We start from the raw sequence: 48,351 nt of genomic DNA, 5'->3' as shown, positions 1-48,351 counted from the left end.
TTTGTTATAGGCGGCAAAGGTATCAAATGAAATCGTCGTGAAATCGTCGCGCTCGAAAAATCTCTGTAACTAACTAAATTTCAAACATTTCAAAGAACTATTTTGGATTTTAATGGGACAGCAATGACAGATAATAATAAAATGAAAACATTTTTAAGAAAAGCACAGTTGATCTTTGTGCTGACAGCATTGCCGTCTGCTATTTGGGCTTATGATGCTTGTATTGGCGGGATATATTATAACTTAAATGAAACGAATAGGATCGCAAGTGTTACGTATAAAGATTACAATTACGACTCTTATAGCGGAAATGTAACAATTCCTGAAGAAATAGAATATAATTCGGTAAAATATAGTGTGACAAGCATTGGAAATTCTGCGTTCAGCAAATGCACGAGACTTACAAGCATCACCATTCCCAACTCCGTGACAAGCATTGGAGAGAGTGCGTTCTATGTATGTCTTTATATCTACAATAGTAGAAATTACATAAGGCTTATAGCCCCGATGCAGACCGCTGCTTATGTCACTATATCTACAATAGTAGAAATTACATAAGGCTTATAGCCATGAACCAACTTGCCGACATGGTCGCTGAATCTACAATAGTAGAAATTACATAAGGCTTATAGCCTTGACCAGATGCGTCAGTCTGATTTTGCTAATCTACAATAGTAGAAATTACATAAGGCTTATAGCCACTATTATTCTTAGAGCTAACTGCATCCATCTACAATAGTAGAAATTACATAAGGCTTATAGCCCGGTGAAAGTGTCAAATCTACCGCTTTATCTACAATAGTAGAAATTACATAAGGTTTATAGCCGGACGGGACCGTACTCGCATACACAATAATCTACAATAGTAGAAATTACATAAGGCTTATAGCCTGGTTATGGCAAAGGATTTGGATATAAAATCTACAATAGTAGAAATTACATAAGGCTTATAGCCATATATCTAAACAACTCCGTACATATCAAATCTACAATAGTAGAAATTACATAAGGCTTATAGCCAGATAATGCTCAGATGTAAGAAAGTAGTCATCTACAATAGTAGAAATTACATAAGGCTTATAGCCGTAGTGCTCTTGTAAACGATAGCTACTCCATCTACAATAGTAGAAATTACATAAGGCTTATAGCCCGCGCCTGCGATAAAGGAATACAGGGGCAATCTACAATAGTAGAAATTACATAAGGCTTATAGCCGCAATACGAGAGTCAAGGGTACGTTTAAATCTACAATAGTAGAAATTACATAAGGCTTATAGCCACTTAGCACGTGAAATACGGTCATTAAGCATCTACAATAGTAGAAATTACATAAGGCTTATAGCCTTATTCAACAAAAGGAGGTTTATATGTCATCTACAATAGTAGAAATTACATAAGGCTTATAGCCCAATAGTACGTTTAAGAAATTCGGTATCATCTACAATAGTAGAAATTACATAAGGCTTATAGCCTTGTCAATTTACCGAACCGCAACACACATCTACAATAGTAGAAATTACATAAGGCTTATAGCCAGCAATCTGATCATCAAGAGTGCGTTTGAATCTACAATAGTAGAAATTACATAAGGCTTATAGCCCAGCAATGTCGGCAAACACATCTCCAAATCTACAATAGTAGAAATTACATAAGGCTTATAGCCCAGATTGCTGATGTTAAGGCTCGTTCTATCTACAATAGTAGAAATTACATAAGGCTTATAGCCAAAATCTACATACAAAGGTAAGTACATTATCTACAATAGTAGAAATTACATAAGGCTTATAGCCTGCATCTTTTTATAAATCAACATAATAACATCTACAATAGTAGAAATTACATAAGGCTTATAGCCAGTCTTCACTTTGAGCAGCAGCTTGAAAATCTACAATAGTAGAAATTACATAAGGCTTATAGCCACAATGCACAACAACAAGCGCTGTTCGTAATCTACAATAGTAGAAATTACATAAGGCTTATAGCCTTTACTTTTGCAAAAGTACAATTATTTTATTAATTATCAAATAGTTAAATATAAAAAAGAAAAGAATAATTAAGGTGGGTATTGTCTATTATGTTATGTATTTGTTCTAATTCTTTGATAATCAAGGTGTAAGAGAATCTATGCCTTATATGTAGAGACCATGGTTTGCATTTATGTCACATTTTTGATTTAGAAATATACAATATCTTTATCACGATGAATCGCATTACCATACTTCTTCAGTTTTACACTTGACACATCAAAAATGATTACACTATCAATATGATTGATTTTGTACAAATTATAACACTCTGATAATCAATAGCGATATATAGGTAAATAATTCATGCGTAACAAATTGGCAACAAACAAATGGAGAAATATTGTTCTTATGGTAGAACATAGGAATTAACAACATGGAAGTTCATTACCATTATGAATAGAGAGACGACAAGTCTCTACTTCCCTAAATCTTTGATTTAGGCATGGCATTTTGTTTCTTTCTACGAAACAACAACCCGGGAGTTGTGTAATTTCGAATATTTGTGCTACCTTTGCAACTGAATAAAGCAATACAATCGTTTCAATGAATACAGTGACATGCAAGATACCTTGCGGAGTTTTGGAAGCCGAACCGCAAGACGTCAAGGTCGGGCAAGATAAAAGGGATTGGGCGCAATACTTACAGGCTATTGCCGTCCTTATGTCAAGGCGGATGTCTGAACTCGGCATGACGCAACGGATGCTTGCCGAGAAAATGAACTGCACCCAGCAATATATATCCAAGATGCTGAAAGGGCAAAAGAACATGTCACTGGAAACCATTTGTAAAATAGAAAACGCATTGGGTATCGAGATTATCAAAGGGCTGAATAAAAATGAGTAATAAGTAAAAGGAATATGTCTATACAGAGTGAAGCGGCGTTGGAAGCCGGACTAATCGCTACACTTCAGCAGATGGATTATGAATATGTCCAAATTGCTGAGGAGGAAAATCTTCAAGCCAATTTCAAAAGGCAGTTGGAGGTGCATAACCGTAAACGGTTAGCAGAACATGGCCGTACTGAATTTACAGATGAGGAGTTTGAAAAGATACTCATTCACCTCGAGGGCGGCACGCGGTTTGAAAAGGCGAAAAAACTCCGCGACCTTTATCCGCTTGACACGGCAGATGGAAAGCGTATTTGGGTGGAATTTCTGAATAGGCAACAGTGGTGTCAGAATGAATTTCAGGTTTCCAATCAAATCACGGTAGAGGGTCGTAAGAAGTGCCGTTACGATGTGACCATTCTTATAAACGGTCTGCCATTGGTGCAGATTGAACTGAAGCGCCGGGGTGTAGAACTCAAACAGGCGTATAATCAGATACAGCGTTACCATAAGACATCATTCCACGGATTGTTTGATTATATCCAGTTATTCGTTATCTCCAATGGTGTCAATACGCGCTACTTTGCCAACAACCCTAACAGTGGCTATAAATTCACTTTCAACTGGACGGATGCTGCCAATATTCCGTTTAACGAACTGGATAAGTTTGCCGCATTTTTCTTGGAGAAATGCACTCTTGGTAAAATCATCGGTAAATACATAGTGCTTCATGAGGGTGACAAATGCTTGATGGTACTTCGCCCATACCAGTTCTATGCAGTGGAGAAGATTTTGGATAAAGTAAAGAATTCCAATGATAACGGCTATATATGGCATACCACAGGAGCCGGAAAGACCTTGACTTCATTCAAGGCCGCCCAACTTGTTTCCGAACTGGACGATGTAGATAAAGTGATGTTTGTGGTTGACCGTCATGACCTTGACACTCAAACTCAATCAGAATATGAGGCATTTGAGCCGAATGCCGTGGATGGTACGGATAACACAGACGAACTTGTAAAACGGTTGCACAGCAATTCAAAGATAATAATCACGACCATACAGAAACTTAATGCCGCCGTTAGCAAGACGTGGTATAGCAGCAAGATAGAAGCCATACGTCATTCCCGCGTCGTGATTATATTTGACGAATGTCACAGAAGCCATTTCGGTGACAGTCATAAGCGGATAATGAAGTTCTTTGATAATGCGCAAGTGTTCGGTTTCACAGGAACGCCTATCTTTACCGAAAATGCAGTGGACGGACATACTACAAAAGAGGTCTTTGGAGATTGTCTCCACAAATATCTCATTAAGGATGCCATTGCTGATGAAAACGTGCTGGGCTTCCTTGTGGAATACTATCATGGAAATGAGGATGTGGAAAAAGGCAATGCCAACCGCATGGAAGAAATTGCAAAATTCATTCTCAACAACTTCAATAAATCCACATTTGACGGTGAGTTTGATGCACTGTTTGCGGTGCAGTCCGTACCAATGCTCATACGTTATTATAAGATATTCAAGTCCTTGAAGCCGAATATCCGTATAGGAGCAGTGTTTACATACGGAGCAAATAACAGCCAAGATGACGAACAGACAGGTATGGGTACAGGGCAGTTTGTCAGCGAAAGCGTGGGTGAAGCTGATGAACTGCAAGCCATCATAGATGATTATAATAAGATGTACGGCACCGCCTATTCTACCGAAAATTTCCGTGCATATTACGATGACATCAACCTGCGCATGAAAAAGAAGAAAGCGGACATGAAGTCGCTTGACCTCTGCTTGGTTGTGGGTATGTTCCTTACAGGCTTCGACAGTAAGAAACTCAACACACTCTATGTGGATAAGAACATGGAGTATCATGGCCTTTTGCAAGCATTCAGTCGCACAAACCGTGTGCTGAATGAGAAAAAGCGTTTTGGCAAAATAGTTTGCTTCCGCGACTTAAAAAGCAATGTTGACACGTCTATTAGGCTGTTCAGTAATTCTAACAATCCCGAAGATATTGTTCGTCCTCCATTTGAGGAAGTGAAAAAGGAATACCAACAGTTGACTACTGATTTCTTGCAGAAATATCCAGCACCAAACAGCATTGACCTGTTGCAGAGCGAGAAAGACAAAAAAGATTTCGTGTTGGCTTTTCGTGACATTATCCGTAAACATGCAGAAATCCAGATATATGAGGACTACACAGATGATGCGGATGACCTCGGCATGACCGAACAGCAATTCAATGACTATAAAAGCAAGTATCTTGACATTACAGTGGGATTTATAGAACCTCCTGTAGCTTCTTCAATGGTTGCAGAAGACCCTGTTCCATACGGTGATAGTCAGGGATTGGAAGATATTGACTTCTGCCTTGAACTCCTGCACAGCGACATTATCAATGTAGCCTATATCCTTGAACTCATAGCCAATCTTAATCCATACAGCAATGATTATGCGGAGCGGCGTAAGAATATTATTGACACTATGATAAAGGATGCAGAAATGCGTAGTAAGGCGAAACTCATTGACGGCTTCATCCAAAAGAATGTAGATGAGGACAAGGATAACTTTATGGCTGAACGCAAAAAAGCGGATGGTACAAGTGAACTGGAAGAACGTCTGAACAGCTATATCTCAACAGAGCGAGAAAAGGCTGTAAAATCATTGGCACAAGATGAAGGTCTTTCCTCTGACGTGCTTAACCATTACTTGAAAGAGTATGATTACCTTCAGAAAGAGCAACCTGAAATTATACAAAAGGCTCTCAAGGAAAAGCATCTTGGTTTGATTAAGACCCGAAAAGCGATGACAAGAATACTGGATAGGTTGCGAGGTATCATCCGTACTTTTAGCTGGGACTAAATATAATAGTGATATGAGTTCAATAAAGATAATAAATTCTATAAAACTTGACTCTAAAGGTGTCCGTGTAAAAGACGCTAATGGGAAATATATTCTTCTACATAAAAGGCAAGGAGATATGGATGGAGCGTGTGCTGTTTACTCTTTAGCAATGGCTATGCTCTGCATTGGAGTTATTACAAATGAGGATTTGCAGGTATATGCCAATCCTGACAGACGAACCTGCAAAGGGAAATTTTTAAGTCATTTCTTAGAAGAGCAAGGATTAGTTAGAAGGGGGTATTCTTTTATTTCCATGGCAAGGGAGATAAGAGAATCAAGTTTTAACCTCGATGCAATTAGGAAAAATCCCAAAGAAGATGATGACATAATCAACGCAATAGCGGATTTCATAGATAAAGAAAGTCCTGTTATAATATCAACCGACTTCAAAGAAGGTGCTCATGCTCTGCTTGCTGTTGGATATGAAATCACTGACGATTCCGATAAAATAACCAAAATTTTATGTTTGGATCCTGGAGAGGAAGCCCCAAAATACAGTTGTTGGAATTGTATTATTGATGTTTCTCATAAAAATGAAAAGTCGGAATATCCATATGTTTGTATCACGAGAACGCAAGCATATAGAGTTACTTTAGGTGATATTTTAATGATAAAGAAAGCGGAATAAGAATATGGAAAATATAGCTGGAGCTGGATATGTGTACATTTTAACCAATCCAAGTTTTCGTGAGGATTGGGTAAAAATCGGAAAAAGTGCTCGACCTGTAGATATACGGTCTAAAGAGCTTGACAATACGGCTGTGCCTTTGCCTTTCGAGATATTCGCCACAATGAAAACGGTAAAATATAACGAGGTTGAAAAACTTGTGCATCATATTATTGACAATCTGACGAATTACCGTATTCGACAGAATAGGGAGTTCTTTAATGTCGCCCCACAAAAGGCACTTGAAATTTTCAAAGAAATAGCACAAACCATAGACGATGCCGTAATAATAGAATACGAGAATAACGAACCTGTGTACAGTGATTCTATATCCCAATCTGTTCAAAATGAGTTGCAAAAAAAATGTACTAACAAAGGGAAAGACTATACCAAATACTCACTTAATGGAGTCGGCTCTTATGGAAAAGGCAGATTGGCTTTAGAGATAATTCGTGTTTATGTCAAATTCAATCCTGTTAATTATAATGAGTTGGTCAATCTATTGCCAAAACATTTAATTAAAACAGTTGAAGAAGTAAATAAATGGAAAAGTCAAACTTCTGACACGCATAAAAGATGGTTTGAAAAAGATATTCTTATTTCTAATGATGGGGTGACGTTTGTTGTTTCATCACAGCATGGCAAAGACAATATAAGTAGGATTTTTGAACTTGCCAATAAATTTGGTTATGAAATTAAAGAAATAAAATAGTTATGAGCGAAGAATTACAACAGAAACTCCGTGACCAACTTTGGGAAGTAGCTAACAAGTTGCGCGGTAATATGTCAGCCAGTGATTTCATGTATTTCACTTTGGGCTTTATTTTCTACAAGTACCTGTCGGAGAAAATTGAGGTTTACATGAACAATGCCTTGATTGACGATGATGTTACCTTTAAGGAATTGTGGGAAATGAATGATGCCGATGCTGCTGAACTACAAGAAGAAGCCAAGAAACAATGCTTGGAAGACATTGGATATTTCATAGAGCCAGAGTTCTTGTTTTCGTCAGTAATAGAGGCAATCAAACGAAAAGAAAACATCCTTCCAAAATTGGAACGTTCCTTGAAACGTATTGAGGATAGCACACTGGGGCATGACAGTGAGGAAGATTTCGGAGGATTGTTCTCCGATATAGATTTGGCTTCGCCTAAATTGGGAAAGACCGCCGATGACAAGAATACCCTCGTCAGCAATGTCCTTCTTGCGTTGGATGACATAGATTTTGGTGTTGAAGCATCACAAGAAATAGACATCTTGGGCGATGCCTACGAATACATGATTTCTCAGTTTGCTGCCGGTGCAGGAAAGAAAGCCGGAGAGTTCTATACTCCGCAGGAAGTCAGCCGTATTTTGGCAGAGATTGTATCTATCGGACACCAACGTTTGCGCAATGTCTATGACCCAACTTGCGGTAGTGGTTCTTTGTTGCTCCGTGCTGCAAGTATCGGTAAGGCTGTGGATATTTACGGACAGGAAAAGAATCCTACAACCTATAATCTCGCACGCATGAATATGTTGCTTCACGGTATCAGATTCAGCAACTTCAAAATTGAGAATGGCGATACGCTTGAATGGGATGCTTTTGGTGAAACACAATTTGATGCTGTTGTCGCAAATCCTCCGTTCTCTGCCGAATGGAGTGCTACCGACAAGTTCAACAATGATGATCGTTTCAGCAAGGCAGGACGGCTTGCACCGAAGAAGACTGCCGACTACGCTTTCATTCTGCACATGATTTACCACTTGAATGAGGGTGGCACGATGGCTTGTGTGGCTCCTCATGGTGTGTTGTTCCGTGGTAATGCGGAAGGTGTCATCCGTCGTTTCCTCATAGAGAAGAAAAACTATATTGATGCTATTATCGGTTTGCCAGCCAACATATTCTATGGCACGAGCATTCCGACTTGCATTCTCGTTTTCAAAAAATGCCGTAAAGAGGATGACAACATCCTGTTCATCGATGCCAGCAAGGAGTTTGAGAAGGTGAAGACGCAGAACAAGCTCCGTCCGCAGCACATCCAAAAGATAGTGGAAACCTATCGTGACCGTAAGGAAATAGAAAAGTATAGTCATCTTGCAACCTTAAAGGAGGTGGAAGAGAACGACTATAACTTGAATATTCCCCGTTATGTAGATACCTTTGAAGAGGAAGAACCTATCGACATCAAGGCGGTAATGGCTGAAATCAAGGAACTGGAAGCCAAGCGTGCTGAGTTGGATAAGGAGATTGAGGTATATCTGAAAGAATTGGGAATAGTGGAATAAAATTATAATTGGCTCATGGAATATCTGGACTTCAAAAAATTGATTGATGCACTTGTAGCTCGTCCCAAAGAAACAGAATGGATAGAGTTTAAACACAACTTCCATTCTAAAGAAGAAATAGGTGAACGTATTTCTGCGTTAGCTAATAGTGCCTATTTATGCAATATGCCTTTCGGATATATCGTATATGGGGTAGATGACAATAGTCATGATATAATTGGAACAGACCTATACGGCAAGCAAAAGATGGTAGGCAATGAAGAACTGGAGTCTTGGCTATCAACAAGGCTTAATCCCCGTATTGATTTTGAGGTAATTGACGATTTTGATTACGAGGACTGCGGTCATGTTTGTATTTTCAAAATTCCGGCTACAGTAAACCGACCTGTGAGTTTCCTGCATGAAGCGTATGTCAGAGTTGGTTCTATTACCAGAAAGCTCAAGGATTTTCCTGCCAAAGAAGCCAAAATATGGAAGGGAGGACAAAAAGCATTGGAGAAAATCTTACTCAAAAAAGGACTGTCCTCCCAAGAAGTCCTTACTCTTTTGAGTGCTGAGACCTATTTTGATATGATGCACATCCCTCTGCCACAAGATACCAAAGGCATTATGGAACGTTTTGTTTCAGAAAGCCTTATACAACAGGACGAGGTCGGCTACAGTATTACAGAACTCGGAGCGTTGCTGTTTGCAAAATCCCTTGGAGATTTTGATGGACTGAAACGTAAGGTTGTCAGGGTTATAGTGTATAAGGGTAAGAGCAAATTGGAAACGATACGTGAGCAAGTCTTTGATAAAGGTTATGCAATAGGCTTTGAGAGCATGGTTTCATGGATAAACAGCCAACTTCCAGCAAATGAGGAAATCGGACAGGCTCTTCGGAAAGATGCAAGAATGTACCCAGAAATAGCTATAAGAGAGTTGGTTGCCAACATGCTTATCCACCAAGATTTTGCAGAGCAGGGATTTCCGATGGTAGAGATTTATTCCGACCGCATAGAAATATCTAATCCCGGACAACCTCTTATCAGTGTAGAGCGTTTTATTGACGAATACCAGTCACGCAACGATTCCCTTGCAGACATCATGAGGAGAATGGGTATCTGTGAGGAAAAAGGTAGCGGTATGGATAAAACGATTTTCAGCATCGAACTATTTCAATTGCCGCCACTTCGTTTTCAAGTGCAGGAAAGCAGAACTACAGCAACGGTGTTCTCATACCGCAAGTTTGCAGACATAGATAAGAACGAAAGGGTTAGGGCTTGTTATCAACACGCTTGTTTGAGGTATGTCTCTAATGACAAAATGAATAACCAGTCGCTTCGTGCCCGTTTGGGAATCGAAGACAAGAACTATCCTATGGCCTCACGTATTATCAAAGATGCGCTGGAAGCGAGGGTGATTAAAGAGGAAAATCCTGATGGTGGCTCAAGGCATAACTATATACCTTATTGGGCATAATTCATGTAACTGGCATGTAACTGAGAGGGGTAAAGATTGGCGGTAGCAATTATAAAACGCTGAATATCAAGGAATGTTTTGTGTAACCGGCATGTAACTGAGAATTTATAAAAGACAGCAATGATAAATCTGAGAATATTAAGTTGGTCGAATACGGTAATTTCTGCAACAGTCTGTTGCAGTTTTGGAACGAACACAAATAACCCGTAGCAAGCAGCGACCAGTTTACGTAATCAGATTCATAAAAAATAAAGAATGACTATGGCAGAAAATAAAGATAAAAAAGTCCTTAATGTTCCCCATTTGAGATTTCCGGAGTTCAGTGGGGAGTGGGAAGAGCATACGCTTTCTCAATATTTGGAGTTTAAGAATGGTCTTAATCCAGACGCTAAACGTATTGGAAGTGGACTGCCATTCATTTCGGTGATGGATATTCTTTCAGAAGGAGTTATCAATTATGACAATATTCGTGGCAAGGTCAATGCTACTGAAAAAGAAATAGAATGTTTTGGAGTGAAAGACGGAGATGTGCTATTCCAACGTAGCTCAGAAACATTGGAGGATGTAGGACGAGCTAATGTGTACATGGATAATCGTACCGCCATTTATGGAGGCTTTGTTATTCGTGGTCGTAAAATTGGCAATTATGCTCCTTTGTTCTTTAAGTATTTGCTTGCTACGCCATTAGCGCGCAAAAGAACTTGCAAGATGGGGGCAGGAGCACAACATTTCAATATTGGACAGGAAGGATTATCCAAAATATCATTATATTTTCCATCAATTGAAGAACAGAGAAAAATAGCTGGATTTCTATCTCTCATTGACGAACGAATAGCTACCCAAAACAAAATCATTGAGAAATACGAGTCCTTAATCAAAGGAATTGCACAGCATTGCATTAAAGAATCAATAAGTGGAATCACATATGTAAAACTTGGTGATATTTGTCAAATTACAACAGGCAAACTTGATGCAAATGCACAGGTAGATAATGGAATTTATCCTTTTTTCACTTGTGCAGAAAAACCATTCAAAATTGATAACTTTGCTTTTGATACAGAAGCTTTACTAATCTCTGGGAATGGTGCTAATTTGGGATATATCAATTATTATAAGGGAAAATTTAATGCTTACCAAAGGACTTATGTATTAGACTTGTTCTCCGAAAATATCCAGTACATTAAATGGGCTTTGAAAGTACTGCTGCCCAAAAGAATTGCAATAGAAAAGAGTTTAAGCAACACTCCTTATATAGTGCTATCAACTCTAACGGATTTAAGGCTGCCTTTACCTTGTAAAAGTGAGCAGAGTTTCATCGCAAACCTAATGCAATCTTTGGAAAGAATACTATCAATTCAAATCGCACAGTATGATTCTTATAATTATTTGAAGCAATACTTGCTCCGCCAAATGTTTATATGAACATTTGACAAAGCAGATACTGCTTTTGACGTATATAAAGATTTAATACTTTATGATTAATATCTATCTTGTCTTGAATTCTATCAAGAATCATTGCCTTCTGTTTTTGTTCAGAAATAGGGGGCAATGTTATTTTTAACTTTTCCAATGGGGTACGTACTATTTGCGGCTGTCCAGAGCCAGAAATTATACTATTGAAGTTATACGTAGAGAGAAAATGATATAAATATCTCTTATACACCTTATCTTGATACTTATCTGTATTTATCACCATTGCATTTCCAGTTATCCAAGACATTGGTTTTGTATAATTTACTATGCCACAAGTATTTCCTCGACAAGTTATACAAATTTGTTCCGTTTCATGATTGTAATCCTTATATTTACCAATAATACCATTTGCCCCATATACAAGAAAACCATCTTCTGTTAATTCTGTTGAAGATATTGTTTGCGGCTGATATATTTGTGCAATTTCGCTTAAATGCACGTTATTGCCATAAACTCTTTGCATACAACAAACTCTTAGTCCTTTGATTAAGGATTGAGAAACTAAAATGTCCGCAATTAGAAAAAAGGTGTTTGTATCATTAAAAGAAGAACATACAGAAAGTTTGGAAATCAATCAACTTCTTACTTATGAACAACCTACGGCATATATTGTTACCAATGATGAATACTCCACAGATACGACCTTAATTCCGGTTTTAACTGCGAATAAAGGTTTCGTTTTGGGTTATACAGACGAGGATTTTAGTATATATCAAAAGGGTGAGTGCATAATCTTTGATGATTTTACAATGGATGCAAAATATGTATCATTCCCTTTTAAAGTAAAATCGTCAGCAATAAAGATACTTACAGCAAAACCTAATGTAAATCTTCGGTTTATGTTTGAATATCTATCATATTTAGAGCTAAAATCCGAAGAACACAAAAGGCATTATATTTCAGAAATAGCGTCACTTGTGGTTGAATTACCTTCAAAAGAAATGCAAAATAAAATAGCCTCTCTAATGGCTTCATTAGATAACAAGTTGGCTCTTGAAGAAAATACAAAGGTAAAATATGAGGATGAAAAGCAGTACCAGCTCTCACAAATGTTTATATGAACATCTGTGAGAGCAAATATTGTTTCTGCTTTATATACTCGGTGAGCAAACTATTATGTATAGTCCATAGTCTTTGTAACACTCTGAAAACGATGGATATTCTTTTTTGCTCTTCTAATTTGGGCAAACGTATTTGAATGTTACCCATTGTATTGTTCATAAGTTTTGGGTTAGCTAAGTTTATTGAGACATATTTCTTTGTCGCTTCCGCTAAAACCAATGAAACAAAATGAGTATCAAACCCTTTTATAAGTTTTAACAAACCACAAACATTTGTGCAATTAAATTTTCCATTACGATAAAATACAGTTCCTGCATTTGCACCGTCAGTGGTCCAACTGATATATTCACCTTCAAACATATAATCATCAAGGTAGCCCATAATACCATCATTTGATGTTTGAGAGGAATATACTGGATATGTAGGGCTCTTTTGCTGGCTAATTTCTATGGAGCTAATAACTCTACCACGCCCTATTTGGGCTATATCTTTGACTTTGAATTGTTCCCATGTATCGGAATGAAGTACATTCAAACTAATTGCGGACTTTAGTAATTTCAAATCCTCAATGATTTTGTTTTGGGTAGAGATGCGCTCATCTATAAGTCGCAAGAACGTGGCTATTTTCGTCTGCTCTGTTTTGGATGGAATGCCAATAAAGCACTCGGAAAAATTCTTTGTGCTGATGGAATAGATTTTTGTTCCTTGTGCTATTCGTCTAATCTGATTATGAAATGCATATGACGAAAAAGCATATCCTTTGAAGCCGATAACAGTTTTATTTTTATTGTCACGTCCATGAATTGTATGCAATCCACATACAATGTTTTTTTCTGCAAGGTCAAAGAACTCAATAGGCTTGGCAACTTCATTCGTATCTTCCGAGGCATCTGCAAAAGCCACATCACCCTCTTTACACAATTCAAAGTTCTTGGGCATATTGTCCTCTTTGATATTGGGTAAATTATCTCTTGTCAAATCAACCATAGTAGGAAGCCCAACATGAATTAGTCCATAATGTAAGTTCATCATGGCTTTCGTTCCATATTCAAGTTGCTCCCAGCTTAAAGAATTGGTTGAATAGAAATCCAATAGCTCAGACACTTTACATATTTCCCACTCCCCACTGAACTCCGGAAATCTCAAATGGGGAACATCGCTCATTATATTTCTCTAATTATAGAGACTTATCATTAAATGAACAACATGAGTAACAAGACAATTAGAGAAATTTCGGTAGCTTGGAAAGAGTACAAGCGCCCCTATGTGAAGCAGTCCACAATGGCGGCTTATGTGTTAATCTTGGAGAACCACATTATTCCTTGTTTCGGGGATAGTGATTCGCTCCATGAAAAGGAAGTGCAGGCTTTCGTCCTGCAAAAGTTAGAAAAAGGATTGAGCATCAAATCCGTCAAGGACATTCTGATAGTCCTAAAAATGGTGATGAAGTACGGGGTCAAAAATGAATGGATGAATTATTACGAATGGGATATAAAGTACCCAACGGCCTCTGCAAATAAGGAACTGGAAGTGCTGTCTGTAGCCCATCATAGGGCAATTCTGAACTATATCCAGAGTCATTTCACCTTTACAGGGCTTGGCATTTATATCAGCCTTAGCACAGGGCTACGCATCGGGGAAATATGTGCTTTGAAATGGAGTGATGTCAATGTGGCTGACGGCACTATAACCGTCAGTCGTACCATTGAACGCATCTATATCATTGATGGAGAGAAGAAGCACACAGAACTTGTCATCAACACACCCAAGACCCAAAACTCTTGCCGTGCAATACCTATGAGCAAAGAATTACTCACAATGATTAAACCGTTAAAAAAGGTTGTCAAAGATGATTTCTATGTGCTTACCAATGACGAGCACCCTACAGAACCACGCACATACCGCAACTACTACAACAAATTGATGGCCAAACTCGGCATTCCCAAATTGAAGTACCATGGGCTGCGCCACAGTTTTGCCACACGCTGCATTGAAGCCGGGTGTGACTATAAAACAGTGAGTGTTCTGTTAGGACACTCCGACATTTCAACCACGCTCAACCTCTATGTCCATCCCAATATGGAACAAAAGAAGCGTTGCATTAGTAAAATGTTCAAATCATTGGGAAAATAGGAGTACATCTTACCTTTTACACAATACCCATAATGCCACCGCAAGATAACATAGGAACTGCACGGCGAACAGAATTTTGAGCCAGCGGTCAGAGAGCCAAATGCCTTCACCACTATGGAGGTATTTGGCCAATTTATTTCTATGCCTCTCCAAAAGTTCTTCCTCCGCCTTGATGTGAGCTGCGGAACATTGGTTTACCTTTTCCAGTTCGTCCGTGCCGACTGTGGCTTGGATGATGGTATGCCGTTCCGCTTTTACAATGGCGTTGCAGATACCATTCACAATGTTGTCCGCACTGTCCTTGGCCGCGTCTAAAGCATTGAAAGCCGCCCGTTCCCGTTTGACCGTGTGCATCAGGCTTCCGTGTATGCCGTGCAGCTCTTCCTTGAGTTTATTGATTTCCTTGAGCAAATTGCGCATGGCAAAAATTTGGTCACTCACTTCTTGAAGCAGTCCTTCAAGCTCCTGCTTGTCCTGTTCCAGTTCCTGTCCGGGTGTATAATTGTTAAGCCGCTCACGTAGGGCGGACGTATCGGGTTGTCTCATTGTCACTGATGTTTTTTAGGTTTGTCATTTACGTCTCATTCCTGATTTCTTTTGCAGGCCGAGCCTGTGCGAAGCCTCCCGCGCACAACGGCGCATGAACTCTATCTCGTCCTCTTCCGGGTCACGCCCCCATTTGAGGTCGGACTGCGAGCCGCCTCCGCCACCGCCGGTGACCTCCCCGTAAGGAGAAGCGATAAGCGTAAAAAAGGCAATAGCCAGATTCTGCAAGGGCTGCCAGTTGGCCAGTTCCCGGTGGTCGAACTCGTCATTCAGACAGTCAAGCACCTTTTCAGGGATATAGCGGTCGTAGTTCTTTCCGTCATGCTCAAACTCAAAGCGCAGGCGGTCGGGGTTCCACTCCGTGTAATACTCATAAACCGGATTATTCCGTCCGACATTGGTCTGTGTCTTTTGTCCGGCTTTATTGTGAACAGACGGCTTCGGTGTCGTTACAACAGGTCGCTTCGGTGCCGGGCTTTCCTGTTTGGTCTGTTCGGGATGCAGTTTCTCCCAAGTCCGCTCGATACGGGATGCGGTCAGGTTGCGCCCCCTTCCAAGTTCCGACCCCTTGAACCTTGAACTGCCCTTGTGAAGCACATAGCCGCGTACCACCTTCTCTTCATCCTTGCGCAGATACAGCTCGTAGCCTTTGGCGGCAAGTTTCTCCGCATAGCCCTCCCAAGACCATTCATCCAGTTCACGCAAAGCCTCCATGCAGTCCTTGCTGACTTGCGGAATACGGCTTTCATGTATGTGCCGGGGTGTTACCCATCCCCTTTGCAGGGCAATTTTCTCCGCCGCCCGATGTGCGCGGATATGGATGGCGTGGTCGTTGTTGATGTTCCCGTTCTCGTCTATCCGGCAAACGACGGCATGGAGGTGAGGTATGCCGCTGTCGGATTCCCTGTGCAGCCACACGCTGGACTTGCTGCCCGATATGTTGGTTGGCACGGAAATGACCTCGCCGTCATTATTTAGGATTTCCTGCTTGTCGAAAGCCGCCGCGAAGTCGTTCCACAGTTGCTGCCAGTCCTCGACCGTGAAATCTTCGGTATGCTCCATCGCCGGGCTTATCTCCAAGCGTATGACGTTGTTCTTGATGTCCGGGCGGTTCATGGTGACGAACTTCATTTCCGTCCAGATGCCCGAAGCGTCCATGCCCTGCGGCATGAAGTTGTCGCAGATGCGCGTTATCTTTTCGGGGTGTTTCTTGTTCCTCGATTCACCCGACACGTACAGTGCTGCCCTGATGCCGTGACTGATGGATTTTGCCTTGGCTATCATACGGCATCCTCCTCAGTCTCTTCGTCCGTTGTCCCTGCCGGATAGCTGTTCGCCTTCTGCGCGGACTGCAGGAAGTCGGTAACGTGGTCTGTCACCCGCGCCACTTTCTCGTACCATTCGAGCATGGTGGGCTGATGGCGGAAAAGGCGCACCTTCTCGTCATCGTTCAGTCCGTGCAGGGCGTTGGCGAAGTTCACCATGTCCGTCCTACAGGCCGCAAGCTGCCGCAGACCGTCCACCTCCGTAACTGAAAGCCGCTGTCTCGGTCTGTAATTGAGTGCCCTTGCCCGTATGAAGTCGCTGCGTGTCATGCCGCACTGCCCGGCGGTGCTCTTAATCTGAGAAAGCTCCTGTTCAGTGACTTTGGTGACCACCACCTTGTCACGCCTTATAACGGGCTTTTCCTGCCCGGATTCCTGATTGGAAGTATCTTCTTGTTTCATATAACCGGTGTCCTTGAAATTGTAGTGAAACGGTATCTAAAAAAGGGAAGGTGCGAGCCTGCGAGCGGCTGGGACAACGACCTTTCGGGGCGCCCAGAGAGCGTCGTGGTAATACCGTCCGAAGGCGGTAATACCTCGGCATATCTCGCAACTCAACGCTATCGCTCCATGCCACTCCTCCCGTCCGTCTGCCACTTCCTGCACGGGACGGGTGCCGCTTATTGCCGGATTGCGGAACAACTGGAAAGGCGGTTTTAGCCTTGTCAGTACCGGCTCGTTTGTTTTCCCGGCTGTCTTTCGGCTCTTACTCTTCCCTCTGTTCATGGAAAAATGTATTGTCAGTGTGGCTGCCATCCGCTGTTTCCCACCCACGGATGCACGGGAAGGTCATCACGGATGCCACCCTTGAACGGTTGGTGTCGATAAGCCCCATGTCCGTGAGTGCGTCCAGCAGGTTGCGTATGCGCTTCCTGCCCATGTTCCATTGCGTGGAAAGCAGTTCTTCGGAATACTGTGCCTGACCTGCGGAAAGCGTGAGCGGTCTGCGGAAGCCCTTGCCCTCTCCGGCTGTAAGTGCCATTCTCGCCAACAGGTCGCCAAACAGTGTGAAGTTGCCTGTTTCCCTGCCGTCATCATCCCTTGTTGTCCCGCATAGCCATTGCAATGCCTTATGAGAAAAAACTAATGACAGCGATGCGACACCTGCCGGGTACATGAATCTGTATGTTTCCTTGTCCATAAAACTTTGTCTTTATAAGTGTGATATTTTTGCTTTTAGAAAAGAATAAAACCGTGCAGTAACCGGTATGGAAATACCAATTTATCTTTTTGTTGTACCCTGCACGGCTTCATTTTCCCATAATCGTGTGTCAGATGAAAAAGGGCAATGGCTGCTCGTGCGATACTCTGAATTGTTCCAATCTTGAAAGAAGGGAAGAAAAAAGAGGTTGTATGAACGCAGGTCAAATGCCTTTCCACCTTTTGCATACGGCTACTTGCCTGCTCCGTTGTTTCCGGTGTTTGCCTGTGCCGGTTGTACGGATGCCGGACGCTTGTCTAGGCTTGACACGGCACGGTTGATGTCCTCCGCGTTTACCGCAATGGAAAGCAGTGCCCTGTTTACCGTCACCAGTTGCTGCTTGTCGCAAAACTCCGACACACGTTCCAGTAAACCGAATGCACGGTTCAGCCGATGTCCCTGTACGTTGTCTGCCGTCAGGCGGTCGTTGTCCGTACTGCTGTTGAGATAGCGGTTGAGCGCAAGGCGGTCGTCCGCTGAAATGTTGTCTGCCGACACCTTGCCGTCGGCGATGGCGATGCTCACGCGTAATGCGTCCGCCTCGTAGATGCCTACGCTCTCCAAGAATGCGCGGATGATTTGTGCATCCTTGCCGCTCACCTCGCGTTTACGATTCTCGTTCTTCTTCTCTGCCGGAACGGTTGCGGCTGTGCCGCCCTGTTCCATGTTCCTGTTCTGTTCCATACTGCATTTGTTTTTTGATGTAAATAAAAAAGGTTGTTTACTTCCGACCTGCCATATAGCGGTTGGCTTCCTTCGCGATTTCTTCCTGTGAGGAGATACGGACACCCGTGAGGAAAGCGTCCAAGTCTTCTTTCTTGAAGAAGCACAGTTTGCCCGTCGGCTTGTACATCGGGATAGCCCGGCGCATCATCAGCTTGCGGAAGTAGGAAAGTTTGAAGCCGCAATACTCGGCCGCCTCCCTGGTGCTTAAAAGTTTTCTTTGCTCTGTCATGTGCGTATATTTTAATGAATAATCTGCTTCGCCTTTGTCGTGGCGACAGTGCAAAGGTATGGCGGAATTTTCCCGGAACAATTACTATAAATGACACAAACAGAGAACTTTGCAAATTATAAATGCAACTATAAACGGGGTGAAAACGAAGTATAAGGGAACTATAAACCCTCCATAATCCCTGATAATCCGCACATGGTAACTTATAAGTGCGGAAGGAAACAGACCTGTTCTCGGACGGGCATAAAAAATCCCGCCATCGGGTTACGGTGACGGGAACAAGGAAGAAGATTATATGGATAATGCAGGTCAGACCTTCTTGAACTCTTCAAGGTCGTAGGTGTCGAGCTTCGGACGAAGGCGGGTCGCCTTGCGCAGCAGTTTGGCGATATGCCTCTGGTGTTCGGACGGATTGTCCCTGTAGGCGGTCTTGAAGTTGCTTGCCAGCTGTGCGCCGTTGTTGAGCGGCCAGAACTTCTCGAAGATGACCCATTTGCCTTTCCTGATTTTGAGGGCTGCGCAAAGGGCGCTGGCGATATAGGCGTAGAGTGTCTGGTTTATTTCGTCATCCTCCTTTTTCATCAGCGGTCGGAAGTCCGTGTCAAGATAACCGTCTTCCCGGAACAGCACCAACAGGAACAGAGCATCGTTGGTCTGCAATGTTTCGGGCAGTCTCCTTATCAGTTCCGGCTGTACCTTTGAGACAAGGCTGTCATAGTGTCTGATTTCATCCTCCTGCTTCATCGTGGCAGGTGGCGTGGACGCTGAAAGCACGGCCTCGATTTGCTTTTCTTCTGCTTCGTCCGTGTGCTGCCGCTTCTTTGGGACAAGGCTGTTCCACCGTTGCAGCATCCATGATTTTATCTGTCTGCCGTAAGCCATACCGATGGTACAGGGCAAAAGGAAAACCACGGCAAAGAGTGAGACCATGACAATGCACGTGCTCCAATCCATGCGCTTATCCGGTGTGAACACGAAGGCAAGCAACAGTGAAAGCACGAACCATGAGGCGGTCAGGACGGAGCGGTCTTTGGAAAGCCACTTGTCTATGATGATGCCATACAAGAGGAAGAACTCGGCAACCAATCCGATCCACCCGGCTATGGACAGGGTGGCAAACACAAATCCTGCCGTGGTCGCTCCCATGCGGAAAGCGACGGCGACAACCAGACTGAATGCGGTCGCGGCTACTACTGTAAGCGGCAAAAGCATCGTAAGGAAGTTATCGGACAGTCGTTTCATAATATGCGTTTCATAAAAGGTGTTATCGAGTTATACAAATTAAAATATACCATTCAGTTTATTTACGGCGGCAATCTTGTCCTCCATCAACACCTCCGCATAAATCTGTGTCGTTGCGACAGAGGTATGCCCAAGCAGCCTGCTTACCGTAGCAATGTCATTCGTGGCGGCGAGGGTAAGCGTTGCGAAGCTGTGCCTCCCGGTATGGAAGGAGACCCGTTTGTTGATTCCGGCTCTCTTCGCCATCTTCTTTAGGACGGCGTTGCACCCTCCGCATGTGCCTATGTCAAAGACAAAATCGTCAAGTGTCTTGTCGCCACGCTCTGGCATCCATGCCATCGCGTTTGTACCCAAAGGAACGGTCACCGGCTTTTCCGTCTTTTTCATCGCTTCTATCCTTATCACCATCCCGGATTGTGACCTCTCGATGTTGCCCCACTTCAATTGTTTCAGGTCGCTGTAGCGCAGACCTGTGAAACAGCTGAACAGGAATGCCATCTTGGTTGTGGTGCTTCGTGTCTCCACCTCCATCAGCCTGTGCAGTTCCTCACGGGTCAGGAAATCGCGTTGGTCAGTCGGCTTCTTTATCCGCTCGTCCCTTGACAGCAGGTGATATGGGTTACACTTGATGACACCGTCCCTTGCCGCCTGATTGAGCATCGTATTCATCTTCAGTTGGAACAAGTGCATGGTCGATTTTGCCAGTCGCCTTGTTCCGCCGTCGGAAGTCCGGCACTCATAGACATCGGTCATATAATGCAGGAATCCTCTGTAGAAATCCCTGTCTATGCAGTCCATCGTGAGACGCGGTCTTTTGATGTGCGCGAGATAGTCGTTTACCATGCGGATAAGGGTGTCGAAGTGCTTTAGATAATCAGGGGAAAGCCCTGTGTTCGCATGCATGGCTTTGGCGTATTCATCCATCCAAGTGCTCACAAGAATTTTGTCAGCCTCCTTCAACGGGTTGCCGTCCTCTTCCGGTGTCTCACCAAGCAGCCGTTTCGCCCTGATGGCAACGGCCTTGTCCATCGCGTTTTTATTCAATTCCTTTGCATGTGGAGCGGAATCAGGGACAAGGTACAGTTTGGGATATTCGTACCACCTCTTGCCCTTGTCATAATAATCAAGGTATATTGTCCTGTTGCCGTTCTTCAGCTCGCGTGTCCTTATCTCTATCCTCATGCCTGCCTGTCTTTGTTGAAGAACCTGTCCATCATATTGACGGCATCAATTTTCTTCTGGTCGATTATCTTTGCGTATATCTGTGTGGTCGCCACGTTCTTGTGACCAAGCAGCTTGCTCACCGTGTAGATGTCAACTCCTATGGTCAGCATCATCGTAGCGTAGCTGTGGCGGCTGACGTGAAAGGTCACGTGCTTCTCTATTCCGGCTTTCTTCGCCCATTCCGCCAGCCTTTGCTCTATGACGGAAGCCGCGCTTGACAGGCGGAAGATTGGCTCGTCCCCGTCTTCCGTCTCACGGAGATAGCCGAGGGCATCCTTGGAAAGCGGTACGTTGACGACCTGTTGCGTCTTGAGCATCCTGACCCTTATATAACGGGTGGAGTCGTTGGGCGTTGTCAGCACCTTGTTCCATGTGAACGTGCGGATGTCGCTGAGACGCAGCCCCGTAAAACAGGCGAACAGGAACGCCATTTTCAGTTCCCCGTCATCACAGGGAGTGGCCATCATTCTTTTCAATTCATCGATGGTGAGATAGACCCTTTTGCTTTCCTGCTGGTGGAAGCGTTCCTTGGAGGTCAGCAGGGTCATGGGGTTGCGCTCGATGATGCCGTCACGCAGTGCCGTGTTCAATGCGGCTGTAAGCACGGCCTGTGTCTGTAGTCCCGTGCAGTTGCTTATCGTCCTTTCTTCACTTTTCAGACGCCTGTTCTTCGCCGTGCGGAGGAAATTGATGAAGCCACGGCAGAAATCCAAATCGACCTCCAACATGGATATGGTGAGCCGCCCAGTCGAGCGTAGGTATTCCTCCACCTTGCGCCGCATGAACTTACGTCCTTTCATGGTTGATTCAGTCAGGCCGTTCCCCTCGCTGGCGTATTTTTCAAGATACGCGAGAAGGGGCATCGAGGCTTTCATCACCTTGTCAAGGTTGGCTATGCCGTAGTTCTGCAGCGCGATGATGCGCTCTGACTTTATTTTCTCGGCAACGCTTCTCGCATGTTCGTTCTGTATCTTGTCAAGAGGTGTGTTCTCCGGGACAAGGTACACGCCAAGCGATTCCACCTTGCGCACACCTTTTGAATAGATGTCAAGATAGAGGCTCCTGTTGCCGTTTGCGAGTTTGCGCTCCCGGATGCGCACTGGCTCCTTTGCCTTGGTTGTCTTCTTCGGTCTTCCCATAAATCATTCAGAATTGTCCTTGCCGTCAGGCAACGTATTGTTTTCACCTGCAAAGGTACAACAATCGTTTTGTTTCACGTAACAAATACGCAACAAATATAAGGAATTTATGGAAATTTATGTTTCTACAAGAGAATCAAAAAGTACAATCAATTATAATTGAATACCAATATATTACGTTTCTTTTAGTTACTTTGTTTTCACTTGTTTCGATTTTGTTTTCTCTTCGCAAAACTTAATTACCATCAAATTTTTTAGCGAAGGTATCTTCTATCATCATTATAAGATTGTTGATTACACGTTCCGTATTATTTACTTCATATACAGAGTACTGAAGTCTTACGGCACCGTATTTTACTAACATCTTTGAAAATTTTGTCCGCAATCTATTATCACTTATATCATAACTTACTACTAACATGTCATAACAAAAATATAGGATATGTCTTTACCGATTTTCGCCCCATAAAGCATCGATAATAAGACTGAATATATTTAAATATATCATTCTTATACGGTATAAGAGCATCAAAAAACACTCGGAAGTAAGTTGCATTATTTTCATTACGTAAACGGTATTCTCCTTTTTGTATTTGAAAATCTTTCTCAGAAAACTGTTTACGGTTCCACGCTATACGCACAGCTTTATCTATTATGGGACGAAAAGGCTCCATAATGTCGCATACAAGTGATTTACGTTTAAACCACATACGATGGTAAACTCCAACATAAAGGTCGAATCCGAACATGCGCAAGAAACATTCAATATAGTTAAACAATATTGTGTAACCAATGTCAAGAGTGGCATTCAATGTATCACATTTTGTACGTGGTCGCCGTTGATGCCAGTTAAAATCTTGATAGAATGCCATGAAAAACGATTTGGCGGCCACACCCTCTACACCCATCAAAGCATTATAATCACTTACATCGTATATCGTATCTATACATCCCTGCAATACGGATAGTGCGTGTTTCGTACTTTCATCTTTACGGCGTGTATCAGACAGAGCCTTTATCTGATTTCTTATCTTATTGTCGACAATTATTCTTGCTATACTTATATCTTCTTTTTGAAACTCATATTGCCGTTTACGCAACAAGAAATTGGCTTCTGCCGAATCTGCCCAAAAGAATACCGGACGTAATGATGGCTTCATTACGACAAGTGCGACACCAAACTTACGACACTTTTCTATTAATGGTGTTGTGATTCGTATGTGACCGATTATAAACAATGCCAATATCTTCTGAAACGGCAGTTTGGTGAGTGTCTTCATCTTGTCACTGTTTTCGACTTGTTCTTCAAGCAGAAGCTCACCATTACTTACACGGATGCTTCGTTCATGAATACAGTTGACAACAAAAATAGTTCGGTATTCTATGTCTTTATTGGTAAACATTATTCTCGGTCGTTTTGTCACACAAATTACAATAAATACAATGGTGACATTTGTTGGGGTTAACAATAAATGGGGTTTCTTCCGGATTATATTTACGGAATCTGTCAATAAAACCTTTAAACATACGGATGTCTTCTTCGTCAGGCATCTTTACCAGTATCATCTTGTTCGTAGATATTTCATAGAAAGCAAGTTCTTCCACTGCATACCCCATTTCTTTCAAACAGAGCATCTGCGCCCATAACTGATATATCTGTCCTTGATATATCTGCTTCATTTGATACTTACGCTCTATCAGTTTACCAATTTTACGCTTATATACATCTATTTTGCCCATAAGACCATACTCTTCGGAATATACCGGCAATGAAAGAATATCATCTGCACGGTTGCTGGCAGTCTTTTTGTCCACAGTTTCATGTACAGACCGACCACGTGTCTGTGGTGTGGCGTGATACATCGTCTCGTCCGTCTCCATATAAACGTTGTGAAGGTATATGGAGTACGGACAAAAGATAAAATCATTTAACGTTGATATAGCAATATAGTCATTCATCAAGATAAGGTTTTTGCTGGGCAAATTGCAACCACTCTTTATTTGAAATTGTAAGATTCAGTTTATCGCCATTCGGCGTTGATTGTATTTTACGTATTACCCACAATCCTTTTCGGGCAATATTGTATGCGCCATTTGCATCTGCGTCTTTTGGTAACGTGGCAATATTTTTTCTACTATCATAGAAATTGCCATCAGCATCGGCAACAGGAGAGACAAGATAATCTACCTCTGTTCCTGTCTCGCTATTACGCATTTGCAGCAATAGTTTCATCAAATGCATCAACGGTTCGAGATGTTTCTTTTCTGTTAAGGAACAGATAGCATCTTTCAGATTGCCGTGTACGTCTATTCCCGCATCGGAAAAAACTTTCTTGAATTCGTTTGTAAGCACGACCTCCTCACTATCCCACTGATTGTTCTTCTTCGGATTGCGGAATGTCTTTATGCGTGTTCCGTATGTGCACAGCGTCCATTTGGTCTGCGTACTATTTGCTTTATCAGTAAACTTAGTATAATCAAAGGTGAATTCAAACCAATCCTTCTCTGCATTGTAGCGTATAATATCAAATTTTGAGAAGAAGCAACGTGTTTTATCCGCATTTTCGTAGCGTGTATCAAGCATATTGACATATCCCGTAACAGGATCTATCTTGCTCGTATTCCATGCCGGGATGTAAAACAGCCAGCCACTTTGTTTTCCTAATTTCCGGAAACTTTTAAACTCGTCAGTAAGTTGAAGAGGATGAAGCACACCACCTATATCATCAGCATCCTTTTGCTTGTCAACATAACAGTTCAACTTGTCGATAAGCATCTTCTCGAACTTCTCATAGACCTGACGCTCTATTTTCTGACGGCCACGCATAAAGCCCTTGTTAAGATCTTCCAATACCACTATTGCCTTATAATCTACCATCATCTTGGCTATGATGTGAACAACTTGACTTAGATATCCTTCTTTTATTTCCCTTATATTCTCTATCTTCTGCCAGTTGCGTCGTGCTTCATCGCGGCTACCTTCACGCGAGACAAGTAAATCCTTATAATCGGTTGAATACGTACGACCATTATATTCATTGACAATCTCATTCAATGTAAACTGTTTGACGATGTTTCCTCTCAAATCAATCAACGACAAGTAAAGAAGATGCCGCTCTCCACGGTCTATACCTATTACATGCTCTATTTCACCGTCACGTATAGCATCGAGCGTAGCAAAATTTATCCGTTCGTCTCCCTTTGCCTTAAAGTTAATGGTAATCGGCACATGGAATTGGAATTTGTCGACCGTATAACGACGATTCTTAATTATATCATATTCAAAGTTGCTTTCCCGTTTGTCACTCTGCGGATTCTTGTTGGCAATAGAATGATGAGCCTTATGGACGTTTTGCTAAGGTCAAGACTCTTTTTGCGGTAAAACAATTCAGCCTGTCCATTAAGCTTATATACGACATCCGCCAGATTTCTCTCATCAAACAACATATTCCAATACATCGTATGCAGATTAGGAGTTCCTTTACTATACTCTGAAAAGTCTTTATTCCATATTTTGAACAAATATAGTTTTCCCTCGTTAACAAGACGGTCAATAAATTCCTCTGATACTTTACGAAAACCGAGCATATATCCTTGTTGTTCTACTTCTTTATAAAAACTGCTTATATCTTGGTAAGTTTTCGTTTCTGAAAATTTGAATCCGAAATGGCTCCAATCTTCATGTTTATTTATAGAATCCTTAAAAAAATCTATCAGACGATGACAATCCGAAAGACTAAAATTCACACCTTTTTTATGAGTTCCGTTTCTATAAGATTCAATAATACTTACTGATGGAGCGAACTCGTCTATACGTGATTTTGAGAAGAAAACCTTCGGCAACATTTTATTTGCACCAGGTAATAATTTATAATCTATTTTCTCATAACAGCTTCCTTCCGAAGGTAAATCATCACAATCAAAAGAATGATTGGACTTTTTATCCATAATAGCAAGGAAATATATTCCGTTCTTACGCAGTAATACAGATGTACAATCTGGTTCTTTATTTATATCCCACCCTCCAAGCAACTGAGAGTTTTCAAAATTCAGTTTTATCTTCTCCACACTGTATGGCTTACGAGTCAGCCAATTACGCACTTTATTATACAAAGGCGTGACCATATCCAACTCATTCCATGCTTCATACAATTTTGCATAAAACTCATTATCCTTGTCTGCTTCTTCTTCACAGCCAAGCAATGGTTTGATGAAATACTGCAAAGCCTTGAAAGCATCGAGCAAGTCCTTGATCAGTTTTACGTCAGCTTCCGACTGATTTAAGTTTGTATGTTTTCCTGCAAGTATATCAGATGCAGCCACACGTGCCATTTCTATTTGTGTAAATATATTCACACGTTGTTCGCCATTTCTATCATAAGAGCCAAGTTGCGTAAAATAGTCTTCTATTGTTTGGACCTTATCACCAATTGCATTCAAATAAGCAATACTAAAACTCTTTCCAGACTTGAACAGTCTGTTTATTCTTTCCTCATAAAGTTCCGGATCTTGCTTTTCTTTTTTTGTCGGGATTGCCTGGTCACGAATATCATTCTTTATACCCTTTACGAAAACATCATATTGCCCGAACATCTGCTGTGATATATCGGTGAGTCCGAAATCATTGGATATATATATTCTAGACAAATCATATTCACCGATATGCAGCAGCAAATACTTGAGGGACTTTTCATTCTTGCCATCTAAAACTGTCTGCAATTTAGTGATTGCTTTGTTTATGGCATCTATCATTTCCTCATCACTCTCAAACTTTTCCGGCAACCAAGAGATAGCCACTTTGTCACTAAGTATCATTTTATATAATGGCTTCAATAACGGCAAACGGTTTTTCCTATCTTTCTGTTGCTGATTATAGAGATTTACATATTCATTAATACCTCGCATAATGCTATTATAAACTTCTATCTGCTCTTGTGTAAGTACATCTGTGAAATAATCCAAACTGAACATCTCACTTATATGCTCAACATTAAGATATTCCTGATAAACAGTTTCTATTTCAATGAAATGATCTGCCACCGTACTTGCCGCAATTTTCCGGAAAGACTGCATATTGTCGTAAAACATCGGCAAGTTCTCGTTTATCAGACGGTAGGCAATAGCGGTTGACTTCTCTTCTTCAGAATACATATTTTTGCGGTTTTCATGGAAACCAGTAAAATACGTTGTGAACTTACTGAAGTTTTCAATCATTGTCTTTTCTTCTTCTGTCTCAGCTATATTAACAAGATGCTCTTGTATCAACTCTTTCTTAAATAAATCTCCAAATGTTGCCCCTTTCTTAAAAGCTCCAACTATCTGCTTACGCAGATTTTCCTTAACTGCCTCAAAACGTTTTTCCTCTTTCTCACTACGATTCGCCTTAGATATCAGTTCCCTATATTCTTCCAAAGAATCATTGGTTTCATCAGAGTTCAATTTCAGTTTAAAGTTATTGAGACACATTTTTATAAACTGCTTATGATAACGGTCTATAATATCCTTAACCTTTACATATTCATTGGCTCTTTGCTCATCCTGAGCAATAATCCCGTTGCGTTCGATGTTCTCCAACGTTCTTCCTATTGGTATGAGTTCAAACCTTAATGTCTTACTTATAGGATATAACCTCGTAAAATTTTTAAATACTATCATAATCTTATGTTTTTAATTATATTTTTATTTTAAGTTATAGTAATTCTTTCCTTATCCGCTCTTCAAGCAGTTGCATCCTATCTGCCTTTTCCTTTATCGGAAATTCACCCCATCCTGTTTCCATGGTGTTCTTTTTTATCATATTGTCATATAGGTTATCATATTCCGTATCGTCTATTATGGCAAGGTCATGACATCTGTGCACTGTTGCGGCTATGCTTATGCCATACATGCAGCGTATACTGATAAGTTCCGACAAAGACAGACCAGTACGCCTATGTCCCAAACGGGCATAAATACAGGGCTGTGGCAACAGCATTGCTGCGGCGAAATAGTTACAAATTCTTTCTGTTGTAGGTCTTTTCATAGATACTTTATAAGAAAGGTCGCTATATTTATTTTCTTCTGCATCGCCTGCAGTTTCAGACAAAGGCTTTATGTTCAGGATAAGATGTGCCAGTTCGTGAAGTGCTGTAAACCTTTTACGTTCGGTCGTAGTATTGACTCTACTGTTTATCACAACAACAGGGATGTAATCACAAACAAATGTAGAAACTCCCAAGAAATCATCGTTCTTTATATCAACCTCGATTATACGGACACCACAATTCATAAGCAATTCGTAAACCGAAAAGATAGGTTGGTTTCCTATATACATCTTCTTACGCAAATTCACAGCGACATTTTCCACATCATCATAAGTTCCTATAGACATTCTTTTCAACGGGTTGTATTCTGTTCCCTCAGGGTTTACCGTTTTTTCCACAGAAAAGTATTTCTGTATATCAGAAGTCACCAACGCCTCAATCCGTTCCGCTTCCTTTACCGGCATGGTCTTCGCAAAACGGAAATCTAGCTTTCCAATACTTACATCACTATCATAAAAGTAAGACTGCGGGACATTACACGCACAGGCTATTGCTTCAAGAGTCCTGGCCGATGGACATAGCAGTCCGCGCTCTATCCTGGATATAGAGTTCTTGCTTATAGCCTTATCACCCATTCTCGCGACCAAATCATCCATTGACATTCGTCCGGATTTGCGTGCTATCTTTATTCTTGAATGATTAAATTTTCTCATATATATAATTGTATGGTTACAAATATATAAAATATCTGTTTTTTGTAATCCAAAATATGTCTATTTAAAGTTTTTTATGATTTTATTATAACTCTCTTCTTTAATAAACAGAAACAATATTGTTGCGTTTCTGCCGTTTTATAGCTTAGAGCACGAATGATAGATTAATTGATTTTAAATCAAATGTTGACAATATATAAAGGAAGACCGGAGGACTTTGACGGGAGGCAGGAACGGGAACGGAGGGTGTATGAACTGCTCGACGGGATTGGCGTGGAATATGACAGGCTTGACCATGAGGCGGCAATGACGATGGAGGTTTGTGCCGAGATAAATGCTGCTTTCGGACGGATGACGTTGGAAGAGTTTAAGGCGGAAAGCAGTGAGGAACGCACACGGCACGCCATAATATGTAAGAACCTGTTTTTGTGCAACAAGCAGAGAACACGGTTCTATCTGCTCATGATACCGGGCGACAAGAAGTTTCTTACCAAGAACCTTTCGGCACAGATAAACTCTGCACGTCTGTCGTTTGCCGGAGAGGAAGACATGCTGAGGTATCTTGACATTACTCCGGGGTCGGTATCAGTATTAGGACTGATGAACGATAAGGATAATGCGGTGCAGCTGCTGATAGACAGCGACGTGCTGAAGAGTGAATACGTGGGATGTCACCCCTGCATCAACACGTCAAGTCTGCGAATGAGAACACGAGACCTGATCGGAAAGATACTGCCGGCGATACACCATGAACCGATAGTCGTGACGTTATGAAAAAAGAGGCATTGCAATATCTTTGCTGTGAATATAAACGGCATCAACACAAAAACAATATATAATATTTTCATCTGAACCGTCCTGTACACGGCATATCGCAAAGCATTATCAGCAATCATCCGTAAGCAATATATAACTTTCTGATATACAATACTATACCGTTTGCATTGCAAGAGACGGCTTATTGGACTCTAAAAGGTGTCCTTTTACGCTGCAAAAGGGCATCTTTTGGAGTGCAATACATCATCTTCTGCAAAAACAGACGGCGTTACACGGGAGAAGGTCATACGGATAATGACTGGAAACAGATGAGCGGCAAGGGCGGAATACCCAATTATAGGTATTATCGCACATGCTCTGATTGTCTTTAAAATATTCTTACTACCTTTGCATAAGATAAGCTGCGTCGTGACAACATGAGACAGCATGTGGTCCGCACGGCAAACAGATATAAGGATTGCAGCTTGATTGCGTTCGGCTTGCATTATCCTTACATGAGTTAGGGATAAGAAATAATAGCTTCAGTCGTGTTCTCTTCATGGTAGGGACAAATACAAGCATATGTCCTTACATGAGGAGGATATGTTTGGATGTCCATTATCCCGAACTCGCGTATTATCTTTGTATAGAAAAACGAAAAACATAACAGATGAAGTTATCAGAATTGAAAACAGGCGACAAGGCGGTTGTGGTGAAGGTTGCCGGACACGGAGGCTTCCGCAAACGCATCGTCGAAATGGGATTTATAAAGGGTAAGGTTGTGGAGGTTTTGCTCAACGCTCCGCTGCGCGACCCTGTAAAATACAAGCTCATGGGCTATGAGATATCACTGCGCCGTGCCGAGGCGGAGATGATAGAGGTGATATCGGAGGAAGAGGCGAGAAACGCCGAACAGCAGAACGGCGACAACGGAGAGAACGGCGGATATACCATAAACGACAATGACGGATGCAGCGATGCCCGGCTGACCGACAAGCAGTTGCAAGATGCGGCAAAGAGAAAGCGACGGACGATAAACGTGGCACTCGTCGGCAATCCTAATTGTGGAAAAACATCGCTGTTCAACTTCGTTTCCGGCGCTCACGAGCGCGTCGGAAACTACTCGGGTGTGACGGTGGATGCCAAGGAGGGACGGGCATATTTTGAGGGTTACGAGTTCAATATCGTAGACCTGCCCGGCACATATTCGCTTTCAGCCTACAGTCCCGAGGAACTTTATGTCCGCAAGCAGATAATAGACAACACGCCGGATATAATAATAAACGTAATCGACTCGTCCAATCTCGAGCGTAATCTGTATCTCACGACACAGCTTGTAGACATGCATCTGCTTATGATATGTGCGCTGAACATGTTCGACGAGTTCGAGGCACGCGGCGACAAGCTCGACCACAGCAAACTGGGACAGTTGCTCGGCGTGCCCATGGTTCCCACCGTGTTCAAGACAGGCAAGGGCGTCGACCTGCTGTTCCATATCATAATAAACATGTATGAGGGCGTCGACTTTCTCGACAAGGACGGAAACATCAACCCTGAGGTTGCCAAAGACCTGCAGGAGTGGCACAAAAACTATGAGAACAATCACGGAGGCGACCATGCGGAAGACTTCGCGCACGGCGACAAACCCAATAAGAGCGTTTACAGACATATACATCTTAACCACGGTAAATATATAGAAGAAGGTATCGATACCATAAAGACCGAACTGCAGAACAACGAACAGATACGCCACAAATATTCCACACGCTACCTTGCCATAAAACTTCTCGAGATGGACAAGGAGACGGAAAGGGTGGTAAGCGGTCTGCCGAACGGCAAAAAGATACTCCAACTGCGCGACGAAACAGCCGAGGACATAAGGAAAGACACTAAAGAAGACAGCGAGACAGCCATAATGAACGCAAAATACGGGTTCATACACGGCGCGCTGCAGGAAGCCGGCTTTGAAGAAGGCAAGAAGCAGGACACTTATCTCGTGACGCATATCATCGACAACATCGTAACCAACAAGTACGTCGGTTTCCCGATGTTCATCTTCTTCCTGTACGTCATGTTCCAGGTTACATTCTCCTTGGGACAGTATCCCATGGACTGGATTGAAGCCGGGGTAGGGGCGCTCGGCAGCTTCGTAAGCTCCACAATGGCAGACGGTCCGCTGAAGGACATGATAAGCGACGGCATCATCGGCGGTGTGGGAGCCGTCATCGTCTTCCTGCCGCAGATACTCATTCTCTACATGTTCATATCTTTTATGGAAGACAGCGGGTATATGGCGCGCGTGGCTTTCATCATGGACAAGCTGATGCACAAGATGGGGCTGCACGGCAAGTCGTTCATACCGCTGATAATGGGCTTCGGCTGCAACGTTCCCGCCATAATGGCGACACGTACCATAGAGAGCCGCCGCAGCCGGCTGATAACAATGCTCATACTGCCTATGATAAGTTGCTCGGCAAGGCTACCTATATATATAATGATTACGGGCACGTTCTTCGCCGTGGAATACCGGAGTTTTATAATGATATCGCTCTATGCCATAGGACTGCTGCTTGCCGTACTGATGAGCCGCGTGTTCAGCCGGTGGCTTATAAAGGGCGAGGACACTCCTTTCGTTATGGAACTGCCGCCATACCGCATACCTACAGCCAAGGCTATAGCCCGACACACATGGGAAAAGGGCAAGCAATATCTTAAGAAAATGGGAGACATCATCCTTGTTGCCAGTATCATTGTATGGGCGTTGGGGTATTTCCCACACAACAAGGAACTGAATCCCACGGAGCAACAGGAACAGAGTTACATTGGACAGATTGGCAAGGCGATAGAACCGGTGTTCAAGGCGCAGGGATTTGACTGGAAACTTGATGTGGGACTTGTTGCCGGAATTGGTGCCAAAGAGATAGTTGCCTCCACCATAGGCGTGCTTTATGCCGGCGACGACAACATAACGGAGGACACGGAGAAGTATTCGGGACTGTATCACAAGATGTCTGCCAACGGCATCACGCCGCTCATAGCCTTCTGCTACCTGCTGTTTGTGCTGATTTATTTCCCGTGCATAGCTACAATCACGGCGATAAAGAGCGAGACGGGCAGCTGGCGCTGGGCATTGTTTGCCGCCATATATACCACGGTGCTTGCATGGATGATATCCGCGGCGGTGTATCAGGTGGGGAGGTTGGTTATATAAAAGGAGATAAGGGAAGATAAGGGGAAGATAAAGGGAGATAGGAGACAAATGCTTTGTTGCTTGATACAAGACAATTGTCCTTTATCTCCCTTTATCTCCTTTTAAGAATATCTTCCCTTATCTCCTTTTATCTCCTTTCTTTCCCTTCTCTCCCTCTTCTTATACAACTGCCACGAGTTTATGATGTTGTGCCAAACACTGTAGAAGCCTCCGGCAACTGCCGTTACGGGCGACAGGAATGTGTATCCCATCCATATTATAAATACCGTGTTCTTTTGTCCGAGAGCCTGTCCGCCCTCTGTCCGTTCTCCGTAAGCACTGCCGATGCGCTTGCCTGCGGCAAACTGAAAAAGGCAGCATGCCAACGACACTGCCGCTATGGCAATCTCGTATTCCACCGGTACGGTGCTGTGTACGATTGCCTTTACGGTGACGGCGATGGCTATGGCAAGTGCCACTGCCCAAAGATAAAACGAGAGGTCTTTTACCTTTAGAACAACGTTAAGCAGTTTCGGACACCAACGGCGCACCGCCCATGCGGCAATAAGCGGGCAGATGAGCATGGGAAACACTTTGTGAAGTATCATCGTGAATGTAGGCAGGAACGTCAGTCCTTCATGAGGATGAGCCAGGGGCAACAGCAGCGGAGCGATGACTGCCACTGCGAGATTGATGATAATTGTATATGCCGTGATGCTTGCCGCGCTGCCGTCGAGCTTGGCTGTTACCACCGCCGCCGCTGTTGCAGTGGGACACAGCAGGCAGAGCATGGCGCTCTCTATGAGCACACGGCAGTGCAGGTAGGGGAAAATCATGAGTATACACGACAGTATGGCAAAGAGTCCCGTCTGTATCAGTATGTGCCAGAGGTGCCAACGACGCAGGTGCAGCTCGTCGAACGAAATCTTGCAGAACGTCAGGAAGAGCATCGAGAAGATAAGCAGCGGCTGCACCACACCCACAACGGCGTTAGCGTAGGGGCGTGTAGGTGCGAAGAAAGGCAGTCGGACGTAAGCGAAATAACTTACGACGCCAGCAATCATCGCCAACGGCAGCGTCCAGTTCTTTATAAATCGTATGATGTTCATTGATTGTCAGTATTTATGCTGTTTGGAAAAACATATCCCGTGAACAACCCGTCAGCGCGCGGCGGCTTGCGCCCTCATGCCCCTTATCCTGCGGCGTATGCGCCCGATCATGAGTATGGCGGCGACAGACAGTCCGACGATATACCCCACGTACATGCCCGTTGGTCCCATGCCGAGAGTGAATGCCAGCAGATATCCCACGGGCAGATTGAGCAGCCAATAGGCAGTGAAGGCTATGGGCATGATTATCTTCACGTCCTGTATGCCCCGCAATACGCCCACCGACACGTTCTGCACACCGTCGGACAGTTGGAAGAGAGCCATGACGATGAACAGAGAAGAGGCGATGTCGATAACCTCGGTGTTTTCGGTAAAGAGCGCCGGTATGAAGTTGCAAAGCGATATAAAGACTATGGCGGCAAATGTGTTCCATGCCAGCACGAGATGATACGACGCCTTTACAGCCATGGACAGTTCGGCGATGTCGCGGCGCCCGTAGCAGTGGGAGGTGCGTATCGTTGTGGCGGCACCTATCGACAATACTATCATAAATGCGCTTGTGCTCATGGTGCTGGCTATCTGGTTGGCACTGATAGCCTCTTTGCTCAGCCAGCCCATCATTATGCCCGTGCCTATGAACGCCGACGATTCGAGAAACATCTGTGCGGATATGGGCAGGCCCATGCGCAGCAGACGGCGCACATCGCCCGGTGAAAAGTGCTTCAGGGCGAAGTCTTTAAGATATGCACGATAGTCTTTTCGCCATACGAAGTAGCCGGTTATGAGTATTGCCGCGGCTACGCGCGACAACAGCGTGCCGAGTCCGGCACCCTCGACACCCATCTCTGTGCACCCTAAATTGCCGAAGATGAATATATAATTGAGCATACAATTGACGATGTTTGCGGCAATAGTCACCATAAGTTCCACTTTTGTATTGCCCGTGCCCTCGAGAAACTGTTTGAAAGCAAAGAAAAGCATGACAAACGGCACGCTCATGACAAGCATGTTGTAGTATGGAACAGCCATGTCCACCACATCTGCGGGTTGTCCGAGGCGGTACATCACCGGCACAAAAGCATATTGCACAGCCGATACAGCCACGCCGAGCAACACATAGAACGCCATGCCGTTTTGCAACAGCATCGATGAGCGATGCCGGTTGCCCTGTACATAAAGCTCGCCGATGAGCGGTGTCATTCCAAGTGCCATGCCAATGGATGCAAGATACAGTATCGTAAACACCGAACCGCCGAAAGATACGGCGGCGAGAGGCTCGGGAGCGCTGCCGCCGTAGTGTCCTATCATAAGATTGTCTACCACCTGCGTGAATATCTGTCCCAGTTGGGTCAGCACAACGGGCAGTGCCAGCATAAGGTTCTGCCGGTATTGTTTTTTATATCGTGCGAAAAAAGATACAAGTTGTTGCATATATATGTAAGCCTTTCGTTTGTAGCGTGTAAAAGTAATGTCAAATCTCGTAGGATGACGTCGTAATGTCGTCGAAACGGCTTGCAAAGTTAGTATAAATAATTGAGAAACAACGGGTGTATGGAGTATTTATGTAGCGTGTTTCATGCGTTTTTCGTTGCCGCCGTACCTGCATCCGATGTGTAAGGATATTGCCCGGCATCCTTAAACATATGCGTTACATTTCTATCTCATATGCGTTACATTTCTATCTCATATGCGTTACATTTCTATCTCATATGCGTTACATTTCTATCTCATATGCGTTACATTTCTATCTCATATGCGTTACATTTCTATCTCATATGCGTTATGATTCTATCTCATATGCGTTACGTTTGTATCTCATATGCGATAGAAACCCGTACAGCATGTTTTAATCTTTCATACACCTTCCGGATGGTTCATCTGAATAAGCATCCTCTTATATATATAATGTATATACTCTCTTTCGCGTCGCCAAAGAGGCTGTCCGGACTGTAACGAGATTGAAATAAGTGCCGTTTTTTATAATAAAGTAAAGGAAACGGGGTTTAAAAAGTAAATAAGATGTTTTTAAATAGGTAAAGTATAATTTTTTATGAAAAAGATTTTTACAAAAGTGGCAGTGTTGCTGCTGATGACTTTGTGTGGAACGCCGGCAATGGCACAGTTTAATATCGGCAAGGCGGCAAGCGGCGCCCTTAAAGCAGGCAAGGCGGCAACGCTCACCGATGCCCAGATGGCGCAGTATGTCAAGGAGTCTATCGACTGGATGGACAAGAACAACAAGGTTTGCGCCGCAAACGACCCCTATACCGTGCGTCTGAACAAACTCACTCAGGGGCTGACAGAGGTGGAAGGCATTCCTCTCAACTTTAAGGTGTACGACGTTATCGATGTAAACGCCTTTGCCTGTCCTGACGGAAGCGTGCGCGTGTTCTCTTCGCTGATGGACATAATGACAGATGACGAGCTGCTGGGCGTTATCGGGCATGAGCTTGGACACGTTGCACTGAAACACTCGAAGAAAGCATTCCGCACGGCGCTGCTCACGTCGGCGCTTAAGGACGGTATCGCGGCGTCGGGTTCAAAGGCTGCAGCCCTGACCGATTCGCAGCTCGGCGGACTTGGAGAGGCTCTGCTCAACTCTTCGTTCTCGCAGAAGCAGGAGAGCGATGCCGACGATTACGGATATGACTTCCTGAAGAAGAACGGCAAGAATCCATGGTCCATAGCTCTTTCTTTCGAGAAGCTCAAGTCTCTTGAAGAACAGGCAGGCTCGGACAAAAGCAGCAAGATGCAGAAGATGTTCTCCACTCATCCCGATACGGCAAAGCGTATAAAGAAAATGGCGGAACGTGCCAAGGCAGACGGCATTGCACGTCCGGAAAACAAATAATGCGGTTCGTATGATTGATTTGCGGCACAAACTCACCGGTTGTTTATCCTAAACGAGTTTGTGCCGCATTTGTGTTTTAGCGTTAAATTGGCTATCTTTGCATCAGTTTAACAAAAGCCATAGATCAAAAGATGAAAGATTTTAGTGAGTTGGTGCAGTTGCGCCGCAGCCACCGCAAGTTTACCGGTGCGGAGATATCGGCGGAGGATGTCAAGATGATACTCAGGGCGGCACTTATGTCGCCGACGTCGAAAGGACAACGTTCGTGGGAGTTTGTCGTTGTCGATGATAAGACGGACATGGAAAAGATAGCGGACGCCAAGGAACTCGGCTCGCAGTTCCTGAAAGAAGCGGCTCTTGCAATCGTCGTTCTCGGCAATCCCGTGCTGAACGACTGCTGGATAGAAGACTGCTCCATAGCGGCTGTCGCAATTCAATATCAGGCGGAGGACCTGGGACTGGGTTCTTGCTGGGCACAGATGCGCGGGCGCGGACTGTCCGACGGTACGGATGCCGCCACCGTGATACGCGGAATACTGGATATACCCGAAAATCTGGAGCCCCTGTGTGTGATAGGTATCGGGCATAAGGCGGATGAACGCAAGCCTCAGAGCGATGACAAGCTGAAGTGGGAGAATGTGCATGTTGACAAATATTAGACATCTCTCATGGATATAACTCTCATCGGTGCCGGAAACCTGGCTGTCAATCTCGGCAAGGCGCTCTTGAAGGCAGGGCATAACATCGTTCAGGTGTACAGCCGGACGGAAGAGTCCGCCGCGACGCTTGCCCGCATACTGGATGCGGAGCCTGTCAACCGTATTTCCGATGTGGATGATACGGCTTCCGTATACATCATTGCGGTAAAAGACAGTGCGCTTGCATCGCTTCTTCCTTCGTTGTGCATGAACAGAGGCGACAAGACATTCCTGCATACGGCAGGCAGCATTAGTATCGATGTCTTTGACGGCATGGCGCGCAACTACGGAGTGTTTTATCCCATGCAGACATTCTCGAAAGAACGTGAGGTGGACTTTAGCGTCATTCCTTGTTTCATAGAGGGCAGTAACGATGCCGTGCTGACCGCTGCGAAGGAACTGGCACATACCGTTTCGGACCATGTCTACGACCTCTCGTCCGACGGCAGGCGTGTGCTGCATCTTGCCGCTGTGTTTGCCTCGAACTTTGTCAACCATTGTTTTTCAATATCCTCCGAACTGTTGTCAGGATGCGGCATACCGTTCGACGTGATGTATCCGCTTATAGATGAGGTGGTGGCGAAGGCTCGTCTGATGCGTCCGGTTGAGGCTCAGACCGGACCTGCGGTGCGTTATGACGTCAATGTGATAAGCCGTCAGGCAGAGATGCTGAGTTCCGAACCGTTGTTGAGGAACATATATGAGGATATGAGCCGCAGTATACACGAAATGTCTGAAAGACAGAGAAAGGACGCAATGCAATGATAAATTATGATTTGAAGAAAATAAAGGCAATCATCTTTGATGTCGACGGAGTGCTTAGCTCCGAGGTAATATCCATGCACCCCGACGGCGAACCGATGCGTACCGTGAACATAAAGGACGGATATGCCATACAGCTTGCCTGCAAGCAGGGGCTGCACATTGCCATAATGACAGGTGGCAACACGGAAAGTGTTTATCGCCGCTATACCGGTCTTGGCGTTGCCGATGTATATATGAAGTGCTCGGTAAAGATAAAGACATACGAAGAGTTCCTTGCCAAATACTCATTGACCGATGATGAAATCCTGTATATGGGCGATGACATACCCGACTATGAGATTATGAAACGTTGCGGATGTCCGTGTTGTCCGGCTGACGCCTGCCCCGAGATAAAGGACATAAGCATATATATAAGCAACCGCAACGGCGGTATGGGCTGCGGGCGCGATATCATCGAGCAGGTGTTGCGTGTGCATGGAAAATGGATGAGCGACGCAAAGGCTTTTGGTTGGTGACACTATTCAATGCAATGGAATAAATAAAGGATTTATGGAAATGCTTAAGAACAATGCCTTTATAGGCGAGGGCAGAACATACAGGATAATATTGGGCAGCAACAGTCCGCGTCGTAAGGAACTGTTGTCAGGACTTGGACTTGACTTTGAAGTGAAGGTTATCGACGGTATATCGGAGGAATATCCGTCGGATACGCCGCCATGTGACGTCGCGACATATATTGCAGGCAGGAAAGCCGACGCTTATATGGATATGTTGGCGGACAATACGCTGGTAATAACCGCAGATACAGTTGTCATTGCCGGTAACGAAATATTGGGAAAACCGGCAGACCGTGAGGATGCACGGAGGATGTTGGCAATGCTCAGCGGCAGGACACATCAGGTTACAACGGGAGTGTGCTTGCTTACATCGTCGTCACGCCGTGTCTTTTCCGTGACAACTGATGTCACCTTTAAGGAACTTACCACCGGTGAGATAGATTATTACATCGACAATTACAAGCCTTTCGACAAAGCCGGTGCATACGGTATTCAGGAATGGATAGGGTATATCGGCGTGACCGGACTTTGCGGAAGTTATTTCAATGTAATGGGGCTGCCTGTTCAAAGGATATATCAGGAACTTCTGAATTTGGGATAATCAGAGACTAAGGACAAAGAATAAAGGAGCTGTGTCAAACCGCTTGGTTAAAGACACAGCCCCTTTCTTTTATGTAATGTATGTTCCGCTTTTACTTAGCCGGAATGTTTTTCAATATTTCAAGCAGATGATCCCATACCATCTGTACCGTCGGTATCAGCAGACGTTCGTCCGGAGAGTGGACGCCGCGCAGTGTAGGACCGAAGGACACCATGTCAAGATTGGGGTATCTTTCTGCAAACAGACCGCATTCAAGACCTGCGTGTATACCCAGAACCTTTGGTTCTTTGTTGAACAGTTTCCTGTATGTCTCCGTAACGATGGCTGTAAGCCGGCTGTTCGGGTTCATTTTCCATGCAGGATAACCGTCACCTTGTGTCACTTCTGCACCGCCAAGCTGGAATGCAGCCTTAATGGTATTGCCCATGTTGCGCAGATTGCTCATCACGTTTGAACGTTGTGACGCCACAACTGTTATGCTGTTGTCGGCTGTAGTCACGCTTGCCACGTTGCTCGATGTCTCGACCATCCATGACAGAGCCTCGTCCTGGCACATTGAGAATACTCCGTTGTCTACTGCCTGCATTGCCATGATGAACTTGCGGCTTGTCTCTTTGGGAAGAACCGGTGCCTCGTCTGTGCTTTCAAGATGAAACTCCATGCTCTTCTCTGTAACGTGAAATTCCTCCTCGACATCGCTTACAAGCACATTCCAGTCTACGCGTACATCCTCCTTGGCATCCGCCGGCACGGCAAAAACAACGACACCGTCGCGTGGAATGGCATTGTGCATGCGTCCCGAGTTGAACGATACAAGGCGCAGATCGTGCTTCTCCTGTTCCGTATAGAGGAAACGTGACAGTATCTTGATGCCGTTTGCAAGTTTCTTGTTTATATCGTCTCCGCTGTGTCCGCCGTTGAGTCCTTTCAGCGAAGCCTTCATGAAGAAGTATCCGGAAGGTGCGTTTTCGCGCTCGAAGTTGAATACAGCGTTGGTTGTCATGCCTCCTGCACAACTTATGAAGAATTGTCCCTCATCTTCACTGTCAAGGTTTATGAGCATGTCTCCGGTCATAAATCCTGCTTTCATGCCCATGGCGCCGGTCAGTCCGGTCTCTTCATCCCGGGTAAATACGCACTCTATCGGACCGTGTTCTATGTCATTACTGTCGAGCAGTGCAAGTTCCATGGCGCATCCGATGCCGTCGTCGGCTCCAAGTGTAGTGCCTTCCGCCTTCATCCATTCGCCGTCTATGTATGTCCGGATAGGGTCTTTTGTAAAGTCGATGTCCACTTCCACCAGCTTTTCGCATACCATGTCCATGTGGCTTTGCAGTATTATCGTCTGCCTGTCCTCATATCCTTTTGTCGCCGGTTTCCTTATTATCACATTACCGGTTTCATCGACGACGGTCTCAAGATTTCTGCTTTCACCAAACTCCTTCAGATATTCAATCATTTTCTCTTCGTGCTTTGAAGGACGTGGTATTTCGTTTATCTTTGCAAAATGTTCAAAGACGCAAGCGGGTTTTAAGTCACTTTTATTCATTATTAATCTATTTTTTATAGTTTATTCATAAAGAAATCATTATCTTTGCATGCAAAAATAAGAAAAAATGACAGAAACTCTGCTCTTTAGCGTGTTAATAATTGCTATATCAATGCTGTTATTGTGCATAAAGATAGTTTTGTGTAAGGGTGGTCGTTTTTCGTCATTTCATGTCGGTGATAGCCCGGATATGCGCAAGCGCAAGATAGGATGTGTGCTTAAACAGGATCGGGACGAACGCCGGAAGAAAAAGCTTAATAATTAAAAACATACAATATCCAAAAATGAAAAAAACTATTATCCGCACTATGTCGGTTGCTTTTGTAGCTGTTGCCATGACAGCTTGTAATAATCAGGCTCCGAAAGTGGAAGAGAAAACACAAGCTTCGGCTGATGCTGTTGCTACAAAGATTGCTTATGTGGAAGTTGATTCTATCATGTCACAGTATAAGTTTTGTAAGGAATATTCGCTGATTCTTCAGAAGAAAAGCCAGAATATTCAGAACACAATCAATGCAAAAGGACAGTCGTTGCAGGCAGCTGCGGCAAAGTTCCAGCAGGATATACAGAGCAATAAGTACACTCAGCAGCAGGCAGAAGCGGTGCAGGCAGGTCTTCAGAAGCAGGATGCCGATCTTCGCGCTTTGCAGCAGCGTCTTGGAAATGAGTTCCAGGCAGAGACTGAGAAGTTCAATACAGCCCTGAGAGACAGTATACAGCACTATCTTGCCGCTTACAACAAGGACAAGAAGTATGCGCTTATTCTCAGCAAGGCAGGCGACAACATCCTTTATGCGGACAAGGCATACGATATAACCAATGAAGTTATTGCCGGTCTGAACAAGGCTTACAAGCCTGCTCCGGCAAAGAAGGAGACAAAATAAAGCAGTGTAAACATTCTGTTATGCATATATAAATAAGGTGGAGCGTCATGACGTTCCACCTTTTTATATATATATGCGCGTGGCAAAACATGTCTTTATTCTGCAAGGTTCATACACTTTCGGGACAGTGTAAAATCAATGGGGATTGGCATATAGTGGGGGCATGCGGTTTCGGATGATTCATGGAGCATCACTACTCTAAGAAAATCTGCATCAACAAACTTTCATTGGCTTCCCTTCAATTATCAATTATTTAGCGTATTTCAATTATTAATTGTTTTACAGATAGCCAATTAAAATGGCATTCTCGTATCATTTTGTCATTTCAAAACTGTCGTCCGGAAGTCTTGTTCTACGTGTTAAAAGTTGTTACGGGCGATTGTAAATGGCGAAGAGGTGTGCGTTTTATGATAAACTTACGTGTTTTTCTCTCCAATATCACGTGCAAAAGAGGGGAAAGTACGTGCTTTTACGGTCTGAAATGCCGCATTTTGCAGGGTAAAAGGGCTGCTTTTGCAACGTAATCAGGCAACTTTCTTATTCCAATCGATGCACACTTTCATACATACACATGTAATATCTTGATATAGAATACGTTATATCTGCACGCGGATTTTGGCGATATTCAGCTCAACCAGTTTCTTTTTTCCGGAATATCGCAGTATTTCGGGGTTATGAAAAATCAAAAAGAAAGGGAAAAGAGCAAAATAATTGATAATTGACAATTTGTAATTTGTAATTTTGGGAGCGGTATTAAGAAATGAAGAAACAACGTTCTACAGCCGAAGGGGAAACTTTCTTATAGGAACATATGCAGATATGTTCTTTTATATAAGTTCCATAATATAATATTGATAATCGTGAACCAATGTGGTAAGGAACTTTATGTTGTCATTGTCATTAGGTTTTATTCCAAACATTTCCTGTATCTTTTTAGAAAGCCGTGCAACCTGTTGTCCGTTGTCGCGTTCATAACTTTTTATAGCCTTCCTTATTATTTCTATCTGTCCGGAAGACAGGTTTGAAGCCTCGGGATATACGGGGCGGTAGTCTTTTCTGGCATAGCTGAACTCATCGAGCGACACGTGCATTTTCTTGTATTCTTCTTGTTTTATGACCAATGTGCCGGCGGCAAGGTCGCCGAAACGCTGGTTCCTTTTTGTGCATATAATGGCAATAAGTCCTATGCAACTTATATGAAGGTCTACAAGCAGCAGCATCCATCTCATCAGAAAATCTCCCATACCGGGCGTAGAGCCGTCAGCTTTTACCACACGTGTTTTCATTATCCGCTTTCCGAGAGTCTGTCCGTTGTTGAAAGTTTCGCACAAGAAAGAATAAAATATGGCAGGGAGATATGCTGCAAAGAAGATGACAATGGTAATTTCGTTGCTCAAAAAAGATAATATCGAAGTTCCACCGAATAACATGAAAGAAACAGACAACATATACAGCACGATGACAATCATGTCGATAATCCTTGCTATTATACGGTCTCCTATGCTTGCGGGTGTCTGTGATATGCGGACGAACTGTCCTGTTATTATGTCCGATGCAGCCATTTCTTGTTGGAATATGTTGCAAATATACAAATTAATTTATATTTTTGTCATTGATAATGAAAGAAATAGTTTTCATACGCAACAATATAGACAGGTGGCAGAAAGCCGAGCATGTTATGGATGACACTTTCTGGTATACGCCCGATGAACTTGCCGAGATGTATGTCGGCATAACATCAGATCTTGCTTTTGCCATGACACATTATCCGGAGTCGCGTATAACCGTCTATCTCAATAACCTTGCATCTGCCATTCATAACGAGATTTATAAGAACAAGCGTGAGAAATGGTCGCGTATGTTGACGTTCTGGACACACGAGGTGCCCCTTGTAATGTATCATGAGCGCCGTTTGCTGTTAGTTTCTTTCCTTATAATGTTTGTCAGTGCCGTAATAGGAATGATATCACAGGCAGCCGATCCGGAGTTTGTGCGTGTGATTTTGGGCGACGGTTATGTCGATATGACTCTTGACAACATAGCCAAAGGGAAGCCCATGGATGTCTATGCCGGAGGAGATGAGACAAGCATGTTCCTGTATATAACCTTTAATAATATAGGAGTGGCTTTCCGTACATTTGTCCTTGGACTGTTTACGAGCATCGGTACGGGCTGGAGCCTTTTCTATAACGGTATAATGATAGGCTGTTTCGAGACATTCTTCTGGCAGCACGGACTTCTCGGCGAGTCTTTTCTCACAGTGTTCCTTCACGGAACACTCGAAATGTCTGCCGTCGTTGTTGCCGGTGCGGCGGGACTGGCATTGGGTAACGGATGGCTGTTTCCCGGTACGTATTCACGTCTCGTGTCCTTTCGCCGTGGTGCACGCCGCGGATTGAAGATAGTTGTCGGCACTGTCCCCATATTTATTGTCGCCGGATTTGTCGAAGGGTTTGTCACCCGTCATACCGAACTGCCATATCTGTTTAGACTTGGTTTCATATTGCTGTCGTTGGCGTTTGTGATATTCTATTTTATCATATTGCCTTGTCATATAAATAACAAACAAAATAAAATTGAAAGTCATGCAAAGAAAAAAGATTGAACTATACCGCACGCGCTCGTTCAGCGAAAAACTTTCCGCAACATTCGACTATCTGTCTGAAAACGGCAGACTGCTGTTCAAGTTTCTTCTTTATCTTATTCTGCCTGTCAGCATTGTACAGGCATTGGGAATGAACACATTCATGGAATATTCCTTGAAAGGAGCTATCAATGAGGATGTCTATTCCCAAACGGGAGAGTTGTTTTCTCTTATTGCAGGCTATTCGGTGTTTATGCTGATGGCGTGTATAGGTTCGCTTGTCTGTTCGTCACTGGTCTATGGACTTATGAGATTGTATAACGAACGTGCCGAACGGCTTGAAGGACTGACGTTGGGCAGCTTCCGCCCTTATCTCTTGCGGGGAATGAAACGTTCGTTCATTCTTGGACTTGTCGTTACTGTTCTTATTTCTGTTTTCGTGTTAGTCCTGGTATTATTGTCCGTTGCGGCAGGTTCCGATAGTGGCATTGCCGCTGTTCTTGTCCTGTGTTTTATTGCATTGATCGTTTGTTTGATACCCCTTTCACTATCATTACCGGCATATATTGTTGAAGATATAACCGTCATGCAGGCTATGTCAAAAGCTTTCAGACTTGGTTTCAAGACGTGGGGAGGCATCTTTGCCGTAATATTAGTGATGTATATTGTTGTTTCTGTCATTTCGGGTGCGTCTGCCATGCCTTGGTATATCATGATGATAGCACGCAGTGTTTTTCTCGTATCGGATACAGCCGATAGTGCAGGATTTGCAGCTTCGCCGGTATATACCATTATAATGTACCTGCTCGCAGTGGTGCAGGCGTTCGGTATGTATGTCGGATACGTTTTTATGTACACCGGAATAGGCATACAGTATGGTCACGCGGCGGATAAGATAGACGGCATGTCGGTAGAGCGCGATGTGGATAATTTCGAACGTTTGTCGGACAACAACATCGACGACAGCGAGCTTTTCAAATATTAAAGATTATTGATCGAGACCGGAAACAGACATGCTGAATAATGTATCCGATACGCTGAGAATAGACACAGCAGTGCTTGAGGCATGGCGTGCCGATGAAGATTACGACTATGCACGCGAAATGGTGCAGTCGGATTTCAGTCTGCGCGAATGGATATATATGCAGATAGACAATATCTTTTCATGGATATTCGGCAGTCGTTTCTATACCGATAACCATACATTCATCTGGTGTGCTATCGGTATCGCGTTCATCATAGCCGTCCTTGCTTTCATTTACTATAAGAAACCCGTGCTGTTTGGTACGGGCGGAAAGACGGTTCAGGAGTATGAAGTTACGGAAGACACTATATACGGAATAGATTTCCCTGCAAAGATAGCCCTTGCCATGGAGCGGTGTGACTATCGTGAGGCGGTGCGACTTACATATCTTTATGCCCTCAAAGACCTTTCGGATGCCGGTAGTATAGACTGGCAGCCGTATAAGACACCGTCACAATATATCGCTGAAGTCGGTACACCCGAATTCAGAACGTTCTCCAATCACTTCCTGCGCGTGCGCTACGGCAACTTTATCGCAACGGAAGAGCTTGCACATGAGATGCAGCGGCTGCGACATACCGTCATTAATACATGCGTCAATGCGTCGGAAGGAGGTGCGCAATGAAGATAAGCCGCAGTTTCATCATAGGCATTTCAGTCCTTCTTGTATTGATGTTCGTGTTGCAGATCAATCTGCCGCAACGCTATTCATGGGCTCCCACGTTCTCGCATAAAGACAAGAACCCCTTCGGATGCTATGTTTTCGACAGCATCATGTCGCGTTCCGTTCCGGCGGGATATGTCGTTACGGACAAGACACCTTATCAGATAAGCCATGACAGCAACAATGTCAATCTACTTATCATAACCAACGATGTCAACATATCCAAGATTGATGTCGGTGCCATAAGGCATATAGCGGAGCGTGGCGGCAATGTTCTGATTGCAGGAGGACGCAAAAGCTACAACCACACGTCCGACAGTCTGTTGATGAAGAACTTCGGTGCATGTTTCTGTTATGACTATTTCAGTATAACGTCGTTGAAGAAGGCGATAAAGAACAACATGTCCCGTGCCCATGACACGATATATTGGCATAAGGATGACGCTGTATATAAAGCCAATATGTATCCCGTATATTCGATGATGAGAGGAAAACTGATGATGTCGGACAGCATATGTGATGCGGAAGTTCTTGCATTTCTCGAATCCTGCGACATGGATTATGTTACGGAAACTACTGTTGGAGAAGACGGTGTTGTGGTGGAACATGTCGTGGCAGACACATTGTCCGATGAAACACCCGCAACAAAACCTATCAGTAGGTTGCCCGTTGCAATAAGAACAAAGGTGGGTAAGGGCAGTGTTATGCTTGTTTCAACGCCCTTGTTGTTTACAAACTACGGCATACTCGATAGCATAACGTCAGAATACATATTCCGTCTTATGTCTCATATCGGCGACAAGCCCGTGGTGCGCACAACATCCTGCATGAAGACACCCGATGTGGAAGAGGCGGAAGCATCGCCTTTGCGCTTCTTTCTCGGACAGCCGCCATTGCGCACGGCTCTGTATCTGTCTCTGCTTGTAATAATGTTGTTCCTTATATTTACCGCACGCCGTCGCCAGCGCGTAATCCCCGTTATCGAACAGCCGCAAAACCGTTCGCTCGAGTTTGTGAAACTTATCGGAACACTTTATTATCACAATAAAGACCACTCGGATATTGTGCGCAAGAAGTTTGCTTTCTTTGCCGAAGAACTGCGCCGTCTGCTTATGGTAGACATAACAGACCGGGGCGCAGACAGCCGTTCGTTCTCCGTCATATCCGCACATACGGGGCTTCGACGCGAAGAAGTGGAGAGCATCATATCCGATCTGCGCAAGGTGGCAGACCGTGAGAGCAACGTCACCGAGTATGGTGTGAAGATATACATAGACAACATGAACATGATAATAAACAAAATAATGTAGAGATATGGAACAGAGAACAGACCTTACAGCTTTCAGTGAGAAGGTGCAGCTGTTGAAAGACCGCATATCGCAGATTGTCGTAGGACAGGAGTCTGCCGTGGATTTGGTGCTTACATGTATACTTGCCGACGGTCATGTGCTTATCGAAGGCGTGCCCGGTGTGGCGAAGACGCTGCTCGCACGGCTTGTGTCGCGGCTGGTAGACCTGCGTTTCTCGCGTGTCCAGTTCACTCCGGACCTCATGCCGAGCGATGTTCTCGGCACAACGGTGTTCAACGTCAAGACATCAGAGTTTGACTTTCACAAAGGTCCGGTGTTTGCAGACATGGTTCTTGTCGACGAGATTAACCGTGCTCCGGCAAAGACACAGGCGGCGTTGTTCGAGGTTATGGAAGAGCGACAGGTGACGATAGACGGCGTGACCCGCCGCATGGATGATGTCTATACGATAATCGCCACGCAAAATCCCGTAGAGCAGGAGGGCACATACAAGCTGCCCGAGGCACAGCTCGACCGCTTTCTTATGAAGATAGACATGGGATATCCGTCGGAAGAGGATGAAACGGCAATCCTCGAACGCCACCATGCCAATGCCTCGTTGGTGCGTCTTGACGGCATCGAG

The 48,351-nt window shown here is 43.8% G+C and carries 44 protein-coding genes, 1 pseudogene and 1 CRISPR repeat array (1 of these 46 cut by a window edge); of the genes and pseudogenes, 23 read left to right on the top strand and 22 right to left on the bottom strand.

All coding sequences use genetic code 11. The features are described from left to right. Positions 1-123 precede the first annotated feature (123 nt). From HPS54_RS13000 to HPS54_RS06340, 8 genes and pseudogenes are all read left to right on the top strand, one after another. Positions 124-456, top strand: a pseudogene (locus HPS54_RS13000) (leucine-rich repeat protein); the annotation flags it as partial. 12 nt (positions 457-468) lie between these two features. Continuing rightward, positions 469-1,984: direct repeats of the CRISPR family, unit length 36 nt; unit sequence ATCTACAATAGTAGAAATTACATAAGGCTTATAGCC. A 586-nt stretch (positions 1,985-2,570) separates the two neighbouring features. Beyond that, on the top strand, positions 2,571-2,870 hold the full coding sequence (locus tag HPS54_RS06370; protein WP_172344628.1) for a helix-turn-helix domain-containing protein: 300 nt from the start codon (positions 2,571-2,573) through the stop codon (positions 2,868-2,870). A 14-nt stretch (positions 2,871-2,884) separates the two neighbouring features. After that, entirely contained in the window at positions 2,885-5,713 is a 2,829-nt protein-coding gene (locus HPS54_RS06365) for a type I restriction endonuclease subunit R (RefSeq protein ID WP_172344627.1), read from the top strand. Positions 5,714-5,726: 13 nt separating this feature from the next. Then, on the top strand, positions 5,727-6,383 hold the full coding sequence (locus HPS54_RS06360) for a hypothetical protein (RefSeq protein ID WP_172344626.1): 657 nt from the start codon (positions 5,727-5,729) through the stop codon (positions 6,381-6,383). 4 nt (positions 6,384-6,387) lie between these two features. Then, complete coding sequence (locus tag HPS54_RS06355) at positions 6,388-7,134, top strand: GIY-YIG nuclease family protein (protein WP_172344625.1); 747 nt, start codon at positions 6,388-6,390, stop codon at positions 7,132-7,134. A 2-nt stretch (positions 7,135-7,136) separates the two neighbouring features. Next, entirely contained in the window at positions 7,137-8,690 is a 1,554-nt protein-coding gene (locus HPS54_RS06350; protein ID WP_172344624.1) for a type I restriction-modification system subunit M, read from the top strand. Between the two features lie 15 nt (positions 8,691-8,705). Continuing rightward, positions 8,706-10,151 carry an ATP-binding protein gene (locus HPS54_RS06345; RefSeq protein ID WP_172344623.1) on the top strand — a complete coding sequence of 482 codons (1,446 nt, stop codon included), beginning with the start codon at positions 8,706-8,708 and terminating at the stop codon, positions 10,149-10,151. A gap of 261 nt (positions 10,152-10,412) precedes the next feature. After that, on the top strand, positions 10,413-11,573 hold the full coding sequence (locus HPS54_RS06340; RefSeq protein WP_172344622.1) for a restriction endonuclease subunit S: 1,161 nt from the start codon (positions 10,413-10,415) through the stop codon (positions 11,571-11,573). Here the strand turns inward: HPS54_RS06340 and HPS54_RS06335 are convergent. After that, positions 11,566-12,087: a restriction endonuclease subunit S gene (locus tag HPS54_RS06335; RefSeq protein ID WP_172344621.1), complete on the bottom strand. Its 522-nt coding sequence runs from the start codon at positions 12,085-12,087 to the stop codon at positions 11,566-11,568. The two genes, HPS54_RS06340 and HPS54_RS06335, sit on opposite strands and share 8 nt — an antisense overlap. 43 nt (positions 12,088-12,130) lie before the next feature. On the opposite strand from HPS54_RS06335, the gene HPS54_RS06330 reads away from it, so the two are divergent. Further along, the gene (locus HPS54_RS06330) at positions 12,131-12,685 is read left to right on the top strand and encodes a restriction endonuclease subunit S (protein WP_172344620.1); all 555 of its coding nucleotides are present in this window, start codon (positions 12,131-12,133) and stop codon (positions 12,683-12,685) included. On the opposite strand, the gene HPS54_RS06325 is transcribed toward HPS54_RS06330, so the two are convergent. After that, the gene (locus HPS54_RS06325; protein ID WP_172344619.1) at positions 12,678-13,850 is read right to left on the bottom strand and encodes a restriction endonuclease subunit S; all 1,173 of its coding nucleotides are present in this window, start codon (positions 13,848-13,850) and stop codon (positions 12,678-12,680) included. The genes HPS54_RS06330 and HPS54_RS06325 overlap by 8 nt on opposite strands. Positions 13,851-13,892: 42 nt before the next feature. Here HPS54_RS06325 and HPS54_RS06320 point away from each other — a divergent pair, with 42 nt between their 5' ends. After that, a complete protein-coding gene (locus tag HPS54_RS06320) occupies positions 13,893-14,819 on the top strand; it encodes a tyrosine-type recombinase/integrase (RefSeq protein WP_172344618.1) in 927 nt (308 codons plus the stop codon). 9 nt (positions 14,820-14,828) lie between these two features. Here HPS54_RS06320 and HPS54_RS06315 read toward each other — a convergent pair whose 3' ends face one another. From HPS54_RS06315 to HPS54_RS06245, 16 genes are all read right to left on the bottom strand, one after another. Further along, entirely contained in the window at positions 14,829-15,365 is a 537-nt protein-coding gene (locus HPS54_RS06315) for a hypothetical protein (protein WP_172344617.1), read from the bottom strand. Between the two features lie 24 nt (positions 15,366-15,389). Then, positions 15,390-16,649 carry a relaxase gene (locus HPS54_RS06310; RefSeq protein WP_172344616.1) on the bottom strand — a complete coding sequence of 420 codons (1,260 nt, stop codon included), beginning with the start codon at positions 16,647-16,649 and terminating at the stop codon, positions 15,390-15,392. Continuing rightward, a complete protein-coding gene (locus HPS54_RS06305; protein WP_172344615.1) occupies positions 16,646-17,092 on the bottom strand; it encodes a plasmid mobilization protein in 447 nt (148 codons plus the stop codon). Before HPS54_RS06305 ends, HPS54_RS06310 begins: the two co-directional genes overlap by 4 nt. Positions 17,093-17,128: 36 nt before the next feature. Beyond that, positions 17,129-17,416 carry a hypothetical protein gene (locus HPS54_RS06300; protein ID WP_172344614.1) on the bottom strand — a complete coding sequence of 96 codons (288 nt, stop codon included), beginning with the start codon at positions 17,414-17,416 and terminating at the stop codon, positions 17,129-17,131. Continuing rightward, on the bottom strand, positions 17,397-17,831 hold the full coding sequence (locus HPS54_RS06295) for a hypothetical protein (protein WP_172344613.1): 435 nt from the start codon (positions 17,829-17,831) through the stop codon (positions 17,397-17,399). The genes HPS54_RS06300 and HPS54_RS06295 overlap by 20 nt, the downstream gene beginning before the upstream one ends. A gap of 252 nt (positions 17,832-18,083) precedes the next feature. Continuing rightward, positions 18,084-18,575, bottom strand: a complete 492-nt coding sequence (locus HPS54_RS06290; RefSeq protein WP_172344612.1) for a hypothetical protein — start codon at positions 18,573-18,575, stop codon at positions 18,084-18,086. Positions 18,576-18,612: 37 nt separating this feature from the next. Further along, positions 18,613-18,846 carry an excisionase family DNA-binding protein gene (locus HPS54_RS06285; protein WP_172344611.1) on the bottom strand — a complete coding sequence of 78 codons (234 nt, stop codon included), beginning with the start codon at positions 18,844-18,846 and terminating at the stop codon, positions 18,613-18,615. Positions 18,847-19,155: 309 nt separating this feature from the next. Then, positions 19,156-20,088, bottom strand: coding sequence for an MFS transporter (locus HPS54_RS06280; protein ID WP_172344610.1), 933 nt, complete (start codon positions 20,086-20,088; stop codon positions 19,156-19,158). A gap of 39 nt (positions 20,089-20,127) precedes the next feature. After that, positions 20,128-21,270, bottom strand: coding sequence for a site-specific integrase (locus tag HPS54_RS06275; RefSeq protein ID WP_172344609.1), 1,143 nt, complete (start codon positions 21,268-21,270; stop codon positions 20,128-20,130). Further along, complete coding sequence (locus HPS54_RS06270; RefSeq protein ID WP_172344608.1) at positions 21,267-22,451, bottom strand: site-specific integrase; 1,185 nt, start codon at positions 22,449-22,451, stop codon at positions 21,267-21,269. The genes HPS54_RS06275 and HPS54_RS06270 overlap by 4 nt, the downstream gene beginning before the upstream one ends. A gap of 235 nt (positions 22,452-22,686) precedes the next feature. Next, positions 22,687-22,872, bottom strand: a complete 186-nt coding sequence (cas2, locus tag HPS54_RS06265) for a CRISPR-associated endonuclease Cas2 (RefSeq protein ID WP_172344607.1) — start codon at positions 22,870-22,872, stop codon at positions 22,687-22,689. Position 22,873: 1 nt separating this feature from the next. Next, on the bottom strand, positions 22,874-23,854 hold the full coding sequence (cas1, locus tag HPS54_RS06260; RefSeq protein ID WP_172344606.1) for a type V CRISPR-associated endonuclease Cas1: 981 nt from the start codon (positions 23,852-23,854) through the stop codon (positions 22,874-22,876). After that, on the bottom strand, positions 23,841-24,410 hold the full coding sequence (gene cas4 / locus HPS54_RS06255; RefSeq protein WP_172344605.1) for a type V CRISPR-associated protein Cas4: 570 nt from the start codon (positions 24,408-24,410) through the stop codon (positions 23,841-23,843). The genes cas1 and cas4 overlap by 14 nt, the downstream gene beginning before the upstream one ends. Continuing rightward, complete coding sequence (gene cas12a, locus HPS54_RS12850) at positions 24,403-25,680, bottom strand: type V CRISPR-associated protein Cas12a/Cpf1 (protein ID WP_287229417.1); 1,278 nt, start codon at positions 25,678-25,680, stop codon at positions 24,403-24,405. Before cas12a (HPS54_RS12850) ends, cas4 begins: the two co-directional genes overlap by 8 nt. 41 nt (positions 25,681-25,721) lie before the next feature. After that, positions 25,722-28,106 carry a type V CRISPR-associated protein Cas12a/Cpf1 gene (gene cas12a / locus HPS54_RS12845; RefSeq protein WP_216653050.1) on the bottom strand — a complete coding sequence of 795 codons (2,385 nt, stop codon included), beginning with the start codon at positions 28,104-28,106 and terminating at the stop codon, positions 25,722-25,724. 34 nt (positions 28,107-28,140) lie between these two features. Then, positions 28,141-29,187, bottom strand: coding sequence for a helix-turn-helix domain-containing protein (locus tag HPS54_RS06245; protein ID WP_172344604.1), 1,047 nt, complete (start codon positions 29,185-29,187; stop codon positions 28,141-28,143). Positions 29,188-29,370: 183 nt separating this feature from the next. Here HPS54_RS06245 and HPS54_RS06240 point away from each other — a divergent pair, with 183 nt between their 5' ends. Further along, the gene (locus tag HPS54_RS06240; RefSeq protein WP_216653049.1) at positions 29,371-29,961 is read left to right on the top strand and encodes a prolyl-tRNA synthetase associated domain-containing protein; all 591 of its coding nucleotides are present in this window, start codon (positions 29,371-29,373) and stop codon (positions 29,959-29,961) included. A gap of 652 nt (positions 29,962-30,613) precedes the next feature. Then, positions 30,614-33,154 (top strand): ferrous iron transport protein B, encoded by a 2,541-nt coding sequence (gene feoB, locus HPS54_RS06235; protein ID WP_172344603.1) that lies wholly within the window; start codon positions 30,614-30,616, stop codon positions 33,152-33,154. Between the two features lie 101 nt (positions 33,155-33,255). Here feoB and HPS54_RS06230 read toward each other — a convergent pair whose 3' ends face one another. Together HPS54_RS06230 and HPS54_RS06225 are read right to left on the bottom strand one after the other, a co-directional pair. Beyond that, positions 33,256-34,242: a transporter gene (locus HPS54_RS06230; RefSeq protein WP_172344602.1), complete on the bottom strand. Its 987-nt coding sequence runs from the start codon at positions 34,240-34,242 to the stop codon at positions 33,256-33,258. A 51-nt stretch (positions 34,243-34,293) separates the two neighbouring features. Further along, the gene (locus HPS54_RS06225; protein WP_172344601.1) at positions 34,294-35,673 is read right to left on the bottom strand and encodes an MATE family efflux transporter; all 1,380 of its coding nucleotides are present in this window, start codon (positions 35,671-35,673) and stop codon (positions 34,294-34,296) included. A 619-nt stretch (positions 35,674-36,292) separates the two neighbouring features. Between HPS54_RS06225 and HPS54_RS06220 the strand changes: the two genes are divergently transcribed. From HPS54_RS06220 to HPS54_RS06200, 5 genes are all read left to right on the top strand, one after another. Next, the gene (locus HPS54_RS06220; RefSeq protein WP_172344600.1) at positions 36,293-37,093 is read left to right on the top strand and encodes a M48 family metallopeptidase; all 801 of its coding nucleotides are present in this window, start codon (positions 36,293-36,295) and stop codon (positions 37,091-37,093) included. A 131-nt stretch (positions 37,094-37,224) separates the two neighbouring features. Further along, the gene (locus HPS54_RS06215) at positions 37,225-37,752 is read left to right on the top strand and encodes a nitroreductase family protein (protein ID WP_172344599.1); all 528 of its coding nucleotides are present in this window, start codon (positions 37,225-37,227) and stop codon (positions 37,750-37,752) included. Between the two features lie 9 nt (positions 37,753-37,761). Next, a complete protein-coding gene (locus HPS54_RS06210; RefSeq protein ID WP_172344598.1) occupies positions 37,762-38,556 on the top strand; it encodes a Rossmann-like and DUF2520 domain-containing protein in 795 nt (264 codons plus the stop codon). Beyond that, complete coding sequence (locus tag HPS54_RS06205) at positions 38,553-39,071, top strand: KdsC family phosphatase (RefSeq protein WP_172344597.1); 519 nt, start codon at positions 38,553-38,555, stop codon at positions 39,069-39,071. Before HPS54_RS06210 ends, HPS54_RS06205 begins: the two co-directional genes overlap by 4 nt. A gap of 34 nt (positions 39,072-39,105) precedes the next feature. After that, positions 39,106-39,714, top strand: coding sequence for a Maf-like protein (locus HPS54_RS06200; protein ID WP_253951952.1), 609 nt, complete (start codon positions 39,106-39,108; stop codon positions 39,712-39,714). Positions 39,715-39,805: 91 nt separating this feature from the next. On the opposite strand, the gene HPS54_RS06195 is transcribed toward HPS54_RS06200, so the two are convergent. Further along, positions 39,806-41,263, bottom strand: coding sequence for an aminoacyl-histidine dipeptidase (locus tag HPS54_RS06195; protein ID WP_172344596.1), 1,458 nt, complete (start codon positions 41,261-41,263; stop codon positions 39,806-39,808). 284 nt (positions 41,264-41,547) lie between these two features. On the opposite strand from HPS54_RS06195, the gene HPS54_RS06190 reads away from it, so the two are divergent. After that, entirely contained in the window at positions 41,548-42,147 is a 600-nt protein-coding gene (locus tag HPS54_RS06190; protein ID WP_172344595.1) for an OmpH/Skp family outer membrane protein, read from the top strand. 827 nt (positions 42,148-42,974) lie between these two features. Here HPS54_RS06190 and HPS54_RS06185 read toward each other — a convergent pair. Then, entirely contained in the window at positions 42,975-43,709 is a 735-nt protein-coding gene (locus HPS54_RS06185) for an RDD family protein (RefSeq protein ID WP_172344594.1), read from the bottom strand. A 56-nt stretch (positions 43,710-43,765) separates the two neighbouring features. Between HPS54_RS06185 and HPS54_RS06180 the strand changes: the two genes are divergently transcribed. The 5 genes in view from HPS54_RS06180 to HPS54_RS06160 are tightly spaced (at most 28 nt apart) and all read left to right on the top strand, a layout consistent with a single transcriptional unit that may run on beyond the window. Then, entirely contained in the window at positions 43,766-44,752 is a 987-nt protein-coding gene (locus HPS54_RS06180; protein ID WP_172344593.1) for a stage II sporulation protein M, read from the top strand. After that, the gene (locus HPS54_RS06175; protein ID WP_172344592.1) at positions 44,733-45,716 is read left to right on the top strand and encodes a hypothetical protein; all 984 of its coding nucleotides are present in this window, start codon (positions 44,733-44,735) and stop codon (positions 45,714-45,716) included. The genes HPS54_RS06180 and HPS54_RS06175 overlap by 20 nt, the downstream gene beginning before the upstream one ends. Positions 45,717-45,744: 28 nt before the next feature. Next, positions 45,745-46,380, top strand: coding sequence for a DUF4129 domain-containing protein (locus HPS54_RS06170; protein WP_172344591.1), 636 nt, complete (start codon positions 45,745-45,747; stop codon positions 46,378-46,380). Continuing rightward, positions 46,377-47,729, top strand: coding sequence for a DUF4350 domain-containing protein (locus tag HPS54_RS06165; RefSeq protein ID WP_172344590.1), 1,353 nt, complete (start codon positions 46,377-46,379; stop codon positions 47,727-47,729). Before HPS54_RS06170 ends, HPS54_RS06165 begins: the two co-directional genes overlap by 4 nt. Positions 47,730-47,733: 4 nt before the next feature. Then, positions 47,734-48,351, top strand: partial view of an AAA family ATPase gene (locus HPS54_RS06160; RefSeq protein WP_172344589.1) — the 5' portion only. Its footprint extends 345 nt past the window's final position; 618 of the gene's 963 nt are visible here — the first part of the coding sequence; the start codon lies at positions 47,734-47,736; the stop codon falls past the right edge of the window.

This window comes from Xylanibacter caecicola (assembly GCF_013166515.1).
GTDB classification, from domain to species: domain Bacteria; phylum Bacteroidota; class Bacteroidia; order Bacteroidales; family Bacteroidaceae; genus Prevotella; species Prevotella caecicola.
The sequence above is the reverse complement of the archived record's forward strand: the minus strand, read 5'-3'. Positions and strand labels throughout refer to the sequence as shown.

Excerpts from the sequence above, each read along its gene's own strand:
- HPS54_RS06275 (WP_172344609.1), bottom strand. The coding sequence starts at position 21,270 with ATGAGGATAGAGATAAGGACACGCGAGCTGAAGAACGGCAACAGGACA.
- HPS54_RS06320 (WP_172344618.1), top strand. The coding sequence starts at position 13,893 with ATGAGTAACAAGACAATTAGAGAAATTTCGGTAGCTTGGAAAGAGTAC.
- HPS54_RS06355 (WP_172344625.1), top strand. The coding sequence starts at position 6,388 with ATGGAAAATATAGCTGGAGCTGGATATGTGTACATTTTAACCAATCCA.
- HPS54_RS06345 (WP_172344623.1), top strand. The coding sequence starts at position 8,706 with ATGGAATATCTGGACTTCAAAAAATTGATTGATGCACTTGTAGCTCGT.
- HPS54_RS06300 (WP_172344614.1), bottom strand. The coding sequence starts at position 17,416 with ATGAACAGAGGGAAGAGTAAGAGCCGAAAGACAGCCGGGAAAACAAAC.
- HPS54_RS06230 (WP_172344602.1), bottom strand. The coding sequence starts at position 34,242 with ATGAACATCATACGATTTATAAAGAACTGGACGCTGCCGTTGGCGATG.
- HPS54_RS06305 (WP_172344615.1), bottom strand. The coding sequence starts at position 17,092 with ATGAAACAAGAAGATACTTCCAATCAGGAATCCGGGCAGGAAAAGCCC.
- HPS54_RS06370 (WP_172344628.1), top strand. The coding sequence starts at position 2,571 with ATGAATACAGTGACATGCAAGATACCTTGCGGAGTTTTGGAAGCCGAA.
- HPS54_RS06165 (WP_172344590.1), top strand. The coding sequence starts at position 46,377 with ATGAAGATAAGCCGCAGTTTCATCATAGGCATTTCAGTCCTTCTTGTA.
- HPS54_RS06200 (WP_253951952.1), top strand. The coding sequence starts at position 39,106 with ATGGAAATGCTTAAGAACAATGCCTTTATAGGCGAGGGCAGAACATAC.
- HPS54_RS06175 (WP_172344592.1), top strand. The coding sequence starts at position 44,733 with ATGCAAAGAAAAAAGATTGAACTATACCGCACGCGCTCGTTCAGCGAA.
- HPS54_RS06245 (WP_172344604.1), bottom strand. The coding sequence starts at position 29,187 with ATGAGAAAATTTAATCATTCAAGAATAAAGATAGCACGCAAATCCGGA.
- HPS54_RS06205 (WP_172344597.1), top strand. The coding sequence starts at position 38,553 with ATGATAAATTATGATTTGAAGAAAATAAAGGCAATCATCTTTGATGTC.
- feoB (WP_172344603.1), top strand. The coding sequence starts at position 30,614 with ATGAAGTTATCAGAATTGAAAACAGGCGACAAGGCGGTTGTGGTGAAG.
- HPS54_RS06280 (WP_172344610.1), bottom strand. The coding sequence starts at position 20,088 with ATGAAACGACTGTCCGATAACTTCCTTACGATGCTTTTGCCGCTTACA.
- HPS54_RS06195 (WP_172344596.1), bottom strand. The coding sequence starts at position 41,263 with ATGAATAAAAGTGACTTAAAACCCGCTTGCGTCTTTGAACATTTTGCA.
- HPS54_RS06310 (WP_172344616.1), bottom strand. The coding sequence starts at position 16,649 with ATGATAGCCAAGGCAAAATCCATCAGTCACGGCATCAGGGCAGCACTG.
- HPS54_RS06350 (WP_172344624.1), top strand. The coding sequence starts at position 7,137 with ATGAGCGAAGAATTACAACAGAAACTCCGTGACCAACTTTGGGAAGTA.
- HPS54_RS06240 (WP_216653049.1), top strand. The coding sequence starts at position 29,371 with ATGTTGACAATATATAAAGGAAGACCGGAGGACTTTGACGGGAGGCAG.
- HPS54_RS06225 (WP_172344601.1), bottom strand. The coding sequence starts at position 35,673 with ATGCAACAACTTGTATCTTTTTTCGCACGATATAAAAAACAATACCGG.
- HPS54_RS06210 (WP_172344598.1), top strand. The coding sequence starts at position 37,762 with ATGGATATAACTCTCATCGGTGCCGGAAACCTGGCTGTCAATCTCGGC.
- HPS54_RS06360 (WP_172344626.1), top strand. The coding sequence starts at position 5,727 with ATGAGTTCAATAAAGATAATAAATTCTATAAAACTTGACTCTAAAGGT.
- HPS54_RS06270 (WP_172344608.1), bottom strand. The coding sequence starts at position 22,451 with ATGGGAAGACCGAAGAAGACAACCAAGGCAAAGGAGCCAGTGCGCATC.
- HPS54_RS06335 (WP_172344621.1), bottom strand. The coding sequence starts at position 12,087 with ATGCAAAGAGTTTATGGCAATAACGTGCATTTAAGCGAAATTGCACAA.
- cas1 (WP_172344606.1), bottom strand. The coding sequence starts at position 23,854 with ATGTTTACCAATAAAGACATAGAATACCGAACTATTTTTGTTGTCAAC.
- cas4 (WP_172344605.1), bottom strand. The coding sequence starts at position 24,410 with ATGAATGACTATATTGCTATATCAACGTTAAATGATTTTATCTTTTGT.
- HPS54_RS06285 (WP_172344611.1), bottom strand. The coding sequence starts at position 18,846 with ATGACAGAGCAAAGAAAACTTTTAAGCACCAGGGAGGCGGCCGAGTAT.
- HPS54_RS06190 (WP_172344595.1), top strand. The coding sequence starts at position 41,548 with ATGAAAAAAACTATTATCCGCACTATGTCGGTTGCTTTTGTAGCTGTT.
- HPS54_RS06215 (WP_172344599.1), top strand. The coding sequence starts at position 37,225 with ATGAAAGATTTTAGTGAGTTGGTGCAGTTGCGCCGCAGCCACCGCAAG.
- HPS54_RS06295 (WP_172344613.1), bottom strand. The coding sequence starts at position 17,831 with ATGGACAAGGAAACATACAGATTCATGTACCCGGCAGGTGTCGCATCG.
- HPS54_RS06325 (WP_172344619.1), bottom strand. The coding sequence starts at position 13,850 with ATGAGCGATGTTCCCCATTTGAGATTTCCGGAGTTCAGTGGGGAGTGG.
- HPS54_RS06220 (WP_172344600.1), top strand. The coding sequence starts at position 36,293 with ATGAAAAAGATTTTTACAAAAGTGGCAGTGTTGCTGCTGATGACTTTG.
- HPS54_RS06180 (WP_172344593.1), top strand. The coding sequence starts at position 43,766 with ATGAAAGAAATAGTTTTCATACGCAACAATATAGACAGGTGGCAGAAA.
- cas12a (WP_216653050.1), bottom strand. The coding sequence starts at position 28,106 with ATGATAGTATTTAAAAATTTTACGAGGTTATATCCTATAAGTAAGACA.
- HPS54_RS06365 (WP_172344627.1), top strand. The coding sequence starts at position 2,885 with ATGTCTATACAGAGTGAAGCGGCGTTGGAAGCCGGACTAATCGCTACA.
- cas2 (WP_172344607.1), bottom strand. The coding sequence starts at position 22,872 with ATGTTAGTAGTAAGTTATGATATAAGTGATAATAGATTGCGGACAAAA.
- HPS54_RS06330 (WP_172344620.1), top strand. The coding sequence starts at position 12,131 with ATGTCCGCAATTAGAAAAAAGGTGTTTGTATCATTAAAAGAAGAACAT.
- HPS54_RS06290 (WP_172344612.1), bottom strand. The coding sequence starts at position 18,575 with ATGGAACAGAACAGGAACATGGAACAGGGCGGCACAGCCGCAACCGTT.
- HPS54_RS06185 (WP_172344594.1), bottom strand. The coding sequence starts at position 43,709 with ATGGCTGCATCGGACATAATAACAGGACAGTTCGTCCGCATATCACAG.
- HPS54_RS06315 (WP_172344617.1), bottom strand. The coding sequence starts at position 15,365 with ATGAGACAACCCGATACGTCCGCCCTACGTGAGCGGCTTAACAATTAT.
- HPS54_RS06170 (WP_172344591.1), top strand. The coding sequence starts at position 45,745 with ATGCTGAATAATGTATCCGATACGCTGAGAATAGACACAGCAGTGCTT.
- HPS54_RS06340 (WP_172344622.1), top strand. The coding sequence starts at position 10,413 with ATGGCAGAAAATAAAGATAAAAAAGTCCTTAATGTTCCCCATTTGAGA.